The following is a 56,832-nucleotide window of genomic DNA, read 5'->3' on the forward strand; positions in this document are numbered from 1 at the left end:
CATCCCGATCGACGTGGTCGCGGAGGCGGTGTCGTGGGTGAAGCAGCGGCACCTGGTGCACGACACACCGATCACGCTGGGGCCGACGGAGACGGTGTCGCTGGCGCTGGACCTGCTGCCGAAGCGGGCGCACGGCGCGGTGATCGTCGTGCAGGACGGCCGGCCGGTGGGCGTGGTGACCGAGAGCGACTGCCACGACGTCGACCGGTTCAGCCAGCTGCAGAGCGTGATGTCGCGCAACCTGCAGACGCTGCCGGAGGACATCAGCCCTGAGGACGCGTTCGTGCAGCTGACCGCCGGGCATCACAAGCTCGCCCCGGTCATCAACGCCGAAGGCCGGCTTGTCGGGATTCTGACGCGGAACGCCGCGCTGCGCGCCACGCTGTACCAGCCGGCGGTGGACAAGCACCAGCAGCTGCGCATCGGCGCCGCGATCGGCATCACGGGCGACGCGGCGGGACGGGCCGACAAGCTGCTCGCCGCCGGCGTGGACGTGCTCGTCGTCGACACCGCGCACGGGCACCAGGAGCGGATGATCTCCACGCTGCGGGCCGTCAGGGCGCTGGACCCGGGCGTGCCGGTGGTCGCCGGCAACGTCGTGACCAGGGACGGTGTCGCGGACCTCATCGAGGCGGGCGCCGACATCGTCAAGGTCGGCGTCGGGCCGGGCGCGATGTGCACCACGCGGATGATGACCGGGGTGGGCCGGCCGCAGTTCTCCGCGGTGCTCGAGTGCGCGGCGGAGGCGAGGCGGCGCGACAGGCACGTGTGGGCCGACGGTGGCGTGCGTCACCCGCGCGACGTGGCGCTGGCGCTCGCCGCGGGGGCGTCCAATGTGATGATCGGCTCGTGGCTGGCCGGCACCCACGAGTCGCCGGGCGACCCGCGGCGCGACCAGAGCGGCCGGCTCTACAAGGAGAACTTCGGGATGGCGTCGGCGCGCGCGGTGAGCCGCCGGACCGCCGACGACAGCGTGTACGAGCGCGCCCGCAAGGCCCTGTTCGAAGAGGGCATCTCATCGTCGCGGATGTATCTGGACCCGCGCCGCCCGGGCGTGGAGGACATCCTCGACGCGATCGTCGCCGGGGTCCGCAGCGCCTGCACGTACGCCGGGGCGAGCAACCTGGAGGAGTTCGCGGAGCGTTCCACAGTGGGCGTGCAGAGCGCCGCCGGGTACGCGGAGGGAAAACCGCTGGATGTCAGTTGGTGAAGGGGCCGACGGGATAGTCTCGTCACCCGCAGGTCACGTATGGTGCGTGTCGTGAAGCTCGTTCGCGACCATGGCCGTCGAGGGTGACCGACCAGCAGCCGCCAGAGGTTACCGGCCAGCAGCCGCCAGAGGTTACCGGCCAGCAGGCCTCCCGCAGCCGCCGTATGCAGGCGATACGCGTCGCGTCCCGTTTCGTCGGTGCCGGCCTGCTCGACCAGGTCGTCATCGCGACCGCGAACGCGGCGAACACTCTGCTCGGCGGCATCCTGCTGCCCAAGGACCAGTTCGGCGCGCTGGCGCTCGCGCTGAGCGTCGGCTACTTCTCGATGTACCTCAACCGGGCGTTCGTCGGCGACGTGCTGCTCGCCCTCGCGTCGCGGTTCGAGGGTGAGCACCGGGGCCGGCTCATCCGCAACGGGCTGACGACCGCGCTCTGCTCCGGCGTGACCACGATGATCGTCTTCATCGTGCTGTGGCTCGTCTGGCCGCACGACGGCAACATCGATCTCGACGAGCTCATCTGGCTGGTGCCGTTCATGGTGCCGCTGATGCTGCACGACACGGCCCGCTGCGACTACCTCGCCGACCGCCGGCCCGACAAGGCGCTCGGCATCGACCTCGTGTGGGCCGGCACCCAGGGCGTCGTGATCATCCTGATGATCCTGACGGGCAACGAGAGCCCGGGCGGGTTCCTCGCCGCCTGGGGGATCGGCGCGACCGCCGGCGCCACCGTCTACCTGCTGCGCGAGCGGCGCTTGCCGTGGCGCGGCAACCCGAAGGCGTGGCTCGCCGAGACCCGGCACCTGTCCGGCTGGTTCACCGCCACCGCGATCGTCGCCCAGGTGCAGGTCCTCGCGATCAGTTTCCTCGTCGCCGGCAAGCTGTCGAAGATCGAGCTCGGCAACCTGCGCTTCGTGCAGACCGTGCAGCTGCAGCCGGTACAGAACCTGGTGGCGGCGATCCAGGGGCTGCTGGTGCCGCGGGCGTCCCGGGCCGCCGCCGACGCCGCGAAGCCCGGCGCCGAGGGAGCCGACGCCGCCGCGACCCTGCGCCGCCAGACCAGGCAGCTCGCGCTCGCCTTCGCGGTGCTCGGCACGCTGATGGTCGTCGTCGTGTGGCCGTTGGTGTCGTGGGTACTGACGACGACGGACAAGTTCGCCGAGGCCGCGCCGCTCGCCCTGCCGATCGCGCTGCAGGGCGCCGTGTACCTGCTCCAGGTGCCGTTCACCGCCGCGATGCGCGGCATGCACCGCGCCAGGATGCTGTTCGTGCAGTACGTCGTGTTCGCGACCGTGTCGCTGACCGGCCTGTCCGTCGGCGCCAGCCAGGGCCTGCAGGGCGCCGCGTGGGGCCTGCTCACCGGCTCCACCACCGGACTCGTCTGCATGGTCGTCCTGTACGGGTACGCGCTGAAGTCCGTCGGCCCGCAGGCACCCACGCCGGCGCCGCGACTGGACGCGACCCAGAAGGCCTGAACGCGGAAAGCCTGAGACGCAGGAAGCCTGAGACGCAGAAAAAGCCGAGCAACCTTTCGGGCCCCCCGGACGTGCAAGGGCCGTGGAAGACACCGACGCCACCTACGTGGCCTTCGTGGAGGCCGCCTGGCAGCGGCACCTGCGGCTGGCCATCCTGCTGACCGGCGACCGGCACCGCGGCGAGGACCTGCTCCAGGACTGCCTGGTCAGGATCTATGAACGGTGGCGGCGGCTGGCCCGCGCCGACGACCCGCACGCCTACCTGCGGCGCATGCTCGTCAACAACAACGTGTCGCTGTGGCGGCGGCTGCGCCGCGAGCGGCTCGTCGCCGACCCGCCCGACGCCGCCGACCGCTCCGCCGACCGGCACCCCGACACCGAGCTGCTCCGCGAGGCCCTGCGGGCGCTGGCGCCCCGGCAGCGCGCGGTCGTCGTCCTGCGCCATTACGAGGACCTGCCCGAGACGGAGATCGCGGCCATCCTCGGCTGCTCCGTCGGCACGGTCAAGAGCCAGAACGCGCGGGCGCTCGCCAAGCTGCGCGCCGCCCTGCGCACACCGATCTTCGAACGGAACAGGTGACGCTCATGCTCATCGACCAGCACCTTTCGGACCAGTTGCACGACCTGGTGGACCGGGAGCCCGGCTCGCCCGCGCCGACCCGGCTGCTGCTGGAGCGCGGCCGCCGCCGCGCCCGCCGGCGTCGCACCGCGGCCCTGGCCGGGGTCACCGCCGCCGCCGTCCTCGGGGTCACCGCCGCCGCCGTCGCGCTCCAGCAGTCGCCGGCGAACGGCCCGGCGGCGACCGCGCAGAAGAGCGCGCAGGAGAGCACGCGGCAGGGGACGCCGCAGATCAGGCTGGCCGCCGCGGTCGCCGCCAGCGGGTCGACCAGCTACGCGTTCACGATCACGATGGTGGCGGGCCCCGAGACCCGCACCGCCAGGGGCGAGTTCGACCCGGCCGCCACCACCGGCGTGCTGCACTACGGCGACGGCAGCGAGCAGCGCCTCGTCGACGGGCAACGGTTCATCGGCGACGGCAAGGGCCACTGGAAGTTCCAGAACGACGGGCGGCACGACTCGCTCACGTTCAGCGGGCTCGGCGACGACCCGTTCCCGGTGTCGGGGGACCCCGCTCAGCTGCTGCAGAACCTCGCGAAGGTCGGCACGGTCACCGAGGCGTCCCCCGGCGTCTACCGGTTCACGATTCCGGCCGGCCCGACCGAGGGCGAGGCGACCGTCGCGGACGGCAAGGTCAAGAAGGTCACCTACAACACGCCGTTCTACGGGCTGGTGGACCAGAAGCTGGTCGCCACGGTCACCGTCGAGTTCGCCGGCTACGGCAAGACCGTCACGGTCCAGAAGCCGGATCGCTGGGTGGACTGACCGGGCCGAGCAGCAGGGCGGCCTCGCCGGCGAGCAGTAGCAGCCACAGCGTGCCGCCCGTGCCGCCGATCAGCCACTCGTTCGTGATCATCGTGAACAGCGCGCCCGGGAGCAGCACCACCAGCCAGGGGTCGGCGTCCCGGCGGCGCCGCCACACGTTCCACAGCAGCAGGCCGAGACCGGCGAGGAAGGCGGCGACGCCGGCCACGCCGGCCTTGCGCAGCGCTGCGATCGGCGCGTTGTCGACGGTCAGCTTGATGTCGGCGCCGCTGCTCGCCCGGTACACGGTGGCCCGGGCGTCGCGGGTGTTGCCGAGCAGCTGCTCGGTGCGGCTGTCGTGCCGCCAGTCGGTTCCGACCTGCCGCCACGTCTCGACCCGGCCGCTGCTGACCCCGGCGTCGTCGCCGTACCGCTCCTTGACCAGGAACGACGGGCCGTTGACGAGCAGCACGAGCCCGAGCGCGGCGGCGGGGACGAGGGTGAGGCGGCGGCCGTACCAGATGAACACCAGCGTCGCGATCGCCATGAGCAGGAAGCCGGTGCGGGAGTCGCTGGCGCACAGGACCAGGGCGGCGGTCGCGACCGATCCGATGCGCTGCCAGGCGGCGACGCCGGTGTCGGTGCCGATGCGGATCGCGGCGAGCACGGCGATGCACGCCATCGCGTTGGGGTGGTCCAGCAGCCAGGACGCGCCCCAGAACCGGTACTCGAAGCCGCGCCCCCACGGCGTGTCCGGCACGACGTGCGGCGACGTGAACAGGTTGCCCGACCCGGCCGCCAGCAGCACCGCGACCGTGCCGAGGAACGCGACCGCGATCCCGAGCGTGAGCCGCGCGAACGATCCCCGGAACGCGAACACCGCCAGCACGACAAGTCCGAAATATCCGGCGTACAGCGTGCGCTGCACCGCGATCTCCGGCTTGAGCGCCAGCGCCGCACCGAGCGCGCCGATGATCAGGTACGACACGCCGAGCCACGCCGCGCCGGACCGCACGGCAAGGAACGAGACCGGCCGGAACCAGAACAGCAGCAGCAGGCCCGACAGCAGCAGCAGGCCCCACACGACGGCGCCGGTGTTGGTGTAGGTCCAGCTCAGCACCCCCTGCACGGCGAACACCGCACCGAGGACCAGCCCGCGCAGGTCCGAGCCCGGCACCAGCGACACGGTGAGCGCCCCGACCGCCCCCGCGATCAGGCCGGCGACCAGCGCGAGCGCGGCGTCACGGTAGCTGTCGTCGACGACCAGCTCGACCGCGCCGGCGATGAGGCCGACGGCCACGATCCCGGCGACGGTCCAACCGGCCCGCCGGGGGGTCACCGCACGACGCTGCGGTAGATGTCGATCAGCCGCTGGGTGAGCACATCAGGGGAGAAGTGCTCCTCGAACCGCGCCCGTGCCACCGGCGCCAGGGCCGCGGCGCCCGCGTGCGCCACGATCAGCCCGCCGGCGAGCGCGGCGGGATCGGGCTCGACGACCCACCCGGCGTCGCCGGCGAGGAACGGCAGCCCGCCCCGGTCCGTGACCAGCACCGGCCGCCCCGCGCACAGCGCCTCCAGCACGATCGTGGGCAGCACGTCGTGCCACGTGGACGCCGCGATCACGCACGACGCGGCGCCGATCTGCGCCCGCACCTCGGCGTTCGGCAGCACCCCCAGATACGTGATGTCCGAGCGTTCCGCGGCGGCCGCCTCGGCCAGCGGGCGCAGGGGGCCGTCGCCGATGATCCGCAGCGGCCCCAGCGCCCCGTCAGGGTGCCGCCGCCACGCGTCCAGCACCAGCGACAGGCCCTTCTCGGGGGTCAGCCGCGCCGCGTACAGGAACCCCTCGCCGCGACCGGGTGCCGCTCCCGTGTCCGGGATGCCGTTCGGCTTGACCGTGATCCGCTCGTCCGGGATGCCGAAGTCGCGCAGGTGCTCCGCGATCCGATCGGTGAGCGCGACGAACCGGTCCACCCCGCGCCAGGTGCCGCGGTGCACGGCGAGCGTCGTCGCCATCACCGCCGACTGGGCCTTCGAGTCCCGGTAGCACGAGTGCCGGATCGCCGGCAGCGCGAACGCCTTGCCCCGGCACTCGGTGCAGATGTGCCCGTCGCGGAAATAGAGTCCCGGCGCGCAGACCTGACGGTAGTTGTGGACGGTGTGCACCACCGGTACACCTGCCGAATGCGCCGTCCGGACCACCCAGGGCGACAGGAGCGGATAGGCGTTGTGCAAATGCAACACGTCCGGCTTTTCCGCTTTTATCAGTTTTTCCAGGGCGCGCTGCGAGTCGCCGTTGCGGATCGGTGACAGCGGCAGCAGCACCTTACGCGCCGTGGAGAACGTGCCGATCTCGTCGGAACTGCGCAGAAACGGCAGCACCGACACCCCGGCCTTGGACAGTTGCGCGATCTCGGCATCGACGATGACGTTCTCACCGGACGGTGCGCCGGACGCGTAGCGATTGTGCGCGACAACGACCTTCATGACGGGAAAAGACTAACTGAGGCAGACTGTACGAGTGCCCGAGCTTCCCGAGGTCGAAGCGCTCGCCGCGTTCCTCCGCGAGCGCGCCGTCGGCCACACCATCGACCGCATCGAAGTCCCGTCGCTGAGCGCGTTGAAGACCTTCGACCCGCCGGTGACCGCCGCCGCTGGCCAGGCCCTGACCGGCGCGTCCCGGCACGGCAAGTTCCTCGACATCCACGTCGGCGACGACCTGCACCTCGTCACCCACCTGGCCCGCGCCGGCTGGCTGCACTACCGCGAGACGTTCAACGCCAAGACCCCGCTCAAACCGGGCTCCGGCCCGATCGCCGTCCGGGTCCGACTCGACGACGACTCCGGCTTCGACCTCACCGAGGCCGGCACGAAGAAGAGCCTCGCCGCCTACTTCGTCACCGACCCCCGGCTGGTGCCCGGCATCGCCCGGCTCGGCCCCGACGTCCTCGCAGTCACCACCGACGAGTTCGCGACCGCGATCCGCAGCCGCAAAGGCCAGATCAAGGGCGTCCTCACCGACCAGACCGTGATCGCCGGCGTCGGCAACGCCTACTCGGACGAGATCCTGCACGCCGCCAAGATGTCGCCGTTCGCGCTGACCAACCGCATCACCGACGACACGATGGCCACCCTGCACACCGCCACCCGCGCCGTGCTGACCGACGCCGTCACCCGCTCGGTCGGGCAGAAGGCGGCGACCCTGAAGTCGGAGAAACGCTCCGGCCTCGCCGTGCACGCCCGCACCGGCCTGCCCTGCCCCGTCTGCGGCGACACCGTCCGCGAGGTCTCCTTCGCCGACACGTCACTGCAGTACTGCCCCACCTGCCAGACCAACGGCAAACCCTTGGCCGACCGTCGGCTGTCGAAGCTCGTACGCTGACCCGGTGCGCCGTGCCTTCCTGATCGCGTTCACCGGCTTCTTCCTCCTCGGCGCGGCATGGGCGCTCGCGCTGCCGTCCAACGGCACCTACGACGAGAAACAGCACCTCGTCAGGGCCTGGGCCGTGTGGACCGGCCAGTGGCTGCCGCACGACCGGACCGTGGACGCCAGCGGCATCGAGACCAACGCGTTCACCGGCCCCCGCAGCCTGCTGCCCTCCGACGCCGACTGCACGTGGATCGACAAGCCGTCCTACCGCCCGGCGTCCTGCCTCTCGTTCACCGACGACCGGTCGGTGGTGCTGCAGCCCAGCGCCGCCGCCCGGTACAGCCCGATCTACTACGCCCTGGTCGGCCTGCCGTTGCGGATCTCCCCGACGAACGCCGGCCTGATCTGGGCGCGGCTGCTGTCCGCCCTGCTGTCGGCCCTGCTGCTCGCCGTGGCGTTCGCCCTCGCCGGCACGGCGCTGCTCCGGGCCTCGGTCGTGCTCGCCGCGACCCCGATGCTGCTGAACCTCGCCGGCGCGCTCAACCCCAACGGCCTGGAGATCAGCGCCGCCGTCCTGCTCTATGTCGCCGCGCTGCGCAAACACTGGCCCGCGGCAGGGGTCGCCGCGGCGTTGCTGCTGACCACCAGAGACCTCGGTCCGTTCTTCGCGGCGTCGGTACTGGCGGTGTCGCTGTTCGTGACGAAGACCTGGGTCCGGTCGCGGGCATTCTGGCTGCCGGCCGCCGGCGGCCTCGCGTTCGCCGTCTTCTGGACACTGGTCGCGTCCCGAGGCGATGCCGTCGACCCCGGCCGGCCGATCGCGGCCACCACCAGCGGGGCGATCCTGCGCGACATCGCCGACAACCGCGCCGAGTTCTGGATCCGCCAGATCGTCGGCCAGTTCGGCTACGGCGAGACCACCGTCTCACTCGGCATGATCGGACTCTGGTACCTGCTGATCCTCGCCGTGGTCGTCCCCGCCCTCTGGTTCGGGCCCGGGCGGCTGCGCATCGGCATCGTCGCCGTGGCGCTGGCGTCCGCGGCTCTGCTCATCGCCCTGGAGCTCTACTTCGCCCCGAAGGTCGGCCACTTCGCCCACGGCCGCTACGTCATGCCGCTCGCAGTCGGCGCGGTCCTCCTCGCCGGGTCCACCGACCGTTACGCAACGTGGCCGGGCCCACGCTGGCTCGTGCTGGGAATCGTCGCCGTGACGATCCCGCTCCACCTGTACGCGCTGGCCCGCGTCATGACCCGCTTCCAGCACGGAATCAACGAACGGCTGAACCCGTTCGGTGGAACCTGGCAGCCGCCGCTCGGCAGTGTTGTGCCCCTTCTGGCGTGTTTGGTAGGTGGTGCGCTACTCGCGGTGATTGTCACGCGGAGTTCTGTCCGGCCCACGCCAGTGCACTCGACAGCCAACACGTTCAGCAACTAGTCTCGGCCGGTCGTCGTCAGTAGCCCGAACCAACATGGGACACTTCTCGCGTGCGATCGGGTGTTCTTGCGTCGGCGACCACATCCCACCCGGTCGAGCAGTTGAGCGCCCTGATCCCCGGATCGTGGTGCGAGAGGACACACTCAGGTGACCGCTAGTCTCCAACGTCCGGCCACCCCGCCGAGCCGGAGATCTATCTTGGGTGAGCTTGACAGCTTCGAGATCCTTCCCGAACACGCGCTCACTCCGCTCGGCCCCAACGGCGTGCCCCGCTCCGGCTGGCAGCGCGCCCGGCGGGTCTCCCGGTGGCACCGCCCCTACGCGGCGATCCTCCTGCTGCTCGACACCCTCGCCTGTGTCATGGCCAGCGTCACCGCGAGGACCTTCCTGGACACCAAGACCAACGAGATCTTCGAGCAGGCCCCCGGCCTGTGGACCTCGATCACGTTCGGGATCCTGCCCGCCGTCTGGCTGCTCGTCCTCTGGGGCCACGGCGCCTACGACCGCCGCTACCTCGGCACCGGCACCGACGAGTTCAAGCGCGTCGTGCGCGCCTCCTGGACCGTCGTCGCGATCGTCGCCTTCGCCGCGTTCGCGACCAAGACCGCGGTCTCCCGGACCTCGGTCGGCGCCGCGCTCGTCGGCGGCCTGCTCTACGTGCTCGTCCTGCGCTACTTCGCCAGACGCGCCCTGCAGTACGTGCGGACCAAGTTCAACCTCGCGACCCACCGGCTGCTGCTCATCGGCACGCTCCAGGAGGCGCTCGAGGTCCACCAGGCGATCGCCCGCGACCCCGCCGCCGGCCTCGTCCCCGTCGGCATCCACCTCACCGAGGGCTACGCGCCACGGCCGAGCACCGTCACCCCGGTGCCCGTGCACGCCGGCCGCGACATCCTCTCCCTGGTCCGCGAGCTCAACGCCGACACGATCGCCGTCTGCGGCTCCGCCAGCGCCGAGCCCGTCGAGCTGCGGCGCCTCGCCTGGCAGCTGGAAGGCACCGGCATCGACCTCGCCGTCGCCCCGCAGCTCACCGACATCGCCGGCCCGCGCGTCCACATCCGGCCGATCGAGGGCATCCCGCTGCTCTACGTCGAGGAGCCCAAGCTCTCCGGCATCGGCTGGCTCTTCAAGAACGTCATCGACCGGGTCCTGGCGCTCGTCGCCCTGCTCATCGTCCTGCCGTTCTTCCCGATCGTCGCCCTCGCCATCAAGCTCTCCGACCCGGGTCCGATCTTCTTCCGCCAGCCCCGCATCGGCCGCGAAGGCAAGATGTTCAAGGTCTGGAAGCTGCGGACCATGTACGTCGACGCCGAAGAACGCCAGGCCACCCTCGACGAGCACAACGAGAGCGACGGCCTGCTCTTCAAGATGAAGAACGACCCGCGGGTCTTCAAGGTCGGCAAGTGGCTGCGCGCCACCTCGATCGACGAACTCCCGCAGATCCTCAACGTCCTCGCCGGCGAGATGTCGCTGGTCGGCCCCCGCCCCCTCCCCGCCGACGACGGCGACTTCCTCGGCGACGTGCGCCGCCGCCTCCTCGTCCGCCCCGGCATCACGGGCCTGTGGCAGGTCAGCGGCCGCAGCGACCTCTCCTGGGACGACGCGGTCCGCCTCGACCTCTACTACGTCGACAACTGGTCCCTCGTCCTGGACCTGCACACCCTCTGGCGCACCATCGGCGTCGTCGTCTTCCGCAAGGGCGCCTACTGAGCTTCTGTCACATTGCGTAGCCGAGAAAATACCCACAAAACGGGCTGATTTTTTCGTGTGGTGTAACGTCGGAGGTAAATCGGCGCGGCCTCGACGGGCCTGACGGGTCCGGATTTCGCAGACCCGCGCGACCTGCCTTCGTGGACCGCTCTGACCTGTGTGTGCTGGCGTCGCAACTGTCGCGCGCGGGTGCGTGCTGGTCATGGTCCCCCTGCTGGTGTCTTGGTCCGCTGCTGGTCTTGGTCCCCGGATCGCTGGTCTGTCCTGGACTGCTCGGGTGGTCCAGGATGGGCGCGTGGGTGGGAACCTGGCCGCTGGGATCGCGGTCGTCGGGCTGGCGGTGGCGCTCGGCGTCGCGGTGTGGGCCGTGGTCCGGCTGCGGTCGCGGCGGGCGATCGCGACGGCGGCGCAGCGGGCGACGTACGACGTGCTGCACATCGCGGCGCTCGCGGCCGAGCCGTTGCGCAACGGGCTGACCGACGTCGCGGCGGGCAAGGCGGTCCGGCACCTGCGGACGCTCACCGGGGCCGCCGGGATCGCGGTCACCGACGCGGCGCGGGTGCTGGCGTTCGACGGGGCGGGGGAGCACCACCGGGAGCAGGTGGCGGCGGCCGGCGCGAAGGCGGTCACCGCCGGACGGTCCACCGTGCTCGGCAGCGACGAGCTGCCGTGCGACCTCGTCGACTGCCCGGTCCGCGGGGCCGTCGTCGTCCCCCTCGCGCAGCGGGAGGGGGCGCTCGTCGCGCTGTCGGACGGGCCGCCGGCGCCGGGGCTCGTGCAGGCCACGGCGGAGACCGCGCGCTGGGTGGGGACGCAGCTGGCGCTCGCCGAGCTCGACACGTCGCGGGCGCGGCTGGCCAGGGCGGAGGTCCGGGCGCTGCGGGCGCAGATCAGCCCGCACTTCATCTACAACGCGTTGACGGCAATTGCGAGTTTTGTCCGGACCGATCCCGAGCTGGCGCGGGAGTTGATCCTCGAGTTCGCGGAGTTCACGCGGTACTCGTTCCGGGCGCACGGGGAGTTCACCACGCTCGCCGAGGAGCTGCGGTCCATCGACCGGTACCTGACGATCGAGCGGGCGCGGTTCGGTGAGCGGCTGCAGGTGCGGCTCCAGATCGCGCCGGAGGTCCTGCCCGTGACGCTGCCGTTCCTGTGCCTGCAGCCGCTGGTCGAGAACGCGGTGCGGCACGGGTTGTCGCGGAAGCCCGGGATGGGCACGATCAGCATCGTGGCGCGGGACGCGGGCGCGGAATGTCACATCACCGTCGAGGACGACGGGGTGGGGATGGAGCCTGCCGCGCTGCTCAGCGCCGACGACACCACCGACGCCGGGCAGCACGTCGGGTTGCGCAACGTCGATGAGCGGCTACGGTCGGTCTTTGGCGACGGGTTCGGCGTCGTGGTCGAGACGGCCCCCGACGCGGGCACGAAGGTCAGCATGCGGGTCCCGAAGTTCCACCCCGGAGTGCGGAGCAGCCAATGAACCGGAGTGCGAAGCAGCCAATGAACCGGAGTGCGGAGCAGCAGCCAACGAGCCGGAACGCGGAGCGCCGATGAACCGGAACACGGAGCAGCCGATGAGCCCGAGCGCCACACCGTCAGCGGGCAGGAGCTTCACCGGCCAGGTCGTGCACGAGCACCAGCAGCAGCCCGGCTTCCTGCGGGTCCTCGCCGTCGACGACGAGGTGCCCGCGCTCGACGAGCTCGCGTACCTGCTGCGCGCCGACCCCCGCGTCGGCCGGCTCCACACGGCCGGCGACGCGACCGAGGCGCTGCGGGTCCTGCGGGACATCGACGTCGACGCCGTCTTCCTCGACATCCGCATGCCCGGGCTCGACGGCATGGAGCTCGCCCGGGTCCTCGGCCGGTTCGCCAAGCCGCCCGCCGTGGTGTTCGTGACGGCGTACGACGACCGCGCCGCCGAGGCGTTCGACCTGGGCGTCGCCGACTACGTGCGCAAACCGGTCCGCGCCGACCGGATCGCGGAGTCGCTGCGCCGCGTGCTGGCCGCCAGGCTCGTGCCCACGCACCCGTCCGTGGCCGGCCGCCGCGACCGCCAGGACGACCCGACGATCCCCGTCGAGCTCGCCGGCACGACGAGGATGCTGCCCCGCTCGTCGGTCCGCTGGGTCGAGGCCCAGGGCGACTACGCCAGGCTCCACACCGCAGACGCGTCCCACCTGGTCAGAGTGTCTCTGGCGACCCTAGCGGAGCGTTGGGCGGATGCGGGTTTCGTACGGGTGCACCGTTCCTTCCTGGTGCAGCTGAAGCTCATCACCGAGCTGCGGATGACCAACACCGGCTACGTCGTGGTCATCGACGACCACGAGCTGCCGGTGAGCCGCCGGCACACCAGAGAGCTGAAGGACAGACTGGTCCGCGCCGCGAAGTCGTGGTCATAACCAAAGACAGGTCTTCACGACTTCCACACATCACGCACCGTTGCCCCTCGCATCTACCCAATACGCTGCTGGCATGACCGCAGGTGGGGCCGGGGAACGGCGCAGGGTGCTCGTCGTCGACGACGAGCGGATGATCGCGGAGTCGATCGCCGTCCGGCTCCGCGCCGAAGGGTTCGCCGTCGACCAGGCGCACGACGGGCCGTCCGCGGTCGCCGCGGCCCGCCTGCTGCGCCCCGACCTGGTCGTGCTCGACGTGATGCTGCCCGGGTTCGACGGCCTCGAGGTGTGCCGGCGCATCCAGGCGGAGCGGCCCGTCGCCGTGCTCATGCTCACCGCCCGTGACGACGAGACGGACCTGCTCGTCGGGCTCGCGGTCGGCGCCGACGACTACCTCACCAAACCGTTCTCGATGCGGGAGCTCGCCGCCCGCGTCCACGTGCTGCTGCGGCGCCTGGAGCGGCTGGCGCAGTCCCAGCCGGACCCGGACGCCACCCCGATCGTCCTCGGCGACCTGGAGATCAACCGGGCGCAGCGGCGGGTCAGCCGCGGCGGCGTCGAGGCGCACCTGACGCCGACCGAGTTCGACCTGCTGGTGAACCTCGCGACCCGCCCCCGCACGGTCCTGCCCCGGGAGCGGCTGCTCGCGGAGGTGTGGGGCTGGGCGGACGCGTCGGGCACCCGGACCGTCGACAGCCACATCAAGGCGCTGCGCCGCAAGCTCGGGTCCGACCTGATCCGGACCGTCCACGGAGTCGGGTACGCGCTGGAGACCACATGAAGCACTTCCTGGACCTGCTGCCTCGGCCGCTCGACCCGCTGCGCTCGATCAAGCTGAAGCTCGCGGTGCTGCTCGTCGCGTCCGCCGGCGCGGGCCTCGGCGTGTTCTGGATCGGCATCGGCTGGATCCCGCCGACGACGACGGAGATCGCGCTGACGGTCGGGCTGCTCACCTCGCAGGTCCTGGCCCGCGGGGTGACGTCGCCGCTGCGCGACATGACCGCCGCGGCGCAGGCGATGGCCCGCGGCGACTACTCCGCCCGGGTCAGGGCGACGTCGAAGGACGAGGTCGGCCAGCTCGCCGTCGCGTTCAACCAGATGGCCGCCGAGCTCGCCGCCGCCGACCAGCAGCGCCGCGAGCTGATCGCCAACGTCTCGCACGAGCTGCGGACTCCGATCTCGGCGGTTCAGGCTGTACTGGAGAACGTCGTCGACGGTGTCGTCCAGCCCGATCAGGCGACGCTGCGCACCGCGCTCGCCCAGACCGAACGCCTCGGGCGGCTCGTCACCGAGCTGCTCGACCTGTCGCGCCTCGACGCCGGCGTGATCCCGCTGGACCGGGAGGACTTCCGGCTCGAGGACCTGCTCATCGAGGTGGTGGCCGAGGCCGAGGTGAAGGCCACCGCCGCCGGCTACAAGGTCGAGTACCTGTCCTGCGCCTTCCCGGAGAACGCCCTGGTCAGTGCCGACCGGGCGCGGCTGCACCACGTCCTGACCAACCTGGTCGACAACGCGACCCGGCACAGCCCCGACGGCGGGACCGTCACGATCATCGGCCGCCGCGACGGCGACCGGGTGATGATCGAGGTCGCCGACGAAGGGCCCGGCATCCCGTACGCGGAGCGGGAGCGGGTCTTCGAACGCTTCACCCGCGGCGCCCGCGCCTCCGGTGGCGGCACGGGTCTGGGGCTGGCGATCGCCCAGTGGCTCATCGAGCTGCACAACGGCACGATCGCGGTCATCGAGCAACCGGATGGCATGGCGGGTTGCCGCATCCGGGTCACCCTGCCCGTCTGATCCAAGCGTCTTCAGTACGTGTCCGGCGACAGCCGGACGCGCGGATCCTCATACCCTCCGGAGTCCGACATGTCGTCCCCGACGGAACCATCCGACGGTCCGCACCGCCCCACCGTCCCCGCCCAGCCGACGCCACCCGCGCCGCCGGCGACGGACAAGCAGCCCGCGACGGACGAGCAGCCGGCACCCGTCGAGCCGACCCCGGCGGAGAAGCCGCGGCCTCCGGTGCCGCGCCCGCTGGAACGGCAGGACCCCGCTCCGCAACAGCCGAGGCCGCCGTCGCCGCCTGGAGGGGTGCGAAAAGCCCCGCCGCAACCACCACGCCCCGGGCCGCACTCCGTACACCAGGAGCAGCGGCAACAGGGGCACGGCGGGCCGCACGGAGCGGTCGCCACGCTCGCGCCGCCGACCCATCCGCAACACCCGGCACCGAACCCGCCGCCGAACCCACCGAACCCGGCGTTGATCAGCCCGGTCCGGCTCGGCCCGCCGCACCCGACCCTGTTCCAGCGGCACTGGCCGGTCCGCAGCGTCGCCGCGGGGCCCACCGTGCTCATCGGCGGCCTGGTCACCGCGGTCGTCGCGGCCGCCGCCCTGCCGCTGGACCGGCCCGGCATCGGCTGGCCCGTCGCCGGCCTCGCGCTCGTCGTCGCCCTGCTGGTCGTGCTGCTGCGGATGGATCCGAAGCAGCGGGGCACCAGCGCGGTCGAGGCCACGTGCTGGAGCGCCGCCGCCGTCGCGCTGCTGTCCGTCGGGGTGTTCCGGGCCGCGGGCTGGCTGTTCTTCCTGTGTGTCCTGGCCGCGTTCGGCAGCGTCGCGCTCGCCGTCGGCGCCGGCCGGAGGGTCCCGGCGGTCTTCGCGGCGCTGGTCAACCTGCCGATGGCCGGGTTCCGGTCGCTGCCGTGGGTCCGGTACGGCATGAGCCGGGCCCGGGCGAAGGAAGGCGCGTCCGGCGCGACGCGGCTGCTCGGCTCGATCGGGCTCGGCGTGCTGCTGCTCGTCGTCTTCGGGGCGCTGTTCGCCAGCGCCGACGCCGCGTTCGACCAGATCGTGCAGACGATCCTGCCCGACCTGTCGCTCAGCACGCCGTTCCGGTGGCTGTTCGTCGGCGCCGTCGCCGCCTGGCTCACGTTCGGCGGGGCGTTCCTGCTGCACAACCCGTCGACGCTCGGCGACGGCAGGCCACGACGGGGGCGGGTGGTCCGCTGGTATGAGTGGGTCGTCCCCGTCGGCGCCGTCCTCGCCGTCTTCGGGATCTTCGTCGGCGTCCAGGTCGCGGTCCTGTTCGGCGACCGCGACTACGTGATGCGCACCGCCGGCCTCACGTTCGCCGACTACGCCCGGAAGGGCTTCTGGCAGCTGCTCGTCGTCACGCTGCTCACGCTCGTCGTGATCGCGGTGACGGTCCGCAAGGCGTCCCGGGAGACGGCCCGCGAGCGGGCGCTGCTGCGGGTGGTCCTGGGGCTGCTGTCCCTGGGCGCGCTCGTCGTCGTGGTGTCCGCGCTGTGGCGGATGGACGTCTACGAGCAGGCGTACGGCTTCAGCCGCCTCCGCGTCCTGGTCAGCGCGTTCGAGCTCTGGCTCGGCGGCCTCCTCGTCCTGATCATGGTGGCGGGGGTCGTGCCGGCGACGCGCTGGCTGCCGCGGGCCGCGGTCGCCCTGTGGGTCGTCACGCTGCTGGGGCTCGCGGTGCTGAACCCGGACCGGTTCATCGCCGAGCAGAACGTCGCCCGGTACGCCTACAAGAACGCCGACCTCTGGTACCTGTCGACGCTGTCCGCCGACGCCGCGCCGGCGCTGGACAAGCTGCCGCCCGGCGCCCGCGAGTGCACGCTCAGCGGCATCTCCGCCGACGTGCACGACGGCGACGACTGGCGCGGCTGGAACCTGGGCCGCGCCGAGGCCCGCCGGATCGTCCCCGAAGTGGTGTCCGCCGACGACTATCCCTGCTCCCGGCGGTACTAGCGAAGTGCGGGGGGCCGACGCTCAAACGGGGGGTGTCGGCCCCCTTGCACTTGATTCACGCTCGTTGCGAGACTGCGGGACATGGAGCCACCCACCCCGCGGGTCCGCGTGGTGCTCGGTGACGTCGCCCGCGCCCCCATCGACCCCGCCCGCACCCGCGCGGAGCTGGAGGAGCAGAGCCCGGTCGGGGCCGCCCTCGCCCGCGGGCTCGTGCGCGCCCAGCTGGCCGTCGCGGTGCGGCTCGCGGCGGTCGTCGCGGTCGGGCTCGGCGGGCTGCCGCTGCTGTTCGCGGCCGCGCCCGCGCTCGGCAGGGCGCACCTGTTCGGCATCTCGGTGCCGTGGCTGCTGCTCGGGGTCGCCGCCTACCCGTTCCTGTTCGCCGTCGGGTACGCCTACGTCCGCCTCGCCGAACGCAACGAGGCCGAGTTCGTCGCGCTGGTCGAGGACAGGTCCCACCAGCAGCCATGAGCGGGCAGCGGAGCGGCTCGGCCCGCTCATCATGGGGTCAGGTTGGCTCAGGCCGACGCTGGAGCGCAGCGGAGGCGGCGGCATGAGTGCATTTGGGCTGCCTTCGGTCATCGCGGTCATCGCGGTCACCCTCGTCACCGTCGCCATCGGTCTCTACGGGCTGCGGTTCGCCCGCACGACCTCCGACTTCCTCGTGGCGTCCCGCATGGTCAGCCCGACCTGGAACGCGGCCGCGATCAGCGGCGAATACCTGTCGGCCGCCAGCTTCCTCGGCGTCGCCGGCCTCATCCTCAAACACGGCGTCGACGTCCTCTGGTACCCGGTCGGGTTCGCCGCCGGCTACCTGGCGCTGCTGCTCTTCGTCGCCGCCCCGCTGCGCCGCTCGGGCGCGTTCACCCTCCCCGACTTCTGCGAGGTCAGGCTCCGCTCGAAGCGGCTGCGCAAGCTCGCGACCGCGTTCGTCATGTTCATCGGCTGGCTCTACCTCGTGCCGCAGCTGCAGGGTGCCGGCCTGACCCTGCAGACGGTGACCGGCGCCCCGTACGCGCTGGGGGCGCTGCTCGTCGGCGTCGTCGTCACCCTGAACGTCGCGCTCGGCGGGATGCGGTCCATCACGTTCGTGCAGGCGTTCCAGTACTGGCTGAAGCTCACCGCCCTCGCCGTGCCGTTCGTGTTCCTGCTCATGCAGTGGCAGTCCGACGGCCGGCCCGCCCTCACCGCGCCGGACGGCCCGACGTTCCCGGCCGTGACGACCGTCACCGTCGACCACCCGACCCGGTTGATCGTCACCGTCCAGACGCCGGTCACCGCGCACGGCCGGATCGACGGGGCCACCGTCGACGGCGCCGTGCTGCTGACGGTCGGCGAGCACGACGCGGACCCGGACACCGCCATCGAGTTCCCGGCGGCCGCGTCGGTACCGAAGGTCGCCGCCGTCTCCGCCGAGTCGCCGACGGACTGGCTGCTGCCCGGCGACCACTCGCAGGGGCTGTTCGCGACGTACTCGCTGATCCTCGCCACGTTCCTGGGCACGATGGGCCTGCCGCACGTGCTGGTCCGCTTCTACACCAACGCCGACGGCGCCGCCGCCCGCCGCACCACGCTCGTCGTCCTCGGGCTCGTCGGCGTCTTCTACCTGACCCCGACCCTGTACGGGGTGCTCGGCCGCGTGTACACACCGCAGCTGCTGATGACCGGCAACACCGACGCGGTCGTGCTGCTCCTGCCGTCGGCGGCGCTCGGCGGCGGCCTCACCGGCCAGCTGCTCAGCGCGCTCGTCGCCGCGGGCGCGTTCGCGGCGTTCCTGTCGGCGTCGTCGGGGCTGCTCACGAGTGTCGCCGGGGTCCTGTCCACCGACGTGCTCGGCCACGGCTCGGTCCGCGACTTCCGCCGCTCCGCGCTCGTCGCCGGGGTCGTGCCGCTGCTGCTCGCCCTGTTCGTCGCGAGCCTCGACGTGTCGCAGGTCGTCGGCCTCGCGTTCGCCGTCGCCGCGTCGAGCTTCTGCCCGCTGCTCGTCCTCGGCATCTGGTGGCGCGGCCTGACCGGGATCGGCGCGGCCGCCGGGATCGTCGCCGGTGGGGGCGCCGCCGCCGGCGCGGTGCTGCTCACGGTGCTCGGCGGGCCGCTGCCGGGCTGGGCGGGCGTGCTGACCACCCAGCCGGCCGCGTGGAGCGTGCCGCTCGCCTTCCTGGTCATGATCACCGTCTCGCTGCTCACCCGGCAGCGCCTGCCCAAGGACCTCGGCGCGATCATGCTCCGCCTGCACGCGCCGGACGCGCTGCGGATGTGACCACCCTGGCGGGCGGTGCTGGCGTGACATACGGTCATGTTGTGACAGATCGCGAGCCTGCCTCGGCTCTCGCGCTGCGGGGGCTGTCCAAACGATTCGACCAGAAGGTTGCGGTCGCCGGCGTCGACCTCGACGTGCCGACCGGGTCGTTCTTCGGCCTGCTGGGGCCCAACGGCGCCGGCAAGACGACGTCGCTGTCGATGGCGGTCGGGCTGCTGCGCCCCGACGCCGGCCACGCGTATGTCCTCGGCCACGACGTCTGGTCCGACCCCGTCGAGGCGAAACGCCGCCTCGGCGCGCTGACCGACTCGGCCCGCATGTTCGACCGGCTCACCGGCAGCGAGCTGCTCGCCTACACGGGCCTGCTGCGCGGCCTGCCGCAGGACGTCATCGACGGCCGCGCCGCCGAGCTGCTCGACGTCCTCGGCCTCGCCGACGCCGGCCGCACCCTCGTCGTCGACTACTCCGCCGGCATGAAGAAGAAGATCGGCCTGGCCTGCGCGCTGCTGCACGCGCCCCGGCTGCTGGTCCTCGACGAGCCCTTCGAAGCCGTCGACCCGGTCTCCGCCGCCCTCATCCGCGACATCCTCATCCGGTACGTGCGAAACGGCGGCACCGTGATCTTCTCCAGCCACGTGATGGAGGTCGTGGAGCGGCTCTGCACCCACATCGCCATCCTCGCCGACGGCCAGATCAAGGTCGTCGGCACCACCGAGCAGGTGAAGGGCGGCCGGGAGCTCGAGGACGTGTTCGTCGACGTCGTCGGTGGCCGGGTCGCGACGGGCGCGGAGCTGTCGTGGCTGTGACCCCCGAGCCGCACGTCCCCCAGCCACGTGCGGCACCTGACGACGGGGTGCTCGCGACGCGGCCCGAGCCGATCCGCGGCGGCGCCCCGAAGGTCACCGACTTCGTCCGGCTGAAGCTGCGCATCCTGCGCAACACGATGCGGGGCAAGAAGTCCCGCGTCTGGCTGTTCGTCCTCGGCATCATCTTCGGGCTGTGGGCCGCGTTCATCGGGGTGAGCGTGTTCGCCGCCAGCAGCTCCACCGGCGACAACCTGCGCCCGACCCTCGCCGCGTTCGCCGGCACCGGACTCGTCCTCGCCTGGATCCTGGTGCCGCTGCTGTTCTTCGGCGTCGACGAGACCCTCGACCCGGCCAGGTTCGCGCTGCTGCCCGTGCCCCGCCGCACCCTCGCGCTCGGCATGCTCGGCGCCGCGTTCGTCGGCATCCCACCCGTCGTCACCCTGCTCGCCGCGCTCGGCTCCACCGTCGGCGCGGTCGGCGACGGCGGCGTCGCCGCGGGTGCCGTCGCCGTCCTCGGCGCCACCGTCGGCCTCGCCGTGTGCGTCGCCGCGAGCCGCGCCGTCACCAGCGCGTTCGCGGGCATGCTCCGCTCGCGGAAGGTCCGGGACCTGGCGGCGCTGCTGATCGCCCTCGCCGGCATCTCCTGCAACCCGGTCTTCCAGCTGATCTTCGCCCTGGTCGAGAACGGCGAGTCCAAGCAGGCCACCACGATCGGCGGCGTCCTGTCGTGGACGCCCCTCGCGGCGCCGTTCGTCGCCTACGTCGACGCGATCGAGGGCGACTGGGCGCTTGTCGCGGCCCGCCTCGCCATCGGGGTCGCCGGGGTCGCCGCGCTGCTGTGGTGGTGGCTGCAGACGATCGAGTCCGCGATGCTCGGCACCGCCTCGACCGGCGCGGCGAAGAAGGTCAAGGCCATCGACAAGCTGCCCGTCCGGGCGTTCCTGCCGGGCGTCCTGCGGTCCTGGCCCGCCGGCCGGTTCACCGGCCTCGTCGCCCGGGAGATCCGCTACTGGTTCCGCGACCCGCGCCGCCGCGCCAGCCTGATCTCGCTGCTCGCCGCGTCCATCGTCGTGCCGTTCGCGTTCACGTTCGGCTTCGGCGGCGGCTCCGACGAGCAGGAGGCGGCCCGGCAGAGCGCCGGCATGAGCGGCGGCGCTCTCGTGTTCTCCCTGCTGTTCGCCGGCGCGTTCGTCGGTCTGGTACTGGTGAACCAGTTCGGCAACGACGGCACCGCCTACGCGCTGCACATGCTCACGAACGTCCCCGGCCAGGTCGAGCTCGCGGCCCGCGCCGCCGGCGTCGGCATCCTCGCGTTCCCGCTGCTGGCCGCCGGCACCGTCGTCGTGTCGGTGATCGCCGGCCACACCGACCAGCTGCCCGCGGCGCTCGGCGTCGGCCTGTGCGCGTTCGGCATCTCCGTCGGCGCCGCCGGCATCACGTCGGTGCTCGCGCCCTACCCGATGCCCGACACCACCAACCCGTTCGCGATGAACACCGGCCAGGGCAGCGCGAAGAGCATGCTGTCCTTCGTCTGCATGCTCGCCACCTGGGCGCTGACGGCGCCGCTGATCGTCGCGTTCTTCCTGCTCCCCGACGCGTTCGCGTGGGTGCTGCTGCCGGTCGGGCTGCTGTGGGGGTCCGGGCTCGCCTGGACCGGCACCCGCCTCGCCGGGAGCCTGCTGGAGCGGCGCGCCCCGGAGGTCCTCGTCGCCGTCACCCCGAAGCGGGCGTAGCCCCCACGTGAGGCCCGTCGCCGGTCACCCCTGAGCGGGCGCCTGCGGGGCCGGTCACGCCGCAGCGGGTCCGGCCAGGCCGGGGCGGGTGCCGGTCGCACGGAGGGTTCCGCCGGGTCCGCGTCCGGGGGCAGCGGACAATGAACCGGTGAGCATCCACGCCTCGGATCCGTTCGCCACACCGGACGACCAGCGCTCGCCGCTGCGGCGGCTCCGCGGGCGCCTCCCGGCCCCGGTGACGCTGTGGACCTCGGCCGGCGCCGGCGCGCCCGCCGGGCTGACCGTGTCGTCGATGCTGGTCTCCGACGGCGACCCGGGCCGGGTCGCCGGGCTGGTCGACGACGAGAGCGACCTGTGGACGGCGATCGAGGCGTCCGGCCGGTTCGCGGTCGTGCCGCTCGCCGAGGGCGACAACCAGCTCGCCGAGCGGTTCGCGGGGCTCATGCCCGCGCCCGGCGGGCTCTTCTCGACCGGCGACTGGGAGTCCACGGAGTTCGGGCCGGTCCCGCGCGGCTACCCGTGGGCCGGCTGCGGGCTCGACGGTGCCCGGGCGTTCGGCTGGTCGCTGCTCGTCGAGGCCACCATCCGCCACGTCGACCTGAGCGGCACCGCGGCGAAGCCCCTGCTCCACCACCGGGGTCGGTACACCTCGATATAGACGCTCCTGCCAACCGCCGCACCCCACCGACCCCATGCGCCGCCGCGCGACGCATTCACGCCGTTAAACGGTGTGACCGCTGTCACTCGGCGCACCGAACCCGCCGTTGGGCGCAGCGGGCCGCCGGGCCCGCCCAGGGATCTTCACCGCCGCGCGGCGGGTTCCTACCGTGCGCGTACCCACACCCCAACGGCAGGTGGTGATCCCCCCATGAGCACCGAAACGCCGGTGCCGGCCGGCACGGACGACAACCGGTACGTCGCCGTCGCCAACACCCCGGAGTTCGACGCGTTGCGCCGCGCCCTGCGTCGCTTCGTCTTCCCCGTCTCCGCCGCGTTCCTCGTCTGGTACGCGCTCTACGTGCTGCTCTCCGCGTACGCCCGCGACTTCATGAGCACGAAGGTCGTCGGGCACATCAATATCGCGTTGATCTTCGGGCTGCTGCAGTTCGTGTCGACGTTCCTCATCGCCTGGCTGTACACCCGCTACGCCGACCGTCGCGTCGACCCCCTCGCCGACGAGCTGCGCGCCAAGATCGAAGGGAGCCCCGAATGAACGACGTCACCCTCGCGGTAGGGGCGACCACCACCCGGACGCTGACGCTCACGCTGTTCGTCGTCCTGGTCGCGGCCACCCTCGCGATCACCATCTGGGCCAGCCGGCAGACGAAGAGCGCCGCCGACTTCTACGCCGGCGGCCGGTCCTTCACCGGCTTCCAGAACGGCATGGCGATCGGCGGCGACTACATGTCGGCGGCGAGCTTCCTCGGCATCGCCGGCATCATCGCCCTCAACGGCTACGACGGCTTCCTGTACTCGATCGGCTTCCTCGTCGCCTGGCTCGTCGCGCTGCTGCTGGTCGCCGAGCTCATGCGCAACTCGGGCCGCTACACGATGGCCGACGTCCTCGCGTTCCGGATGCGGCAGGCACCCGTCCGCACCGCCGGCTCGATCTCCACGATCATCGTGTCGATCTTCTACCTGCTGGCGCAGATGGTCGGCGCCGGCGCCCTCGTCGCCCTCCTGCTCGGCATCAAGGCCGGCGACACGTTCATGGGCATGACCGCGGAGACCGCGAAGATCGTCACCATCGCGCTCATCGGCGTGCTGATGATCGTCTACGTGACGGTCGGCGGCATGAAGGGCACCACCTACGTCCAGATCGTCAAGGCGTTCATGCTCATGCTCGGCGCCCTGCTGCTGACGCTGATGGTGTTCGCCGCGTTCAAGTTCAACCTGTCGTCGCTGCTCGGCGAGGCCGCCGCCAAGTCCGGCCGCACCCCGCCGGAGTCGTTCCTGCAGCCCGGCCTGCGCTACGGCCGCGACATCGCCGGCAACGCCGCCGCGACCCTCGCCAGCAAGCTCGACCTGATCTCGCTGGGTCTCGCGCTCGTGCTCGGCACCGCCGGCCTGCCGCACATCCTGATCCGCTTCTACACCGTGCCCAACGCGAAGGCCGCCCGGAAGAGCGTCGTCTGGGCCATCGGCATCATCGGCGTCTTCTACCTGATGACGCTCGCCCTCGGCTTCGGCGCCGCCGCGCTCGTCGGCCGCCAGGCGATCCTCGCCCAGGACCCCGGCGGCAACACCGCCGCGCCGCAGCTCGCCGAGGCCCTCGGCAAGCGGTACCTCGGCGGCGACTTCGGCGGCTCGCTGCTGCTCGCCATCATCGCCGCGGTCGCCTTCGCCACCATCCTCGCCGTCGTCGCCGGGCTCACCCTCGCGTCGTCGTCGTCGCTGGCGCACGACCTGTACGCCAACGTGATCAAGCGCGGGCAGACCACCGAACGGCAGGAGGTCGTCGTCGCCCGGTACTCCGCGTTCGTCATCGGCGCCGTCGCGATCGTCCTCGGCATCTTCGCCCGCAACCTCAACGTCGCGTTCCTCGTGGCGCTCGCGTTCGCGATCGCGGCGTCGGCGAACCTGCCGGCGATCCTCTTCTCCCTCTTCTGGAAGAAGTTCAACACCCGCGGCGCGACCTGGGGCATCTACGCCGGCCTCATCTCCTCCGTCGGCATCGTGCTCATGAGCCCCATCGCGTGGGGCGGCGTCAGCGACGCCCGCACCCCGGCCACCCTCACCGCCGCGCAGGCCAAGACCTGCGGCGTCGACGCGAAGTCGAAAGAGGTCTCCAACGCGACGGCCCTGTTCAGCTGCACCACCCCGGCGCCCATCCCGCTGGAGAACCCGGGCCTGATCTCGATCCCGATCGGGTTCATCTTCGCCGCGATCGGCGCCCTCACCAGCAAGGAACGCGACGCGGACAAGTTCGCCGAGCTGGAGGCCCGCTCCCTCACCGGAGCCGGCGCCCACTAGTCGCAGGCGCCGGCTCTCCCGGGAGCCGGCGCCCACCGGATGTAGTGCGCCGGGGCCGGGGTACCGCCGATTCCCTGACCCCGGCGCACTGCCGCTAGGCTGGTCTCATGGTCGTTGTTGCGCAGCGTTACGGCGAGGGACACCGCATCCTCCTCACCGGTGGTGCCGGGTTCGTCGGCTCGCACCTCGCTGACGCCTTGATCGCCCGCGGGGCGCACGTCGTCGTGCTCGACAACTTCGTCACGGGCAGTAAGGACAACGTCGCCCACCTGGTCGACCACCCTCGATTCACGCTCGTCGAGGCCGATGTCAGCGAGCCGCTGCCGGCCGTCGACGCCCTCAGCGCCAGGTTCGACGCGATCATGCACTTCGCGTCCCCGGCCAGCCCCACCGACTTCCAGCTGCTGCCCGTCGAGATCCTCCGGGTCGGCTCGATCGCCACCCTCCAGCTGCTCGAGCGCGCCGTCGCCGACGGTGCCCGCTTCGTGATGGCGTCCACGTCCGAGGCGTATGGCGACCCGCTCGTCCACCCGCAGCCGGAGACCTACTGGGGCAACGTCAACCCGATCGGCATCCGCAGCGTGTACGACGAGGCCAAGCGCTTCTCCGAGGCCGCGACCATGGGCTACCAGCGCGGCCGGGGCGCCGACGTCGGCATCGTGCGGATCTTCAATACGTACGGGGAACGCATGCGCCCCGACGACGGCCGCGCCATCCCCACGTTCATCTCTCAGGCGCTGCGCGGCGAGCCGATCACCGTCCACGGCTCCGGCACCCAGACCCGGTCCATCTGCCACGTGTCGGACCTCGTCCGCGGCATCCTCCTCCTGCTCGACTCCGGCGAGACCGGCCCCGTCAACTGCGGCACCGAGCACGAGATGACCATGCTGGAGCTCGCCGACACGATCGTGCGGCTATCCGACAGCACGTCGACCGTGTCCCTGCTGCCCCGCACCGCCGACGACCCCGAGCGCCGCCGCCCCGATCTCACCAAGGCGCGTGAGCTGCTCGGATATGAGCCGTCCGTCGGACCCGAGGAGGGCCTGCGGCGCACCGTGGAGTACTTCCGCAGCCGCTGACTCTCCCCGCTTCGTGCCGCGCCCGCCCGAGTTGCGTGGCGGAGCGGCCGGAGGTTCGTATCGTGGTTTTCATGTCCACCACGCCTGCCTCGAACGGCTCGTCGGGTCGCGCCTCAGTGCCCAACTCGCTCCCGCCCAGCGCGGGAGCGCGTGCGCGCGTCTCCGGCGCCTCCACACCGACCAGCCCGGCGTCGTCGTCAGGCGTGTATGGCCGGCCCGCCTCAGGGTCCACCTCCCGCTCCGGCGGCGGTGGCGGTGGCGGTGGCGGCGGGGTCGTCCCGCCGCGGCGGCCCGGCGGCAACGAATACCCCGGCCGCAAGAAGATCCGTCCCCGCTGGGGGCGCATCGCGCTCGTCTCCGGCGCCGCGATCATGGTCCTGGCGCTGCTCGCCGGCGTCGGCGCCTACGCCTACTACCGCTACGTCGACGCGGGCCTGCAGCGCGACGACCCGTTCTCGGAGATCACCAACGGGCGGCCCGCCAAGGTCGCCGACGGCGCGCTCAACATCCTGCTGCTCGGCAGCGACTCCCGCGACCCCGACAACAAGGGCAAGGCCGGCGAGTGGCGGACCGACACCATGATCGTGATGCACATCCCGGCGAGCCACGACAAGGCGTACCTGGTCTCCATGCCCCGCGACCTGTACGTGTACATCCCCAAGAGCAAGTCGACGCCGTACGGCGACACCAACGCCAAGCTCAACGCGTCGTTCTCCTGGGGTGGCACGCCGCTGACCGTCGAGACGATCGAGAAGTACACCAACGTCCGCCTGGACCACGTGCTGCTCATCGACTTCGGCGGCTTCAAGCAGGTCATCGACGCCCTCGGCGGCATCGACATGAACATCGAGTCCGACATCACCTCCGTCCACCCGCCGAAGCGCAAGTTCAAGAAGGGCATGAACCACCTCAACGGCGACGAGGCCCTCGACTACGCCCGGCAGCGCTACCAGTTCCCCGACGGCGACTTCGCCCGCATGCGCCACCAGCAGCAGATGATGAAGGCGATCCTCGACAAGGCGGTCAGCTCAGGCACCGTCAGCAACCCGTCGAAGCTCAACTCCTTCCTCAAGGCGATCACCAAGGCGATGACCGTCGACAAGGACTTCTCGCTCGCCGACATGGCCCTGCAGTTCCGCAACCTGCGCAGCGACGACCTGACGTTCCTGGTCAGCCCGCACGACGGCAGCAAGAAGATCAACGGTGAGGACGTGGTCGTGCCCAACAAGGCGAAGGCCGAGGCGCTCTACACCGCGATCCGCACCGACAAGATGGCGGACTGGGCCGCCACCAACGCCCCGAAGCCCGCCGCGAGCGGCTCGGCGCCCCCGTCGACGAAGGCGACCACCAAGAAGTGATTATTCCGGCATCCCGGGCATGTCTCCCCACCTGTGGGGTTGCATGCCCGGGCTGTCGTAAAGATCTCATTGCAGGAGTCACCCTTGACCGAGTAGAAAACGCCTGATTGGTGGCATCTCTTCGGATCTTGTGCAGTGACGCTGGTCGGCACGATCCCCGCCGCGAACGTAGACTCGGATAAATCCCCGCCGCCGTGCGGGCACGCAGTCGGGGGCGACATGCAGCAGGACCAGGATCCGCCGGTGAAGCCTGAGGAAGGGCCGGCGGCGTCGGGTGACGCGACTTCGAGTGACACGTCCTCGCGCGCGGCCGACGAAGTTCCCCCCGCCGTCACCTCACCGGGTCCGGATATGTCGGATTCTTCCGGCGAACCGGCCTCCGCCTCCGGCGATTCGGACGAGACCGCCGCCTCCGCATCGGCCTCCGGGAAAGCCGCCGCGTCCGGTGACGCCGAGGAAGGCGCCGCTGAGGAGACCGCCGCCTCCGGCGCTTCCGAGACCACCACCTCCGGCTCCCCCCAGGAGACCACCTCCGGCCCCTCCCAAGAGACCATCTCCGGCTCCCCCGAGGAGACCGCCTCCGGTGAAGCGGACGGTGACGCCGGCGATGCCGGTACACCTGCCGAAAACGCCGACAGTGCGGCACCGGACGTCGCCGCCGCCGCGAAGCCCCTCACCCGCAGACAGAAGCGCAAAGCCCGCAAGGCCGCCCTGCCAGGACGCGACCCCATCTGGGCGAAGCTCCTCGTCGTCGTCGGCGCGATCCTCGTCCTCGTCTCCGCCACCGCCGTCACCGGCTCGCAGGTCCTCGCCAACCGGTACAGCAACAGCGTCCACCAGGAGAAGCTCCTCGGCGCCAACTCCCGCGCCGGCAACGACGACAAGAAGGAAGAGCGCCGCAGCGCCATCACCGGCCCGCTCAACTTCCTGCTCCTCGGCTCCGACCTGCGAGCCAAGGACCCCGAGGACGGGCAGCGCTCCGACTCGATCATCATCGTGCACATCCCCGTCAGCCTCGACCGGGCATACCTACTGTCGATCCCCCGCGACCTGCGCGTGAAGATCCCCGCGTTCGAGCCCACCGGGTTCCGCGGCGCCAGCCACGAGAAGATCAACGGCGCGTTCCAGTACGGCGGCGGCGGCACGGGCGGCGTCCAGCTCCTCGCCGAAACCCTCACCGAACTGCTCGGCATCCACTTCGACGGCGCCGCCATCGTCAACTTCGACGGCTTCAAGGCCGCCGTCGACATCCTCGGCGGCGTCGACATGTGCATCGACCAGAAGGTCACCTCGATCCACCTCGGCTACGACGACAAGGGCAACTACCTGTCACCCGAGCACGGCGGACGCCCGGCGGTGTACAACGTCGGCTGCCACCACCTCGAGTCATGGCAGGCCCTCGACCTGGTCCGGCAGCGCAAGAGCCTCGCCAACGGCGACTACGACCGGCAGAAGAACCAGCAGAAGTTCATCCGCGCCATCCTCACCAAGGCACAGCAGCAGAACCTGACCACCAACCCGATCGCCCTCGACAAGTTCATCCGGGCCATCGGCAGCGCCCTCACCGTCGACACCAACGGCGTCGCCCTCGAGGAGCTCATGTTCGGGCTCCGCAACGTCCGCCCCAGCAGCCTGGTCGGCCTCACCGTGCCGTCCGAGCCGCAGGACATCGGCGGCATCTCCTACGTCGTCGCACTCGAAGAGGCGCAGACGCTGTACAGCGCGATGACGAACGACTCGCTCGACTCGTGGGCGGTGGAGAACCCCACCTGGGTCAACCCGATCTGAGCCTCTTATAGGCTGGGACCGTGTTCAGGGGATCCGCTGTGCCGACCATCACGGTCGACGAAGTCGCTGCCGACGCCTACCTCCTCGACGTCCGCGAGGACGACGAGTGGACCGCCGGCCACGCACCCGACGCCCACCACCTGCCGATGATGCAGATCCCGGCGCGGATCGAGGAGATCCCCGCCGACCGCGACGTCATCGTCGTCTGCCGCGTCGGCGGCCGCTCCGCGCAGGTCGTCGCCTACCTGCAGCAGCAAGGGCTCACCCGCGCCACCAACCTCGACGGCGGCATGTCCGACTGGGCGGCCGCCGGCCGGCCCATGGTGAGCGAGGACGGCGGTGCTCCCCGGGTCGCCTGAGCGGCCGTGGGTGTTCGCGCACCGGGGCTCGTCATACCGGCACGCCGAACACACCCTCGATGCCTACCTCCTCGCCATCGAGGAAGGCGCCGACGGCCTCGAATGCGACGTCCGGCTGACCCGCGACGGCCACCTCGTCTGCCTCCACGACTCCCGCATCGACCGCACCAGCGACGGCCGCGGACGCGTCAGCGTGCAGACCCTCGCCGACCTCGACCGCTTCGACTTCGGCTCGTGGCGCACCGACCTGCCCGAGTCACCCGACGAGCTCATCACCGAGCGCAAACTCGCCGACGACCAGTGGCGCGGCCGGGTCCTCACCCTCGACCGGCTCCTCAGCCTCGCCGTCGACGCCGGCCGGCCCATGCGACTGCTCATCGAGACGAAACACCCCACCCGCTACGGCGCCGCCGTCGAAACCGCGCTGCTGAAGCTCCTCCGCCGGTACGGACTGGACCGCCCCAGCGAGGAACAGCCCGTCCACGTCACGATGATGTCGTTCTCCGCCAACGCCGTGCGCCGGGTCCGGCAGCTCGCACCCGCACTACCCACCGTCATGCTCATCGACGTCTGGTCCGTGCCGAGCCGCATCGGCTGGCTCCCGCCCGGCAGCAGCATCGGCGGCCCCGGAGTCTCACTCCTGCGCGCCTCCCCCGAGCTCGTCGAACGCCTCCACCGGCGGGGGTTCCCCGTGTACGTGTGGACCGTCAACGAACCCGACGACGTCGACCTGGTGGTAAAACTCAAGGTCAACGGCATCATCTCCGACCGGCCCGCATTCGTGATCGAACGGCTCAAGGAAATGGGCCTGCGCGACTGACCACTGCGGAATCCGTCGTCATGACCATCGAGGTCACCGGAATCGCACGTCGAGAAGTTTGGGCGTTGGGCTTTCAAAGCGAAGCGTGGGGAGGCAGACTCGCATCATGGTCGATGCTCGCGGTCCGGTCGACGCCACCGCCGTGTTCGGCGGCCTGGCCGAGATCGCCGAGCAGCTCTCGACCGGTGACGGCGGGCTCCCCGCACTCCAGCGCACCGTCGACGTCACCGTCGACGCGACCGGCGCGGCAGGAGCGGCCTTCGTCGAATACGGCCACGACAGCGGCCGCGTCGTCGCCGCCGCGGGAGCGCTCGACTGGTCCCTCGGCCGGCCCGTCGACCTCATCCACCCGACGCTGCGCGGCCTGCTGCAGTACGGGTCCAGGGTCCGCGAGTTCCCCGTCGACCTGCTCGGCACCGTCGGCGGCGAACACCTCCGCGGGCGCGGCCTGCACCGCTTCGTCGCCGCCGAGGTCACCGCCGGGAAAACCGCCGTCGGGGTGCTCGTCGGCGGCTACCGCGACACCGAAGGCACCGCCGGCGCCGGCGAGCGCGCCGCTCTCGCCTTCCTCGCGGGGCTCGTCGGCCTCCAGTACTCCCTGGGGCGGGGCCTGCCGATCCACGAGGGCGGGCCGGTGCTCGACCCTGTGGGGGAGCCGTTCGCCCTGCTCGACGCCGACCATCTCGTGCGCACCTGGAACCCCGCCGCCGCCCTGCTCACCGCGCGCTCACCCGAGGCCGTGATCGGCGAGCCGTGGCCCTTCCCGTTGCCGTCGACTTTTACTTCGCCTTCGCCTTCGCCTTCGCCTTCGACTTCGACTTCGCCTTCGACTTTGCCTTCGCTTTCGACGGGCGGCGGTTCGGTCGCTGGCGGCGAGATCGTCGAGCATCAGATGGCCTGCGGCACCTGGATTCAGATCCGCGCCGCCACCGTGCCCGGCTCCACCGACATCGCGGTGTCGTTCCGCGCCCGGGCCGACCAGCCCTCCGACGGCAGGGACCTGTTCATCGCCCTCACCGGGCACGAGCTGCGGACCCCGATCACCGTCATCCGCGGGTACGCCGACACGCTCGTCGAGCACTGGGAGTCCCTCGACGAAGGCTCCCGCCGCGAGGCGGTGTACGTCGTCGGCCAGCGCGCCCGCGAGCTCAGCAGGCTCGTCGACCGCCTCCTGAACGCCGTCGGCGACGAGGCCACCCCGGGCGACGCCTCGGCGTTGCTGCCGTTCGACCTGATCGACACCCTCACCACCGCGGTCGAGGATCTGAGCCCGGAGCAGCGCCGCACGCTGACCGTTTCACTGCCGCAGTCCTTGCCGAAGGCCCTGGGTGAGCGCGCCACCCTCGCTACGATCCTTGCGGAATTCGTCACGAATGCGGGTAAATACTCACTGAATTGGGTAGAAGCGGACCTGACCGCGGGTGCAGACGAGCAGTCAGTCTGGTTCAGGGTCGCCGACCGAGGCATCGGCATTCGCCCGGAGCACGTCGAGCGGGCGTTCGAGCGTTTCTGGCAACTGGAGACCGGCGACCAACGCACCCGCGGTGGCGTCGGACTGGGGCTGTATCTGGTGCGCAGGATCGTTGAGCGTCAACATGGATGGGTATCATTGCGTCCACGCCAAGGCGGTGGGACCGTCGCCGAGGTGCGACTGCCCCGCGCCGACGCAGATGCCCTCGGGGAGGCTTGAGAGCGTGTCCACAACCATCGCGGAGCGCGCCTGGTGCGTCGTGGTGCCCCACCACGCCCGGGGCGCCCACCTTGCCCGCCACCGCCTGGCCCACGAGCTCGACACCCTCGTCACCGCGGACCGCCTCGACGACGCCGTCGCCATCGCCGCCGAACTCGTCGGCAACGCCGTCCGCCACGCCGCCCCCCTCCCCGGCGACGTCATCCGCGTAGCGTGGCGCCTACTCCCCGACGACACGCTGGAGATCCGCGTGACCGACGGCGGCTCCCCCGCAGGCCCCGAACTCCGCGTAGCCGCCCCCGACGCCGTCGACGGCCGCGGCCTGACCATCGTCGCCGCACTGGCCACCCACTGGGGCGTCGAACGCGACGGCCTAGGCCAATGCGTCTGGGCCACGCTGTAATCCTGTAATTCCCCCCACCGCTCCGCGGCGGGGCCCGGCGGGGGTTCCCACCCGCACCCCCATGCTCGCTGCGCTCGCACTGCCAGCGCTGTCGCGCGGCAGCCTCACGCGCGTGCGCGCGGCATGTCGTCGTCGGCCTGACCCCGGTCCCCGGACTGGGCGACTCCATGGGCCCGAAACCCGCGATGCCTCCCGGGCTGGTCGACTCCTAGGGTTGCGACGCCCGCGATGCCTCCCGGACTGGTCGACTCCTAGGGTTGCGACGCCCGCGAGGTTTCCCGGGCTGGCCGGCCCCTTGGCCCCGACGTTCGCGATCCGGCCGCGACCGTCCAGCCGCCGGACCGCCAGCGCGGGCACGTCTGGACGATCACCCGCTGCACGTGCCCCGCCCGGCCGACCAGCGGGTTGTTGGCGCTGGGTCGAGATTCCCGCACGCGTCGCGTTCCCATCTTCGCGCGTTAACCGCCACGGGCAAAGACCCGCCACCTGGGCGCGTCACTCACCCACCAGCGCCACCACCTGACCGACAAGTCGGACCGTGCAAGCGCGGAGGGCGTCGTGCGGGCGGAAGGTCGTCGAAGTTCGCGCGGGCGCGAGAGTTCGTCGAACTGGGCGCCGCTGGCAGGGGGTGGTGGCCGATAGCGCCCGAGTGAAGCGGATGCGGGCCGGTTGGTCGCTGCCTGGCCGATCTACAGCAACCTTACACCCGCCGAACTAATTGACCTTTCGCATGTGACCGTCTGCGACTGGACGGTTCGCCTGTGTGCGGGGTGTGGCGCTGCCCAGAGTCCAACTGAGATTACCGTCGTCGAGCGGCGGCGGCGAGTCGGGCGACATTTCCGACTTGTCGGTCAAGTGGTGGCGCTGGTGGGTGAGTGACGCGCCCGGGGTGGTGGGTCTTTGCCCGTGGGGGTTTCGGACCGCCTAGGCTGGGTCGCCGTGAGCAAGCGAGCGAAAACCCCCCGTGGCCGGTCCGCCGACGGTGAGAAGCGCCAGAAGATCCGTGACGTGTACGTCGGACGGCCGTTCGAGGGGCTGGCCGACGAGCCGGAGTGGATCGCGCTGCGTGAGCTGGTGCCGGCCGCCTCGGCGCCGCTGAAGCTGGCGCCTGAGCTGGCCGAGAAGTACGGCGACCGGCCCGTCATTCTCGCCACCGTACTGCCGATGGCGTGGCCGGCGATGACGAAGCCCGACGGGCGGGTGTTCATCGGGCTGCAGCGGCACGTGCAGTCGGGGGACGTTTCCCGCGACCTGGCCGTGGCGCTGCAGTGCGCGCTGGACACGCCGACCGGGCAGACGGTCAACATCCCGGCGCTGCCGGGAGTCGGGCCGCGGCTGCAGGACGTGATCGTCAACGCGCCGCTGGACATCACCGTGCACACGGGCTTCGAGTTCTGGCTCGAGGACAACGCCACCGACGACCCGAACGTGCGGGCGTCGCTGGAGCGGGCCAACGCGAGCATCTTCCCGACGGTGCGCCTGTCGGCGGCGCCGGCGACGTACTGGTGCCGCGTCACCGACCGGTCCCACGTCCGGCTCGTCCTCGGCGACGACGAGGACCGGGCGCTCGACGCGCTGTCGCGGCTGTCGGCGGGTGGCGGGCTGCTGCTGGGCGACAACACCAAGTTCGCCGGCATGTTCCGCGCGCACGGGCTCCTCGCGCCCGTGTGGGACCTGCCGCTCGAGGTGGACGCCGAGGAGTGGGAGGCGCCGGTCGCCGAGTTCACGAAGCGGTACGCCGAAGCCCTCGCCGTCAGCGAGCCGCTGACCGCCGCCGAGCGCCGTAGCAAGCAGGGGCTGCTCGGCCGCCTCCAGCCGCTGCGCTGATCAAGCGTCAAGCGGACGAAGCGGACGACGCCCGCACGCGGACGACGCCCGCACCACCGGCGTTGATCAAGCGTCAAGCGTCGAGCATCAAGCGGACGAAGCCCGCACGATCGGTGCGGACATGCAACGCGGACCTCCCCGGCCCGAGCCCAACTCGGAGCCGGGGATCCGGATCACCTCGATCCCGTGCCGCTCCAGCTGGGCGTTCGTCTCGGTGTTTCGCTCGTACGCCACGCAGAGCCGCGGACCGATGGCCAAGGTGTTGTTGCCGTCGTCCCACTGCTCACGCTCTGCGGTGACCGGGTCGAGGCCGGTGTCGATGATCCGCAGGGTGTCGATCCGCATGGCCTTCGCGGCGGCGACGATGAACGGCTCCGGCCCGCTGACGACGAGCTCGTCGAGCTGCAGGTCGGTGCTGGTGACGGTCCACGCCCGCAGGGTGCTGGCGACGTTCGGGTACATCACGACCGCGTCGACGTCGACCATGGTGCACACCGTGTCGAGGTGCATGGTGGCCCGTTCCTGCGCGATCGGCACGACCAGGACCGTGTGGGCGAGGCCGCGCTCGAAGCAGCGCCTGGCGAGCCGCTCCGCACCGGCCGGCCGGGTGCGCTCGCCGACGCCGACCGCGAGCACACCCGGCGCCAGCAGCAGCACGTCGCCGCCCTCCAGGTGCTCCAGCCCAGGCTCGTACACCAGCGGCGTCCCGGAGAAGCGAGGATGGTGCCGATAGATCGCGTGGGTGAGGGTGGTCTCCCGGCGGCGGGCGTGCATGGCCAGGCTCGTCACCGCGACCTGACCCCCGATCCAGACCGATGAATCGCGCGTGAACAGCAGATTCGGCAGCGGGTCGATGACGAAATCGGTCCGGTCCATCAGCGCGTGTACGAGACCACCGCCCGCCCGCAGCTCCGCCCGCGACAGCCCGGCGATGAGCGTGGTCGCGAGGCCGGCCGGGTCGAGCACGGCCAGGTGCGCGGCGACGTGGCCGCGCAGGGTGTCGCCGAGCCGGACGTCGTCGAGGACGGCCCGCGTGACCTCCTGGCGGGCGGCCGGCAGGGTGAGGGTCTCGGCGAGCAGCTCCGAGACGTACAGCACCTCGACGCCATGAGTGCGCAGCGCTTGCGCGAACGTGTCATGCTCTTCCTGGGCCCTTCCGACCCATGGGATTCCGTCGAAGAGCAGCGAGTCGTTGTTTCGCGGGGTCAGCCGGGCGAGCTCGGCGCCCGGGCGGTGCAGCAGCACCGTGCCGAGCCGGCCGACCTCGCTGTCGACGTGATGAAGGCTCACCGATTCAGACTAACGGCTGACCCGATATCCGCCGGTTGGGCGCTATCTGCAAATTCATGAGACGTCGTGAATGTGGCATTCATCCCAGTCATTCCGAGTCTTTCACCCATCCAAGTATGCTGGTTCGGCCCACAAACACGTACGGTGTTTGAACACACACGCAACCGAGCGGCGACTTGGAGGTGTGCGAGATGACCGAGCTGCTGCACCGTAGCGGCCAGGATTCGCAGCCCGAAGGGTTTGACGATCGCATCATTGTTGATGCCGGCCGGACTTCCCCCATCGACTGGATGCGCGAGCGACGCGCCGAGCGCGGCGCCCGCCGGGAAGAGGCAGGGCACAACCGTCTGTACCGCAGAATGGGCAGCCTCATCGGCCGCCTCGGCGAGGACTGGCACGTCCTGGACCTGCGTGAGCTGACCGGCGCCGAGCGGCGCTCGTTCCTCGCCATGGGACCCGGCGGCGTGTTCGCGGTGACGGTCAAGGACCACGGCCGCAGCCGCGTCTCGTTCGCGGGTGACATCGTGCAGATCGACGGCAAGCGCCCCAAGTACGTCGAGGAGACCCGTGCGGAGGCCAAGGCCGCCGCGGAGGCGCTCTCCCGCAGCGCCGGGGTGTCGATCCCGGTCATGCCGATCCTGGCGTTCGCCGGCACCGGCAAGATCAGCTTCTACGGGGTGCCGAAGGGTTGTCTCGTCACCGCGTACCACGAGCTGCCGCGCGTCCTGAACGCCCGGGGAATGCGGCTCGCCGGCGACACCGTCGACAAGGTGTTCTCGCTCGCGCTGCACCCGGCGACGTGGTCCTCGCAGTCCTACGCCGCCTTCGCCGACAGTTACCGCTGGTACAAGGACGGTGAACGCGTGGGCACTGACAAGCGGAGTGACGCGGAGTAGCCTCTGCGGCGTGGAGCCGCTCGACATGAAGCGCCGGATTGAGCAATCGCTGGGGACCGATCAGCCGCTGAATGATGCGATGATGTCTTCGCTGCGCGGACGCGTCCGCCGCACCGGTGCCTGAGGAGGCGCTGTGGCGCATGTCGAGCTGTCCATCTCCGACCCACACCTGACCCGCTCGCCCGACGGGCGCGTGTCCGACTTCGGTGAGGTCGAGTCCGACGCTGTCGATGCGGGCATGGCCGAGCCGCCCATCGAGTCGTCCCTCGACCGCTGGGCGGCGACCGTCGCCGAAGCGGCCGAGCCGAGCCTCGTGATCGACGACAAGGCGGTCATCGTCGCCGTGTCCGCGTCGTTCGAGGACCTGCTGGGGCTCACCCAGTCCGCCATCGACCGCCCGCTGGTCGACGGCGTCCTGCAGCTGCTCGACTTCGGCGACGGCGGCGCGCTCGACGCATCCGAGATCAACAAGACGCCGCCGCTGCTCGCCCTGTCCTCCGGCCGGCTCGCCCGCGGACTGCTCAGGGTGCGCTGCGCGACCGGGCCGCGCACGTTCGACGCGATCGCGACCCCGCTGCTGCAGGACGGCCAGGTCGTCGGCTCGCTGACGTTCTTCAGCGCCGTCTAGAGCGCCGTCTAGAGCGCCGTCCAGAGCGCCGTCCAGGCGGCTCCGGTCGAGCGTCGTTCACGAATACGACCTCGTCCGGGGGGAAGCACGTGGCCTGGCTCACGGCTACCGCCACGCAACGCGTTCGCACCGTACGCTCCTTGTCATGTTGGACCTCGAGGTGCTGCCAGGTGACTACGCGATCGCGCGGTTGCCGGCCGGGTCGCCCCTGCCGGCTGGCTTCACCGAGGCCGCCGCGGCGGGCCAGGACGTCATCTCCGTGACATGGACACCCGACGAGGTCTCCATCCTGTGCCCCGCCGACCAGGTCCCCGAGGGCGCCTCGGTGGAGACGCCGTGGCGCTGCCTGCGGGTCGCCGGGCCGGTCCAGCTCGCCCTCACGGGCATCCTCGCCTCGATCGTCACGCCGCTCGCCGACGCCCGGGTCAACATCTTCGCGTTCTCCACCTTCGACACCGACTACGTGCTGGTGCCGTCGGTCCGGCTCGGTGAGGCACTCGCCGCCCTCGATGCCGCCGGCCACCGGGTGTCCACCGCCGGCACCGTCTGACGCGCTTCGCGGGAAGGGTGCGCGGGCCGGCCGTTCGACGGCTCCGGCGCCGCATGAACGGCGGGAGACCGGCACCCTACGATGTCCTGCATGCGCACTGCGGCCGCTGTGCTTACGATCGTCAGCCTTGGATGCCTGCTGTCCGGCTGCACGCGGTCGGACGATGCCGCCGGGCCGCTGCTGCCACCCGTGTCGCACCAGCCGGCACGCACCGCCAGCCCCACGCCGGTCAGCACACCCAACGTGCCGCCCGCGCGCACCGCCACCGCCGGCAGTCCGTCCGCCCGGCCCAGCTCGAGCGTGACGCCGTTCTCCGAGGCGTACGTGTCGCAGTGCAACGGCCGTCCGAGCGGTGAGCAGGTCATCGCGGCGGTCCGCCGGGCGCGGCCCGGGCTCCCCGCCGGGAGCGGGCTGACCGTGAAGAGCGGGCCACTGTGTGCGGGGGTCTGGCAGTACACCATCCTCACCGTCGCAAACGCCGAGCCGCTGCAGATCATGTCCAAGGGCGCACCGGCCGCGCTCACCATCGTCACCGCCGGCACCGACCCGTGCAGCGTCGAGGTGAAAGCGACCGCGCCACCGGCGCTGCTGAGCGCCGCGAGTTGCTGAGCGACTAGGCTTGACACATGCCTGGTGTGCCGCCGACGCGGTTCGTGTACCTGGGGCCGGAAGGCACGTTCTCGGAGCAGGCGCTCAAGACCGTCCCGGCCGCCGACCGCGGGGTGCTCACCCCGGCCCGCAGCGTCCCGGAAGCCCTCGACGCGCTGCGCGCCGGTGAGGCCGACGCCGCGCTCGTCCCGCTGGAGAACTCGATCGGCGGCCAGGTCGGCGTCACGCTCGACGAGCTGGCCAACGGCGAGCCGCTGATCATCACGCGCGAGGTCGTGCTTCCGGTGCAGTTCGTCCTCGCCGCCGCTGAGGACCGGCCGCTGGACACCGTCCGGTCGGTCGCGGCCCACCCGCAGGCGAGCGCCCAGTGCCGCAAGTGGCTGCGCGACCACGTCCCGCAGGCGGCGGTCGTCGATGTACTGTCCAACGCCACCGCCGCGATCGGCGCCGGCAGCGGCGAGTTCGACGCCGCGATCTGCGCCGCCATCGGCGCGAGCCGGTACAAGCTGCACGTCCTGGCGAAGGACATCGCCGACAACGCCGGCGCGATGACCCGCTTCGCGCTCGTGTCGCGACCCGGTCCGCCGCCCCCGCCGACCGGCGACGACCTGACGACGCTCGCCGTCTACATCGCCCACGACCGGGTCGGCGCGCTGCTCGCCGTGCTGACCGAGCTGTCGGTCCGCGGGATCAACATGACCAGGATCGAGTCACGCCCGACGGGCGAGCGCCTCGGCCGCTACGTGTTCTTCCTGGACTGCGGCGGCCACGTCGCCGAGGCCCCGATGGGCGAGGCATTACAGGGGCTGCGCCGCGTCTGCGCCGACGTGCGGTTCCTCGGCTCGTACCCGCGAGCCTCCAACGGCGACCCGCCACCCCGCCGCGCCCCAGGCCTGTCCGGCGACGACTTCACCGCCGCCGCCCGCTGGCTCTCCGAGATCCGCAACGGCGCCTGACCCACCGCCGCACTGACTGTGGCCGTCGCGATCGCGGAGGGTGACAACGGGGGGTTCGGTTTTTTTGATGGGTGTACGGTTTGAAAGCGGTCACCGTTCACCGGGGTGCGTCCGCCGTAGCAGCCGCTCGCCCCACCACGACCCGTCGTTCGGCCCAGCCGTGATCGCAGTCCGCCCACGTCCCGCCCGCGCGACGTAACAGCGCGCTGGTTAGGGCCGCGAGGTCGAGGCGCTCGTCGCGCCCGCCCGCCCGGCAGCGGGTCCGGTCGGGCAGCGCGTTCGGCTGCCAGCAACAGGACTGGCCGGCAATCCGGGCCCAACGGCGGATCAGGCTGGCAGCGGGCGGGGCTGGCGGCGTGGTCGTGCGCCGGCGGAGGACGCCGGAGGGGTGGGCAGAAGCGGGGTCGAAGGATGGGCGGGGTGGCCCATCCTTCGACCGTGGCTGGTCGGGCTGGTTGGCGGTCAGCCGCCGAGGCTGCCGAGGAGGCCGCCGCTGCTGGCCTGCTGGGCGGACGGCTTGCCCTCGCTGGGCTGGACGATGACGAAGCCCTGGCCCTGGAGCATCAGCTGGAAGAGCTCACCCGAGCCGCCGCGCAGCATCGACTTGAGGCTCTGGTTCTTCTGGATGCTGGTCTGCAGGCTGCTCGACCAGCCGACAACCGCGTCGGTGTCGACCAGGACGGGGGCCTGCGGGCTCACCGGGATGATGATCGGGGCGCCCTGGGTGAGGATCGCGAGCCTGCCCTGGCCGGTGAAGACGCTGTTGAAGAGGCCGCCGCCGAACATGCCGGCGCCCTTCACCATCTGGATGTCGTACCGCAACGAGGGGTCGAAGCAGAGGACGTTCTTGCCGTTGATGGACAACGCGTCGTTGGGCTCGATGTCGAGGATGTGGCAGTCGGAGGCGGCGTCGGCGAACCACACCTCGCCCTGTCCACGCACGGCCATGAGGGACAGGCCCTCACCGGTGACCGCGCGCTTGAGGAAGTTTCCGACGCCCTGGCTTTTCACCTCGAACTGGAGGTTGCCGCGGAAGGCGACCATGGCACCCTGACGGGCCAGGACCTCGCCGTTCACGGCGTACTTGACGCACTTGGAGTGCTGCAGGCTCATGCCTGCCTGGGTTGGGGGCTGGGCCATGTTCTCGGCCTTGAAGATGTCACCGCGCACGCTGCGCAGCGTAACCGGTCCCCCAAGGGCTCGCGGGGCTGCCGTTACAAAAGCGCGACCCAACTGCACTCAGCTGCCGAGCAGGTTGCCCAGGACTCCGCTCTGCCCCTGTTGTCCCTGGCCACCGGCCAGGCCCTGGGGCGGCTCCTCCGACGGCTGGACGACGACGAAGCCCTGGCCGGCGAAGCTCATCGTGAAAGCCTCACCGGTGCTGCGGCCCAGCAGCGTGCCGATGCCGAGCTGGTCGGCGCGGTGGTAGCCGGTCTGCAGGCCCGCGGACCAGCAGATCGCGGCCTGCGGGTCGACGTACGTGGGCGCGTCGACGGTCAGCACCACCGGGGTGCCCTTCGTCGTGATCGCGAGCCGGCCCTGACCGGTGAACACGCAGTTGAACAGGCCCGCCGACGACAGCATGCCGACTCCTTGGACCATTCTCACGTCGTACTGCAGCGACGAATCGAACGCGAGGACGTTGGCGCCGTTGATGGAGATGGCGTCGCCCTGCTCCAGATCGATGAGGTGGACGTCGGCGGAGCGGTCGGCGAAGAACACGTCGCCGCGGCCGGTGACCTTCATGAGCGGGACGCCCTCGCCGGTCAGCTTCGACTTCAGCCACTTGCCGACCCCGCCGGAGCCGAGCGCCTGGAACGTCACCTGGCCCTGGTAGGCGATCATCGTGCCGGTCCGGGCCATGATCTCGCCGTTGAGCTCGGCCTTGAGCATCTTGGAGTTCTGCAGCCGGAGGCCGGGCTGCTGCGACTCCTTCTCCAGGTTCTCCGTGGCGAACAGCGCACTACGCATCAGGAAACCCCCTAGCCCCAGCCGAGCGCGTGGAGGCGCCGGTCGTCGATGCCGAAGTGGTGGGCGATCTCGTGGACCACGGTGATCGCGACCTCGTCGACGACGTCGTCCTCATCGTCACAGATGGCGAGGATCGGGTTGCGGTAAATGGAGATCCGGTCGGGCAGCACGCCGGAGTAGTCCCAGCCGCGCTCCGTCAGCGAGAACCCCTCGTACAGGCCGAGCAGGTCCGGCTCGCCGGGCGGCGGGTCGTCGACGACCAGGATCACAACGTTGTCCATGAGGTCGAGCAGCTCCTCGGGGACCTCGTCCAGGGCCTCGCCCACGAGCTCCTCGAACCGCTCCTTGCTCATCGTCACCGGCATGCAAAGAGGGTCCCCCACGACAGGGGACCCTCTCAAGACGGATCAGACGAGCTTCGCGTCCAGCGTGATCTCGACGGCGGCGAGCGCCTTGGAGATCGGGCAGCCGGCCTTGGCGTCGGCGGCCTGCTTCTCGAACTCGCCGGCGTCGATGCCGGGAACGTCACCCCGGGTGGTCAGGTCGATCCGGGTGATGGCGAAGCCGCCCTCGACCGGGCCGAACTGCACCGCCGCGGACGTCTCCACGGAGGTGGGCGTGAAGCCGGCCTTGGCCAGGCCGTTGGACAGCGCCATCGAGTAGCAGGCGGCGTGCGCGGCCGCGATCAGCTCCTCCGGGTTGGTGCCCTGGCCGCTCTCGAAGCGCGACGGGAAGGAGTAGGAACCCTGGAAGGTGCCCGAGCCGGTCGAGACGGTGCCGGCGCCGGACTTGAGGTCGCCCTCCCAGCGGGCGGATGAAGTGCGAGTAGGCATGAACCAGACGCTAGCCCATTCCGTGTGTTCCTTGGGACGAGCTCGGCAGTCTTGGGAGGGATCAAGTTGATGCAGCGCAAACTGGTGCAGATCGGCGGCCTGCTGGCCGTGGTCGGCCTGCTCACCGGCATTGCCTCGATCTTCGTGCCGTGGGTGCAGCAGCTGGTGGTGACGGGGTCCGGGCGCCGGGCCCAGCAACGTCTCGACAGCCTCACCGTGCTCAACATCCGCATGGGGCTCTGGTACGTGATTCTGCTGCTCACCCTGATCGCGGTACTCGGGGCGGCGGTCCTCGGCGCGAACCAGGGCCGCAAGTTCGCCGGGCTCGCCGGGCCGATCCTGTCGCTGGTGACCGCATCGGTCGTAGTGAGCCTCATCACCACGTTCGACGGTCAGCTCGCCGGTCCGGGCCGGATCGCGGATGTGGGCACGTCAGCGGGCAGCTGGCTGGCGCTCGCCGCGATGCCGCTGCTCGGGTTCGCCTGCGGGCTGATCGCGATCGGCCGCGCGCGCCGGCATGTTTCCGCACCGGCGGGTGTTGCCGGTGAGCATGACTGATCTCAATGTGGGGGTCCTCGGCACCGGCATGGTCGGCGACGCGATCGCGACCAGGCTCGTCGAGGTGGGGTATGACGTCGTCATGGGTTCCCGCGAGGCCACCAACCCGAAGGCCGTCGCCTGGGCCGAGCGGACCGGCGGCCGGGCCGGCACGTTCGCCGACGCGGCCGCGCACGGCCCGCTGATCTTCAACGCCACCCCGGGCAACCTGTCGCTCGACGTGCTGCGCGCCGCCGGCGACCTGACCGGCAAGGTCCTCGCCGACATCTCCAACGACCTCACCGCCGCGGCGGTCAAGCCCGTCGCCGCCGGCCTGCAGGAGGCGTTCCCCGAGCTGAAGGTCGTCAAGACGCTCAACACCGTCAACGCCGACATCATGGTGCGCCCCGACCTGCTGTCCGAGCCGCACAACATCTTCGTCGCCGGCGACGACGCCGGAGCGAAGACCCTGGTCAAGGAGGTGCTGGCGAAGTTCGGCTGGCCCGAGGGCGACGTGCTGGACCTCGGCGGGATCGACAAGGCGTTCGCGATGGAGCAGTACCTGCCGATGTGGCTGGCCGTCTGGGGCGTCAAGCAGGATCTTCGGTTCAACCTGAGGTTCGTTTCCTGAGCTACCCTGCGCGGTATGTCTGAGCCGGCTGCTGTGGATTCCGTCGACGATCGCGGGCGCGACGGTGGCGAGCGTGGCCCCGGCCCGGTCGGCATGGCCCTGCTCGTCTCGGGGTTCGTGCTGGCCGCGGCCGCCCAGTACCTGCCGTGGGCGTCGGTCGACCTGCGGTCGGCGGCCGGCGGGGAGGACGAGGTCTCCGGGCCCGTGCCGGCCAGCATCGAGCTCGACCTGGCCAGCTTCAACAACGGCCACGTCATCGCCTACCTCGTCACCGTCGCGCTCGCCCTCGTCGGCGTCGGCGTGCTGGCGGCGACCCGCGGCCCGGTCCGCCGGGCCGCGGCGGCCGCCGCGCTGGGCCTGCTCGCCGGCAACGCGCTCGTGCTCGTCGGGCTCAAGAAGGCCGTCGAGCACGTCGGGGGCAGCGCGCTGGTGTCGTACCGGCTGCCGGAGGAGACCATCCACATCGGCGCCGGGTATCCGCTGGCGATCGCCGCGACCGCCCTGCTGGCCGCGGGGGTGCTGACCGCCGCCCGGATGCTGCCGGACATCGGCCGCCGGCGCCCCGTGGACGAGCCGCACGACGGCGCCGAGCCCCTCGAGCTGACCGTCACCCCGCTGCAGTGATGTCCTCATCAGGACGTCGTACGTTCGGTTGAGATTTACTCGCATGGTGTGACCTTGGCTGACTGCGGAGGTACGGTTGCTGCCCCGCTGACGCGGAAGGAGCACCGAATGCGCAGTTTGCCCAAGCTCATCGCGACCGACCTCGACGGCACGCTCGTGCGGAGTGACGACACGGTGAGCGACTACACCCGGGACGTCCTGGAGCGGGTCAAGGCCGCCGGTATCCACATCGTGGGCGCCACCGGCCGCGGCCCCCGCCTGACCCAGCTCGTCCGGTCCGACATCCCGTCCGCCGACTTCCTCGTCATGGGTGGCGGCAGCCGGGTCCTCGACATCCGCGATCCCGCCCACCCGGTCGTCCTGCGCGACGAGCGGCTCCAGGGCGACGCTCTCGCCGAGGTCCTCACCCTGCTCGAGCAGGAGCTCGGCGCCCTGTCCGTGCTCATCGAGGCCGGCGACCACCACGAGGCGCCGCTGTGGGGCGACACCGACCCGCACTGGCGCTACCCCGACGTCGTCGAGGCGCGGGTCCGCGCGGAGTGCCTCACCGGCCCCGTCCTCAAGGGCTTCGCCCGGCACCCCACCTGCGACGTCGACGAGGTGCTCGCCGTCGCGGAGCGCGTCGTCCCGGCGAGCACGGCCACGATCACCCAGGCCGGCCTCGGGTACATCGAGATCTGCCCGCCCGGCGTCGACAAGGCCACCGGCCTGCAGTTCGTCGCCACCGCCCTCGGCATCGACCCGGGCGACATCCTCGTCTTCGGCGACATGCCCAATGACGTGCCCATGTTCCGCTGGGCCGGCTTCGGCCGCGTCGCCGTCGCCAACGCCCACCCGGCCCTGAAGGCTCTCGCCGACGAGACGACGCTCACCAACGACGAGGACGGGGTCGCGACCTACCTCGAAGCTATGTTGAAGCTGTGACGCAGACCCCGCGACTGGTGGCCACCGATCTCGACGGCACCCTCGTCGGCCGGGACCGCACGGTCAGCCCCCGCACCGTCGAGGTGCTCCACCGCCTCGACGCCGCGGGGATCGTGATCGTGCTGGTCACCGGCCGTCCGATCCGGTGGCTGCATCCGGTGTACGACCAGCTGACCGTCCGGCCGATCGCCATCTGCGCCAACGGGGCGGCGACCTACGACCCCCGCACCGACAGCATCGTGCACAGCACCCCGATCGAGCCGGCCACCCTCGCCGAGATCTGCTCCCGCCTGCGCGCCACCGTGCCCGGCGTCGTCTTCGCCGTCGAGCGCGACGGCGGCCGCGAGATGCGCCACGAGGAGGCGTTCCCGGTCGGCCCGTGGGAGGTCAACCACGAGTCGGTGGGCCCCGTCACGCACGAGGAGCTCCTGGCCCGCCCCGCCGCGAAGCTTCTGGTCCGCGCCGGTGTCCAGCAGCCCGACGAGTTCACCGCCCTGGTCGGCGCGTGCCTCGACGGCCTGGGCGAGGCCACGAACTCCTCCTCCAGCGGCATGGTCGAGGTCTCCGCCGTCGGCGTCACGAAGGCGACGGCGCTCGCCCGGGTCGCCCGCGAGCACGCCGTGCCGTCCGCCGAGGTGGTCGCCTTCGGTGACATGCCCAACGACCTGGCCATGCTCGCCTGGGCCGGCCGGGGCGTCGCCATGGCCAACGGCCACCCCGCCGTCCTGGCCGCCGCCCACGACGTCACCACCGCGACCAACGAGGACGACGGCGTCGCCGTCTACCTGGAGTCCCTCTACCGCTACTGACGCATGATCGACAGGGCCGCGAGGGCTCCTGCCGATCATGCGTTCCGGAGGTCTTAACGGAGGGTGTTACAGGTACTGACCGGTGCCGGAGGGCATCGGCTGGCCCGGCGGGGTCTGCGCGCCGCCCGGGCCGCCGGTGAGGGCGGGCCGGCCGCGCATCTGCTCGAGCTGGACCCGGGCCGCCATCTGCTGGGCGACCAGCGCCGCCTGGATGCCGTGGAACAAGCCCTCCAGCCAGCCGACCAGCTGCGCTTGGGCGATGCGCAGCTCGGCCTCGCTCGGCGTGGAGTCGTCGTCGAACGGCAGGGACAGCCGCTCCAGCTCGTCGCGCAGCTCGGGGGCGAGACCGTCCTCCAGCTCGGTGATCGACCGGCGGTGGATCTCCTTGAGCCGGCTGCGTCCCGCCTCGTCGAGTGGGGCGGCACGGACCTCCTCGAGCAGCTGCTTGATCATGCTGCCGATGCGCATGACCTTGGCCGGCTGCTCGATGAGCTTGCTCGGGTCCTCCGCACCTTCCTCGTCGCTGGACATGGTGCCGAGCGGACGTCCGTCGGGCCCGACCACCAGCACGGTGCGCGACTCGTCCTGCGCCTCATCTGCCATGGTTCCTAGTCTTGCCTACCCGCCGCTCGGGCTACCACAAAGGGGCCCTGTTGCCACGCTTCGTGACGCGTTAATGTCGCCCCGTGACGAGTGACCCCCGCGAGGTGCTCAGCCGGCCCGCCCGACCCGCGGACTTCACGCTGCGATACGGAGAGCACCCCGACCAGCTGGCCGACGTCCGGCTCCCGGCCGTGGCCGGCGCGCCGCTGGTGCTCTTCATCCACGGCGGGTTCTGGCGCAGCGAGTGGGACCGCGCGCACGCCGGGCCGCTCGCCGCGGACCTCGCCGATCGGGGCTACGCCGTCGCGACGGTCGAGTTCCGCCGCACGGGACAGCCCGGCGGCGGCTGGCCCGGCACGTTCTCCGACGTGGCGTCCGCCGCGGTCGCCGTGCCCGACCTGCTCGGCAAGGAGATCGCGCACCGCGGCCTGCGGCCCGTCGCGGTCGACCGGCCGATCCTCGCCGGGCACTCCGCAGGCGGGCACCTCGCCCTCTGGTACGCCACGGTCGCCCCCGACGCCGTCGGCGGGGTCGTCGCGCTCGCACCCGTGGCCGACCTGGCCCGCGCGCACGAGCTCGACCTGGACGGCGGTGCGGTGGCGGCGCTGCTGGGCGGGGCGCCCGACCGGGCCCCGGAGGCGTACACGGCGGCCGACCCGATGCGCAACCTTCCGTCGAAGGTCCGGACGGTGGTCGTGCACGGCAGCGACGACACGATCGTGCCGGTGGAGCTGTCCAGGGACTACTGCCGCGCCGCCCGCCGGGCCGGCGACGACACCACGCTGGTCGAGCTGGCAGGTGTGGAACACTTCGCTGTGATCGATCCGCTGTCGGCCGCCTGGCCCGCCGTCCTCGCCGCGTTCGGGACGGTAACCCGAGGTGAGGCCGACCTCGCCGATTGACTGTCCGGCGCGATGGCGGTAGAACGCAGCGTGGGTGTCGAGGTCTTCTCGCCGCCGCAGGGTGCTGGGGAGGAAAAGTACGTGTCCCACCTGAACCGCCGCCAGGCGCTCCGACTCTTTGCGGCCGCGGGCGTGGCAGGAGCGGCCGCACCGTTACTCTCCGCATGCAGTGACAACTCCAGCAGCACGTCCAACACCGCGCCGCCGCCCGGCCCCCCGGTCAAGCTCGGCATGATCGTGCCGCTGACGGGGTCGCGCAAGGACCTCGGCAACGAGATGGACAACGGCTTCCAGCTGTACCTCAAGCTGCACGACAACAAGCTCGGCAACCGCGAGGTCCAGCTGCTCAAGGTCGACGAGGGCGAGACGCCCGACATCGGCAAGGCCGCCGCCGAGAAGCTGACCAAGGAGGACCGCGTCCTCGCGCTGACCGGCGTCGCGTCCGCCGCGACGATGATGGCGATCCGGGACACCGTCGAGGCCGCCGCCGTGCCGCTCGTCGGGTCCAACGCGTCGCCGACCGCGCTGCAGGGCGCCAACTACATCTGGCGCACCTCGTTCGTCGCCAACGAGCCCGGCCAGGCCCTCGGCAAGTGGGCCGCCGACAACGCGGGCGGCCCGCTCGCGATCGTCGCCTCCGACTATCCCGGCGACGACGACGAGGTCGCCGGGTTCCGCGACGCCTTCGTGTCGGCCAACGGCACCATCGCCGGCAACGCGATCAAGTGGACGCCGTTCCAGCAGAAGGACTTCAGCCAGGTCTTCCAGCAGGTCAAGAATTCCGGCGCGGCGTCGATGTTCGCCTTCTACGCGGGCGCCTCCGCGATCGACTTCGTCAAGCAGTTCAAGGCCGCGAAGTTCCCCGGCAGCTTCAAGCTGATCGCGCCCGGCAGCCTCACCGAAGGCTATGTCCTCAAGCAGCAGGGCGCCGACGCGAAGGACATCTACACCGCGATGAACTACTCGCCCGACCTGGACAACGCGGCCAACCGCCGGTTCATCGCCGACTACCAGAAGGCCTACGGCACGATCCCGTCGACCTACGCGATGGCCTCCTACGACGCCGCCGCCGTGCTCGACAAGGCGATCGGCGACGCGAGCCGGTCGCTGGACTCGTTCTCCCTCAACGCCGCGATCGGCAAGCTCGGGCAGATCGACAGCCCACGGGGCGGCTGGCAGTTCAGCCAGAACCGGACGCCGCTGCAGCGCTGGTACCTGCGACAGGTCCGCATGGACGGTGCGCTGCTGTCCAACGTGCTCACGGCCGAGCTGACCACGCTGGGCTAGCGCCCGGACCAGCTCAGACCAGTGCTGAGCCGGCGCCGCCCGGCTCGGCCGCCGCCGTGGCCGGGCCGGGGTCGACAAGGACCGCCGGCCTGGCGGAGGATGTGGTTCCGCTCCTCGACGTCGGCAGGCGATGTGACCAACCCCGAACCGGCCGCTGCGACACCCTCCGCAGCCCCTTCGACCGATGCTGCGCACGCCGGGGAAGGTCCAGCGCCGGACGCCCCCGTGACGGCCGGTCCGGCGACCGTCATCCCGGCCCAGCCCGGGCCTCCGCCGGCCGAGTCGCTGCCGTCCGCCGCTCCGGTCGCGGCGGCAGCTGGTGTACCGGTGGCCGCGCCGCCTCCCGCACCGCCCGCGACCTGGCCCGGCGCCGCTCAGCCGGCGCAGCAACCGGGGCCGCCGTCCGGTGTGCCGCAGCAGTACGCGCCACCCCAGCAGTTCGCGCCGGTCCAGCAGTTCGCGCCGCCTCAGCAGTACACGCCGCCGCAGCAGCCGTACGGGCCTCCGCAGCAGTACGGGCCACCACCGCAGCCATACGCGCCGCCGCAGCAGTTCGCGCCGCCCGGTCAGTACGGACCGCCGCCCGGATTCCCGCAGGTCGGAGCACCGGGTCAGCCGGCACAGTTCGTACATCAGCCGCTGACGCAGACACATCCCGCTCCCGGCTACGGCTGGCCGCCGCCGCACCTGCCGCCGCCACCACGCCGGAGCCTGCTCTGGCCCGTCCTCACCACCCTGCTGGTGGTGAGCATGGTCCTCGCCCTCGGCGGAGCGGCCGCCGCCGCGTTGGCGCTGCGCGGCGGTGGCGGCGGCGAGACCGACCTGGTCTCCTCCACCTGGGTCGACATGCGGTCCGGGGTCGGCGGCAAGGCGATCGAGGAGCTGCTCGGCCGGCACACCGAGGCGGTCAAGAAGAAGGATCTCAACGCCTGGATGGCGGACGTCGACCAGAGCGACGCGGCGTTCGTGAAGCGGCAGAAGCAGCTGTTCGACAACCTGGCCAAGATGCCGTTCGCCGACATCAGCTTCGACCGCACCCGGCTGCCCGCGCGGCAGCTGGCGAAGTTCCTGCCGACGCAGCTGTTCGACCGGTACCACGCCGCCGTCCACGTCGAGGCCGTCACCATCCGGCACCGGGTCGAGGGCGTGGACAGCAAGACCGTCGCCACACCGTGGATGCCGGTCGTGGCCTGGACCAACGGCAAGTGGCTCATCGTCGGCGACGCCGCCGGCAAGGACATGCCGCTCGGCGCCAACGGCCAGCCGTGGGACTCGACCGGGCCGGTCGCCGTGCTGCGCAACGACCGCATCATCGCCGTGGTCTCCGCCGACGACGCCCAGCGCGGCCGCAACCTGCTTCAGATGGCCGAGACCAGCCTCAAGGAGGTCATCGAGGTCCGCCCGTCCGGCTGGGACGGCAAGGTCCTGTTCACCGCCGTGCAGGACAAGCGGATCTTCGACACGTACTTCGCCGAGTCGCAGGAGCGGGTCGCGCAGGTGGCGGCGATCGCCGTGCCGTTCTACAACCAGGTCGGCGACTGGGCGGGCTCGCCGGCGTACAGCTCCACCCGGGTCGTGTTCAACCCGACGCAGCTGACCGCCCAGACCGAGGAGCTCGCGCACGACCTCACGCACGAGTTCGCGCACGCCGCCATGGGGCCCGTGACGACCGCGCGGACGCCGCGGTGGGTGGTGGAGGGGTTCGCGGAGTACGTCGCCTACAAGAAGGACAAGGTGCCCGCGGCGGGCATCAGGCAGGCGCTCGGCAACCTCGTCATCTCGACCCTGCCGACCGACGACCAGTTCTACGCCGAGCCGCGCAACTACATCGCCAGCTGGCTCGCGAACCGCATGATCGCGGAGAAGTACGGCCAGGCGAAGCTGATCGCGTTCTACGAGGCGTTCCAGAACGTCTCGGAGGTCGAGTCGGCGGCCCGCGAGGTCCTGGGCGTCGGCGTCAGCACGCTCGAGCAGCAGTGGCGGGACTACGTAGCACAACAGCGCGGCTGAGAGGCCTTCCTCCCTGCCGCGCTGCCGTGTTCACGTCGTGATGCGGTCCGGTCAGACCGTGGCGGGCGGGAGACCGCCGTCGCCGTCGACGACCTGCTCCGGCGTGCCGTCCTCGTCGATGTCGCTCATCGTGATGTCGACCTTGCCGTCGCCGTTGGTGTCGAACTGGAACACGTCGGCCTTGCCGTCCCCGTCCGTGTCGATGGCCCAGAGGTCGGGCTTGCCGTCGTTGTTCGTGTCGCCGACGAGGAGCTCGATGCGCTGGTCGCCGCGCGTTTCGACGGTCTCGTTCTCGCTCATGCTGGGTCCTCTCACGTCAATCGAGGGGGTGTAGGGCTCGACGCCCCTTGGTTCGCTAGGCCGATGGTTCCTTTATGCCCGCGGCGACCAGAGCTTTAATCACCAGCGCCGACTCGTCGAAGCCCACCAGCAGGATCGCGGTCGCCTCGAAACTCTTGATCTGCCCCGCGATCGGCGCGAACAGCTTCGTCGCGTCGGCCTTCGGGTCGTAGTTGTCCTTCGCCTCGTACTTGAGGATCAGCATGTTGTTGGCCTTGATGCCGGCGGCCGTCAGGTCGTTGCGGACGCCTTCGGCGAGCCCGCTGCCGTACGTGTCGTCACGCGCGACGATCGCGACCTTGGTGTGCCCGTCCCGCATGATGATGTTGGCGATCGCCTTGGCCTGCAGCATGTCGGGCGGCGACGTGCGGAAGAACAGGCCCTTGTCGTCGAACTTCGTCAGCTCGTCCGACGTCGCCGACGGCGAGATCATCACCTTGCCGGCCTGCACGACCCGCGGGATGACGGCCTTGCTCACTCCCGACGCGCCCGCGCCGATGATCACGTGGACGCCGCTGTTGATGAACTTCTCGACCGCCGTCTTGGCGACGTCCGGGTTGGTGCCGTCGTCGCCCTCCTCGACCACGACGGGCTGGCCGAGCACGCCACCGGCCTCGTTGATCTCCTTGATCGCCAGCTTGGCCGCGGCGAACATCGGCGGCCCCTGGAACGCCAGCGCGCCGGTCTTCGGCAGCAGCAGGCCGAACTTCAGCGCCGGGCCTTTCCCGCCGCCCTTGTTGCCACCGCTCGCGGGCGGCGGCGCCGTCTTGTTCTCGTTCTTCTCGTCACCGGCGCCGACGAATTCGGTCTTCGCCTCGTCGATGGTGTTGTTACGGCCGAAGTTCAGCACGCCATACATTGCCGACGACGGCTCGCCCGCGTCGGTGAAACCACTGCGGCGCAGCGAGATTCCGCGGTACTTGAAATCCTTGCCGGACCTGGCGGCCGTCAGGCACGCGGCGACCGTGTCGCACACGTTGTCGCCGGTCGTGACCCCGATCAGCTGCTTGGCGATCGACGACGACTCGACCGACTTGCCGGCCTCCGCGGCCAGCGCCGCCACCACGACGGCGTCATAAGCCTCGCCCGCATAGTTGAAGTCGGCGAGACTGGAGTCAATGGATTTCACCCGCCGTTTGAAGTCCTCGCTCAGCGGGGTCAGCGGGGTCGTGCCCTTCATCCCGGCGAGCACCGCCGGCGAATCCTTCAGCGCCTCGCCGAATGAGTTCGCCATGTTGCCGTCGGATCCGTAGAAGCGGATATCGCTTTTCGGCTGGGCATCGCCGTCACTCTGCGCTGTGGAACCGCAGCCGGACGCGGTGAGCAACAGACCAATCGCGGTGATTGCTCCCACGATGGCTTTGGCCGACCGTGCGCGCATGAGTGTTTCTCCTCCCCAAAGGTGCCGTGCGCACCTTAGCGCGGTCTGGCCGAGGACTTAAGTGGGGAGGTGCCGGCCGGCCGCGTACCACCCGGTAACCTCTAGCGGCATGGAGGACACTGGCGTCACCCAGAGTGATGCGCTGACCGACGGCATGTCCATGCGGGGCACCCTCGCCGAGCGGATGGGCATCGCCCTGCTGGAGGCCACCCCGGAGCGGGTCGTCGCCACCATGCCCGTCGCCGGCAACACGCAGCCTTACGGTCTGTTGCACGGCGGCGCCTCGGTGGTCCTCGCCGAGACGCTCGGCTCGATCGGCGCCGCCCTGCACGCGGCCCGCCTCTTCAACGGCATCGCCGTCGGCATCGACGTCAACGCCACCCACCACAAGGCCGCCCGCGACGGCATCGTCACCGGCGTCGCGACCCCCCTCCGCCTCGGCGGGATGATCGCCTCCTACGAGATCGCCATCACCGACGAAAAAGGCGACCGCGTCTGCACCGCCCGGCTGACCTGCGCACTCCGCCGGTCATAGTCCGCCGTTCGGCGCCCGCGGCTTGACTGAGCCGCATACGGTGTCGGCGTGGATGAGGCCGGAGACGAGACCTACCAGGACGCTGCCATGGTCCTGGAGTCCGCCTTGGCGGGCGATGGCGCAGGTGTGGTCCACACCTTCGACACGGTCGTCGACCGGCGCGGGATGAGCGCCGCGTACGACGTCGCATGGCGCCTCGCCGGCGAGATGGTCGGCGAGAACTTCGCCCGCGGCCCCTGGCGCCTGGAGTTCCCCGACATCGACGACGCCAACTACGACAAGCGCTGGGTCGCCCGCTTCGTCAGCGCCTACGTCAACGAGGACATCCCCAGCGGCACCGCCCTCTTCACCGTCGCCCTGGTCGACGGCAAGCTCCCCGACTGCCTCATGACCCTCGCCGGCTCCGCCGTCGCTACCCTCCGCCGCCGCGGCGCCGCGTAGGGCAATTTCGCACTTGCATATTTGCAGTGGATGCATGATAGTTGTGCGTACGTCGTTACCGAGCGTCGCAGCGCCCGAACCCCTGACTGTGCGTCGACTGAGGGGTCCGCGCGGTCGGGTGAACGGGCGGGCGCTCGCCTAGCCAACTGGCCTTGGCGACCCCGGGCGCCCGCCCCCTTTTCTCGATTCCTCTCGAGGGGGCCGCGCCCATGCCACACGACTCCGTCCCACCCCCAGACACCACCCGTCTCGGGACCTCCAACGTCCCCGCAACCGCCCCGCATGCCGATGCCGGCCGTCTCGGGACCCTGCGCCTTCCCGCAGACGCCGTCCGTCTTGGAACTTCTGGCGCGCCCACCGAGGCCGACCGTCCAGAGAATTCCGGCCATCCAGCCCACACCTCAGTTCCTGCCCAAATCTCCGTTCCTGCCCACACCTCCGAACGGACCGCTCTCGGCTGCGTCGCTCCACACTCAGCTCTCGACACGCGCCTGGGCGTGGGCCTTCCCCTGGGCACGGAGCCACCTCCCGCCTACGGCCACCCCGCCGAGCCCCGCCCGGAAGCCCAGCCAACGTCTCGGCCCGGATCACGACCGCGGGCCGAGCTCGGCGTGCCGCTGCTCGCCCTCGCCTCCGGCAGCGACCTGGCCAACGCCGAACGGCTGCTTCTCCTTCACATGCCCCGCGAGGTGACCCGAGCCTTCTGCCTCGCCTGCCGCGCCTCCTGGCCGTGCCAAGAGGTGCGGTACGCCAGAGCCCTCACCGCCGGCCAAGCGGTCTGGGGAGACCTCCTCACATGACCACCCCTGACCGCGCCGCTTCTGACCGCGCCGCCGCCCGTCGCGCCGGCCTTCGACGCGTGCACCCTGACTGCATCACCCCTGACCGAAACACTCCTGACCGTGTCGCGCATGACCGTGTCGCGCATGACCGTGTCGCGCATGATCGCGTCGCATCCGGCAGCGCGCCGGGCGATCGGACCACGCTTGATCACGCTGGACCTGATCGCACGAGCATCGCCGCCGGACCCGACCGTGGCGGTGCTGAAGGCATGGGCACGGTGCACTACTCCCAGGCCGCCGCCGACCGGATCACCAACGCGAACCGCGCCATCGCCGTGCACGTCGAGTCAGCCACCAGCACCCGGTGTGGCACCTGCGACCAGCCGATGCCGTGCGCCCGCCGTCTCGCTGCCGAAGGCACGCTCCGCGCCTACCGCCGCCTGCCTCAGCGCCTCCCGGGTGTCACCCTCCGCTCCGCCGGTGCCATGCCCGGCCCCCAGCCCGCACCGCCGCCCGGCTCGGGGCCGTTGCTCAGGCCTGAATTGCCGCCCGGCTCGGGGGCGTCGCACCGCCCGGGATCGCCGCACCGCCCGCCGGCCGGTGCGGACCCCGGTCGCCGGCCGCTCGACGAGGCGTTCGGCTGGCTCACCACGCGAGGGCGCGGAACACAGACCAGAGCGCCACTCAGCCGGCCACACTCGCCCGCCGGTCCGCCTGCCGCGCCCGCCAGTCCCCCTCGCCCGGTCAGCCCGCCTGCTGCGCCGGCCAGCCCGCCTCCTGTGCCTCCCGCGACGGCGGAGCCGCTGAGGCAGGCGCAGGAGGCGTGGGACCCTCCGTTGCTGGATCTTTCGTGGACGGCGGGGGAGCAGGTCGCGTCGCACCGAGCATCTGCAGCCGCTGCCGGATCGCGCCATCGGTCCGTCCCAGCTCAACGGTCAGGGTCTTGATGCTGGCGCCCTCGTGGAACCGTCGCACCAGCAGGTCGAGATCCGCCGGCTCCCACGGCTGACCGGACTTCGGCGCCGCGGGCCGGAGATCCAGCGGCCCCGGATTCTGCGGCAGCAGCCACCCGTCCTCGGGCGGAGGCCCCGGCGGCGAGCCACCGCCCCGGAACCCGGCGAGCGCCGACGCCAGCAACTGCCCGACGTCGCTCGCGTCACGGGCCGGCAGCTCGCCGACCAGCTCCGTCACCACATAGCCGGAGTCCCACCCCACCAGCCGCAGCCCGACGAAGCCAGAACCGTCGTCGAACGCCGTCACGTCATAGCTGCGATGGTCGATCATCAACCGGCGCCGGACGTCGGTGCCGCGGGTCGGAAGGCCGTCGAAGTCCCAGTCGAAGTGCGTCATGCCCGCACGCTACGACCAGGGTCCGACACTTTCAGGGCGTCGTAGCCGAGCCGTCACGACCAGTGACGTCAGCAAGCATCGCTTATGAGGCCAGCGACAGCGCGTCGAGTTCGAAGACGAAGGGCCGGGTCGTGGCGAGCCTCTCACCAGGCCCGGCGACCTGGTCCTCGACGTAGTGTGAGCCGTCGAGGCGGTTGAGACGCAGCACCACCGACTCGGGTGGCTCCTGCTCGACGAGCAGATACCAAGCGATCCCTGCGGCCGCATACAGGTGCATCTTCATGACTCGGTCCGCCGCCGCGTCGCCTGACGAGACGATCTCGCCGATGAGCGGCACGCGTCCGGCGTCGATGACGACGAAATCACTGTCGAGGTCGACCACGGCGAGGTCGGGGACCACGAGGCGATCGGTGTGCAGCCTGACGTTCACTGCTTCGTACACGGCCAGACCTGCGGTCGACGCGGCGGGATCGAGCGCGTTCGCCAGGCGGCGAGAGAGTCGCTGGTGGCGTGAGTTGGGAGCCGGGCCCACGAGCAAGCTCCCATCGATGAGCTCGATCCGATCCGGAGTCTCGCCCAACGCAAGGTAGTCGTCCTCGTTCCAGGGGCCGGCATGTCCGCTCGTTGCCACGCTCATGCTCCCGGACCACCTCCTGGAGTTCCCGTCCAGCGACGGGGGATGACGTGCAGTCTTGCATGCAGCGGGCGGTGCCGCGGGCTAGGGAAACACCATGTGGCCGAATGGCCACATGAGCAACCGGGCCGTCTCGGCGAATCCGAGAGAAATACAAAGACCCCGACCTGCGTTTCCGCTGGTCGGGGTCTTGAAAGCCCGGCGAAGAGCTTTGTGGGCAGGGGCGGGGTCGAACCGCCGACCTTCCGCTTTTCAGGTGTCGGCGGCTCTGCGTGGAAGACTCGAACGCCGAGCCAACGCGTGTCGCGCCATCTCCAGCAACCCGGACATGTTCGCCGCCGTTGCTACACGCGTTGCTATGCGACTCTGCGATCAGGCAATGGCGGTGATGTCTCCGTCGTCGAAGTAGATGGCCTGGTGAAGGCGACCACCCAGAGCAACGGCGTAGCGGGCGAGAACCTCTTGACCCGAGACCTTGCCTTGCTCAATCTGGGAGACTCGGCCTTTGGTGACTCCCATGCGGTCGGCGACCTGCTGCTGAGTAAGGCCACGACCGCGGCGCGCTTCGGCGAGGCGGTGGCCGGTTACCTCGGCCAGCAACTCCTGCTTTCCGGCCGCGACAGCTTCCTCGCCGCCCGCCTGATCCACGAGTTCGCCTCGGATGTCGCTCCAGCGCACGTAGCTGCTCATCGCTGGCCCCCCTCTTCCTGTGCCCGTTCTTTCAAGTAGACCTCGTAACGCTGCTCCGCAAGCGGTATCGCCTCTCGATACCAGACTTCCCATTGCCCTGCCTTGTCGCCGGCGACGAGCAGGATGCTGGATCGCCAAGGATCGAAGACGAAGAGGATCCGCATGGTGCCCGGTCGTAGCTCTTTGAGGTTCGCCAGCGAAGAGTGAGTGATGGTGTCGACGAGAGGCCGACCGAGGCCCGGTCCGCTTTCGCCGAGTGCGTCGATCGCCTGGACAACCCGCGCTTTGGCTGCCGGTTCCAGAGAGAAGATCCAGGTGCGGACCTCGTTGACGACGTAGATACCCCACTCCGGTGTGGCCACGGAGGCAGTATAGCGAAAACTATACCGACCAGCGTCCCGGCGACCGTGGTGGTTGCCACCTCAGCTGCTTGAATCGTCAGGCGGGGGGAGATGGGCAACCAGCAAGGCGGCCGCCTGCTCGGGGCTTGTCGTCTCCCCGAGCAGCACGGCATAGCCCGACGCATAGACCTGATAGGTCTCGAGTCCACAGACGAGGAACGGCAATTGGTCGCTGTCCGGACTCCAAGGGGGGCCGTCGGAGAGGAACTTCAGCGTGCCATGTGTCGGAAACGGGTAGAGCGCACGCAGCCGCGGCTGGGCAGATGCCGCCCGAATGATCAACTCATCGCCTTGCCTGGTGCCTGGCGTCCGTTCGAGCAGATACCGCCACGCGGTCTCGATGTCAGGCGCCTCAGTCGCCAGCCGATCCTGCTGCGTGTGGACGTCGGCTGCAAGCGCCTGT

At 71.0% G+C, this 56,832-nt stretch carries 57 protein-coding genes and 1 tRNA gene (2 of these 58 running past the window's edge); 42 read left to right on the top strand and 16 right to left on the bottom strand.

The features are described 5' to 3' along the window. The 4 genes from AB0I21_RS05285 to AB0I21_RS05300 all read left to right on the top strand — a co-directional run. On the top strand, nt 1-1,210 hold the 3' portion of the coding sequence (locus AB0I21_RS05285; protein WP_360559183.1) for a GuaB1 family IMP dehydrogenase-related protein. 227 nt of this gene lie to the left of the window's left edge; the window shows 1,210 of its 1,437 coding nt (coding positions 228-1,437); the start codon falls outside the window, past its left edge; the stop codon is at nt 1,208-1,210. Nucleotides 1,211-1,374: 164 nt separating this feature from the next. Continuing rightward, the gene (locus AB0I21_RS05290; protein ID WP_360559184.1) at nt 1,375-2,685 is read left to right on the top strand and encodes a hypothetical protein; all 1,311 of its coding nucleotides are present in this window, start codon (nt 1,375-1,377) and stop codon (nt 2,683-2,685) included. An 82-nt stretch (nt 2,686-2,767) separates the two neighbouring features. Further along, the gene (locus AB0I21_RS05295; RefSeq protein ID WP_360559185.1) at nt 2,768-3,265 is read left to right on the top strand and encodes a SigE family RNA polymerase sigma factor; all 498 of its coding nucleotides are present in this window, start codon (nt 2,768-2,770) and stop codon (nt 3,263-3,265) included. Between the two features lie 5 nt (nt 3,266-3,270). Then, nucleotides 3,271-4,068: a hypothetical protein gene (locus tag AB0I21_RS05300; protein ID WP_360559186.1), complete on the top strand. Its 798-nt coding sequence runs from the start codon at nt 3,271-3,273 to the stop codon at nt 4,066-4,068. On the opposite strand, the gene AB0I21_RS05305 is transcribed toward AB0I21_RS05300, so the two are convergent. Next, entirely contained in the window at nt 4,034-5,386 is a 1,353-nt protein-coding gene (locus AB0I21_RS05305; RefSeq protein WP_360559187.1) for a hypothetical protein, read from the bottom strand. The genes AB0I21_RS05300 and AB0I21_RS05305 overlap by 35 nt on opposite strands. Further along, nucleotides 5,383-6,534, bottom strand: coding sequence for a glycosyltransferase family 4 protein (locus tag AB0I21_RS05310; RefSeq protein ID WP_360559188.1), 1,152 nt, complete (start codon nt 6,532-6,534; stop codon nt 5,383-5,385). The genes AB0I21_RS05305 and AB0I21_RS05310 overlap by 4 nt, the downstream gene beginning before the upstream one ends. A gap of 34 nt (nt 6,535-6,568) precedes the next feature. On the opposite strand from AB0I21_RS05310, the gene AB0I21_RS05315 reads away from it, so the two are divergent. The 23 genes from AB0I21_RS05315 (at nt 6,569) to AB0I21_RS05425 (ending at nt 33,816) form a co-directional block, all read left to right on the top strand. Then, nucleotides 6,569-7,429: a DNA-formamidopyrimidine glycosylase family protein gene (locus AB0I21_RS05315; protein WP_354890108.1), complete on the top strand. Its 861-nt coding sequence runs from the start codon at nt 6,569-6,571 to the stop codon at nt 7,427-7,429. Nucleotides 7,430-7,433: 4 nt separating this feature from the next. Continuing rightward, complete coding sequence (locus tag AB0I21_RS05320) at nt 7,434-8,852, top strand: DUF2142 domain-containing protein (protein ID WP_360559189.1); 1,419 nt, start codon at nt 7,434-7,436, stop codon at nt 8,850-8,852. A gap of 198 nt (nt 8,853-9,050) precedes the next feature. Continuing rightward, nucleotides 9,051-10,562: a sugar transferase gene (locus tag AB0I21_RS05325; RefSeq protein ID WP_360559190.1), complete on the top strand. Its 1,512-nt coding sequence runs from the start codon at nt 9,051-9,053 to the stop codon at nt 10,560-10,562. Between the two features lie 295 nt (nt 10,563-10,857). After that, nucleotides 10,858-12,045 carry a histidine kinase gene (locus tag AB0I21_RS05330; protein ID WP_344500884.1) on the top strand — a complete coding sequence of 396 codons (1,188 nt, stop codon included), beginning with the start codon at nt 10,858-10,860 and terminating at the stop codon, nt 12,043-12,045. A 70-nt stretch (nt 12,046-12,115) separates the two neighbouring features. Next, nucleotides 12,116-12,964: a LytTR family DNA-binding domain-containing protein gene (locus AB0I21_RS05335; RefSeq protein ID WP_360559191.1), complete on the top strand. Its 849-nt coding sequence runs from the start codon at nt 12,116-12,118 to the stop codon at nt 12,962-12,964. 73 nt (nt 12,965-13,037) lie between these two features. Continuing rightward, nucleotides 13,038-13,742 carry a response regulator transcription factor gene (locus AB0I21_RS05340; protein WP_344500888.1) on the top strand — a complete coding sequence of 235 codons (705 nt, stop codon included), beginning with the start codon at nt 13,038-13,040 and terminating at the stop codon, nt 13,740-13,742. Further along, on the top strand, nt 13,739-14,758 hold the full coding sequence (locus tag AB0I21_RS05345) for an ATP-binding protein (protein ID WP_360559192.1): 1,020 nt from the start codon (nt 13,739-13,741) through the stop codon (nt 14,756-14,758). Before AB0I21_RS05340 ends, AB0I21_RS05345 begins: the two co-directional genes overlap by 4 nt. A 462-nt stretch (nt 14,759-15,220) precedes the next feature. Continuing rightward, nucleotides 15,221-16,723, top strand: coding sequence for a DUF4173 domain-containing protein (locus AB0I21_RS05350; protein WP_360559193.1), 1,503 nt, complete (start codon nt 15,221-15,223; stop codon nt 16,721-16,723). An 81-nt stretch (nt 16,724-16,804) separates the two neighbouring features. Continuing rightward, on the top strand, nt 16,805-17,191 hold the full coding sequence (locus AB0I21_RS05355) for a hypothetical protein (RefSeq protein WP_360559194.1): 387 nt from the start codon (nt 16,805-16,807) through the stop codon (nt 17,189-17,191). 82 nt (nt 17,192-17,273) lie between these two features. Further along, nucleotides 17,274-18,980, top strand: a complete 1,707-nt coding sequence (locus AB0I21_RS05360; protein ID WP_360559195.1) for a cation acetate symporter — start codon at nt 17,274-17,276, stop codon at nt 18,978-18,980. Nucleotides 18,981-19,021: 41 nt separating this feature from the next. Continuing rightward, nucleotides 19,022-19,786 (top strand): ABC transporter ATP-binding protein, encoded by a 765-nt coding sequence (locus AB0I21_RS05365; RefSeq protein WP_360559196.1) that lies wholly within the window; start codon nt 19,022-19,024, stop codon nt 19,784-19,786. Further along, nucleotides 19,777-21,519, top strand: a complete 1,743-nt coding sequence (locus tag AB0I21_RS05370) for an ABC transporter permease (protein WP_360559197.1) — start codon at nt 19,777-19,779, stop codon at nt 21,517-21,519. Before AB0I21_RS05365 ends, AB0I21_RS05370 begins: the two co-directional genes overlap by 10 nt. A 148-nt stretch (nt 21,520-21,667) precedes the next feature. After that, complete coding sequence (locus tag AB0I21_RS05375; RefSeq protein ID WP_360559198.1) at nt 21,668-22,177, top strand: flavin reductase family protein; 510 nt, start codon at nt 21,668-21,670, stop codon at nt 22,175-22,177. A gap of 210 nt (nt 22,178-22,387) precedes the next feature. Beyond that, nucleotides 22,388-22,732, top strand: a complete 345-nt coding sequence (locus tag AB0I21_RS05380) for a DUF485 domain-containing protein (RefSeq protein WP_344500904.1) — start codon at nt 22,388-22,390, stop codon at nt 22,730-22,732. After that, the gene (locus tag AB0I21_RS05385) at nt 22,729-24,492 is read left to right on the top strand and encodes a cation acetate symporter (protein ID WP_360559199.1); all 1,764 of its coding nucleotides are present in this window, start codon (nt 22,729-22,731) and stop codon (nt 24,490-24,492) included. Before AB0I21_RS05380 ends, AB0I21_RS05385 begins: the two co-directional genes overlap by 4 nt. Nucleotides 24,493-24,599: 107 nt before the next feature. Further along, nucleotides 24,600-25,571, top strand: a complete 972-nt coding sequence (locus AB0I21_RS05390; RefSeq protein ID WP_360559200.1) for a UDP-glucuronic acid decarboxylase family protein — start codon at nt 24,600-24,602, stop codon at nt 25,569-25,571. Nucleotides 25,572-25,642: 71 nt separating this feature from the next. Next, on the top strand, nt 25,643-26,929 hold the full coding sequence (locus tag AB0I21_RS05395; protein WP_360559201.1) for an LCP family protein: 1,287 nt from the start codon (nt 25,643-25,645) through the stop codon (nt 26,927-26,929). Nucleotides 26,930-27,280: 351 nt separating this feature from the next. Continuing rightward, complete coding sequence (locus AB0I21_RS05400; RefSeq protein ID WP_360559202.1) at nt 27,281-28,717, top strand: LCP family protein; 1,437 nt, start codon at nt 27,281-27,283, stop codon at nt 28,715-28,717. Between the two features lie 38 nt (nt 28,718-28,755). Then, nucleotides 28,756-29,076 carry a rhodanese-like domain-containing protein gene (locus AB0I21_RS05405; protein ID WP_360559203.1) on the top strand — a complete coding sequence of 107 codons (321 nt, stop codon included), beginning with the start codon at nt 28,756-28,758 and terminating at the stop codon, nt 29,074-29,076. 10 nt (nt 29,077-29,086) lie between these two features. After that, on the top strand, nt 29,087-29,896 hold the full coding sequence (locus tag AB0I21_RS05410) for a glycerophosphodiester phosphodiesterase family protein (protein WP_360559204.1): 810 nt from the start codon (nt 29,087-29,089) through the stop codon (nt 29,894-29,896). Nucleotides 29,897-30,002: 106 nt separating this feature from the next. Then, entirely contained in the window at nt 30,003-31,586 is a 1,584-nt protein-coding gene (locus AB0I21_RS05415; RefSeq protein ID WP_360559205.1) for a PAS domain-containing sensor histidine kinase, read from the top strand. After that, entirely contained in the window at nt 31,567-31,989 is a 423-nt protein-coding gene (locus AB0I21_RS05420) for an ATP-binding protein (RefSeq protein WP_360559206.1), read from the top strand. The genes AB0I21_RS05415 and AB0I21_RS05420 overlap by 20 nt, the downstream gene beginning before the upstream one ends. Before the next feature lie 939 nt (nt 31,990-32,928). Next, entirely contained in the window at nt 32,929-33,816 is an 888-nt protein-coding gene (locus tag AB0I21_RS05425) for a DUF5926 family protein (protein WP_360559207.1), read from the top strand. Between the two features lie 87 nt (nt 33,817-33,903). Here AB0I21_RS05425 and AB0I21_RS05430 read toward each other — a convergent pair whose 3' ends face one another. Further along, nucleotides 33,904-35,106, bottom strand: coding sequence for an arginine deiminase (locus AB0I21_RS05430; RefSeq protein ID WP_360559208.1), 1,203 nt, complete (start codon nt 35,104-35,106; stop codon nt 33,904-33,906). Between the two features lie 290 nt (nt 35,107-35,396). Here AB0I21_RS05430 and AB0I21_RS05435 point away from each other — a divergent pair, with 290 nt between their 5' ends. The 5 genes from AB0I21_RS05435 (at nt 35,397) to pheA (ending at nt 38,745) form a co-directional block, all read left to right on the top strand. Continuing rightward, entirely contained in the window at nt 35,397-36,002 is a 606-nt protein-coding gene (locus tag AB0I21_RS05435; RefSeq protein WP_360559209.1) for a hypothetical protein, read from the top strand. Nucleotides 36,003-36,135: 133 nt separating this feature from the next. Next, nucleotides 36,136-36,630: a hypothetical protein gene (locus AB0I21_RS05440; protein WP_360559210.1), complete on the top strand. Its 495-nt coding sequence runs from the start codon at nt 36,136-36,138 to the stop codon at nt 36,628-36,630. A 145-nt stretch (nt 36,631-36,775) separates the two neighbouring features. Next, nucleotides 36,776-37,180 (top strand): ACT domain-containing protein, encoded by a 405-nt coding sequence (locus AB0I21_RS05445; protein ID WP_344500930.1) that lies wholly within the window; start codon nt 36,776-36,778, stop codon nt 37,178-37,180. 90 nt (nt 37,181-37,270) lie between these two features. After that, a complete protein-coding gene (locus AB0I21_RS05450) occupies nt 37,271-37,789 on the top strand; it encodes a hypothetical protein (protein WP_360559211.1) in 519 nt (172 codons plus the stop codon). 17 nt (nt 37,790-37,806) lie between these two features. Beyond that, nucleotides 37,807-38,745, top strand: a complete 939-nt coding sequence (gene pheA / locus AB0I21_RS05455; RefSeq protein WP_360559212.1) for a prephenate dehydratase — start codon at nt 37,807-37,809, stop codon at nt 38,743-38,745. A gap of 462 nt (nt 38,746-39,207) precedes the next feature. On the opposite strand, the gene AB0I21_RS05460 is transcribed toward pheA, so the two are convergent. The 4 genes from AB0I21_RS05460 to AB0I21_RS05475 all read right to left on the bottom strand — a co-directional run bounded on the left by AB0I21_RS05460 (nt 39,208) and on the right by AB0I21_RS05475 (nt 41,549). Further along, a complete protein-coding gene (locus tag AB0I21_RS05460) occupies nt 39,208-39,915 on the bottom strand; it encodes an AIM24 family protein (RefSeq protein WP_344500936.1) in 708 nt (235 codons plus the stop codon). 69 nt (nt 39,916-39,984) lie between these two features. Next, complete coding sequence (locus tag AB0I21_RS05465; RefSeq protein WP_360559213.1) at nt 39,985-40,716, bottom strand: AIM24 family protein; 732 nt, start codon at nt 40,714-40,716, stop codon at nt 39,985-39,987. Nucleotides 40,717-40,727: 11 nt separating this feature from the next. Further along, on the bottom strand, nt 40,728-41,075 hold the full coding sequence (locus tag AB0I21_RS05470; RefSeq protein ID WP_360559283.1) for a metallopeptidase family protein: 348 nt from the start codon (nt 41,073-41,075) through the stop codon (nt 40,728-40,730). A gap of 48 nt (nt 41,076-41,123) precedes the next feature. Then, complete coding sequence (locus tag AB0I21_RS05475; RefSeq protein ID WP_360559214.1) at nt 41,124-41,549, bottom strand: OsmC family protein; 426 nt, start codon at nt 41,547-41,549, stop codon at nt 41,124-41,126. Nucleotides 41,550-41,618: 69 nt separating this feature from the next. Between AB0I21_RS05475 and AB0I21_RS05480 the strand changes: the two genes are divergently transcribed. The 5 genes from AB0I21_RS05480 to AB0I21_RS05500 all read left to right on the top strand — a co-directional run bounded on the left by AB0I21_RS05480 (nt 41,619) and on the right by AB0I21_RS05500 (nt 45,074). After that, nucleotides 41,619-42,107 carry a hypothetical protein gene (locus AB0I21_RS05480; RefSeq protein ID WP_360559215.1) on the top strand — a complete coding sequence of 163 codons (489 nt, stop codon included), beginning with the start codon at nt 41,619-41,621 and terminating at the stop codon, nt 42,105-42,107. Then, the gene (locus AB0I21_RS05485; protein WP_360559284.1) at nt 42,100-42,717 is read left to right on the top strand and encodes an NAD(P)-binding domain-containing protein; all 618 of its coding nucleotides are present in this window, start codon (nt 42,100-42,102) and stop codon (nt 42,715-42,717) included. The genes AB0I21_RS05480 and AB0I21_RS05485 overlap by 8 nt, the downstream gene beginning before the upstream one ends. A 15-nt stretch (nt 42,718-42,732) precedes the next feature. Then, nucleotides 42,733-43,341 carry a hypothetical protein gene (locus AB0I21_RS05490; RefSeq protein ID WP_360559216.1) on the top strand — a complete coding sequence of 203 codons (609 nt, stop codon included), beginning with the start codon at nt 42,733-42,735 and terminating at the stop codon, nt 43,339-43,341. 108 nt (nt 43,342-43,449) lie between these two features. Then, nucleotides 43,450-44,265 carry an HAD hydrolase family protein gene (locus AB0I21_RS05495; protein ID WP_360559217.1) on the top strand — a complete coding sequence of 272 codons (816 nt, stop codon included), beginning with the start codon at nt 43,450-43,452 and terminating at the stop codon, nt 44,263-44,265. Further along, nucleotides 44,262-45,074 carry an HAD family hydrolase gene (locus AB0I21_RS05500; RefSeq protein WP_360559218.1) on the top strand — a complete coding sequence of 271 codons (813 nt, stop codon included), beginning with the start codon at nt 44,262-44,264 and terminating at the stop codon, nt 45,072-45,074. Before AB0I21_RS05495 ends, AB0I21_RS05500 begins: the two co-directional genes overlap by 4 nt. A gap of 66 nt (nt 45,075-45,140) precedes the next feature. Here the strand turns inward: AB0I21_RS05500 and AB0I21_RS05505 are convergent, their stop codons facing one another. Next, nucleotides 45,141-45,677, bottom strand: coding sequence for a bacterial proteasome activator family protein (locus AB0I21_RS05505; RefSeq protein ID WP_360559219.1), 537 nt, complete (start codon nt 45,675-45,677; stop codon nt 45,141-45,143). Nucleotides 45,678-45,760: 83 nt separating this feature from the next. Between AB0I21_RS05505 and AB0I21_RS05510 the strand changes: the two genes are divergently transcribed. The 3 genes from AB0I21_RS05510 to AB0I21_RS05520 all read left to right on the top strand — a co-directional run bounded on the left by AB0I21_RS05510 (nt 45,761) and on the right by AB0I21_RS05520 (nt 49,876). Then, nucleotides 45,761-46,579, top strand: a complete 819-nt coding sequence (locus AB0I21_RS05510; protein ID WP_360559220.1) for an alpha/beta hydrolase — start codon at nt 45,761-45,763, stop codon at nt 46,577-46,579. A 12-nt stretch (nt 46,580-46,591) separates the two neighbouring features. Then, a complete protein-coding gene (locus AB0I21_RS05515; protein WP_360559221.1) occupies nt 46,592-47,866 on the top strand; it encodes an ABC transporter substrate-binding protein in 1,275 nt (424 codons plus the stop codon). 225 nt (nt 47,867-48,091) lie between these two features. After that, the gene (locus tag AB0I21_RS05520; protein ID WP_360559222.1) at nt 48,092-49,876 is read left to right on the top strand and encodes a hypothetical protein; all 1,785 of its coding nucleotides are present in this window, start codon (nt 48,092-48,094) and stop codon (nt 49,874-49,876) included. A gap of 51 nt (nt 49,877-49,927) precedes the next feature. On the opposite strand, the gene AB0I21_RS05525 is transcribed toward AB0I21_RS05520, so the two are convergent. Both AB0I21_RS05525 and AB0I21_RS05530 read right to left on the bottom strand, forming a co-directional pair. Continuing rightward, complete coding sequence (locus tag AB0I21_RS05525; protein ID WP_344500958.1) at nt 49,928-50,176, bottom strand: hypothetical protein; 249 nt, start codon at nt 50,174-50,176, stop codon at nt 49,928-49,930. A 55-nt stretch (nt 50,177-50,231) separates the two neighbouring features. Next, complete coding sequence (locus AB0I21_RS05530; protein WP_360559223.1) at nt 50,232-51,596, bottom strand: ABC transporter substrate-binding protein; 1,365 nt, start codon at nt 51,594-51,596, stop codon at nt 50,232-50,234. A 109-nt stretch (nt 51,597-51,705) separates the two neighbouring features. On the opposite strand from AB0I21_RS05530, the gene AB0I21_RS05535 reads away from it, so the two are divergent. After that, nucleotides 51,706-52,131: a hotdog fold thioesterase gene (locus AB0I21_RS05535; RefSeq protein WP_360559224.1), complete on the top strand. Its 426-nt coding sequence runs from the start codon at nt 51,706-51,708 to the stop codon at nt 52,129-52,131. Nucleotides 52,132-52,179: 48 nt separating this feature from the next. Then, entirely contained in the window at nt 52,180-52,572 is a 393-nt protein-coding gene (locus AB0I21_RS05540; RefSeq protein WP_344500964.1) for a hypothetical protein, read from the top strand. Nucleotides 52,573-54,098: 1,526 nt separating this feature from the next. On the opposite strand, the gene AB0I21_RS05545 is transcribed toward AB0I21_RS05540, so the two are convergent. From AB0I21_RS05545 to AB0I21_RS05570, 6 genes are all read right to left on the bottom strand, one after another. Continuing rightward, nucleotides 54,099-54,704, bottom strand: coding sequence for a hypothetical protein (locus AB0I21_RS05545; RefSeq protein ID WP_360559225.1), 606 nt, complete (start codon nt 54,702-54,704; stop codon nt 54,099-54,101). 82 nt (nt 54,705-54,786) lie between these two features. After that, nucleotides 54,787-55,341, bottom strand: a complete 555-nt coding sequence (locus AB0I21_RS05550) for a Uma2 family endonuclease (RefSeq protein WP_360559226.1) — start codon at nt 55,339-55,341, stop codon at nt 54,787-54,789. Between the two features lie 211 nt (nt 55,342-55,552). After that, nucleotides 55,553-55,633 (bottom strand) — tRNA-Phe (locus AB0I21_RS05555). A gap of 77 nt (nt 55,634-55,710) precedes the next feature. Next, on the bottom strand, nt 55,711-56,028 hold the full coding sequence (locus tag AB0I21_RS05560) for a helix-turn-helix transcriptional regulator (protein ID WP_360559227.1): 318 nt from the start codon (nt 56,026-56,028) through the stop codon (nt 55,711-55,713). Continuing rightward, nucleotides 56,025-56,390, bottom strand: a complete 366-nt coding sequence (locus tag AB0I21_RS05565) for a type II toxin-antitoxin system RelE/ParE family toxin (RefSeq protein ID WP_360559228.1) — start codon at nt 56,388-56,390, stop codon at nt 56,025-56,027. The genes AB0I21_RS05560 and AB0I21_RS05565 overlap by 4 nt, the downstream gene beginning before the upstream one ends. Before the next feature lie 60 nt (nt 56,391-56,450). Then, nucleotides 56,451-56,832: the 3' portion of a DUF6193 family natural product biosynthesis protein gene (locus AB0I21_RS05570; protein WP_360559229.1), read on the bottom strand. It continues 68 nt past the right edge of the window; 382 of the gene's 450 nt are visible here — the last part of the coding sequence; its start codon lies off the right edge, out of view; its stop codon occupies nt 56,451-56,453.

It is taken from the genome of Dactylosporangium sp. NPDC050588 (assembly GCF_040654975.1).
GTDB classification, from domain to species: domain Bacteria; phylum Actinomycetota; class Actinomycetes; order Mycobacteriales; family Micromonosporaceae; genus Dactylosporangium; species Dactylosporangium maewongense.

Coding starts and splice junctions, on each gene's coding strand:
- AB0I21_RS05290 (WP_360559184.1), top strand. CDS start 1,375: ATGCAGGCGATACGCGTCGCGTCCCGTTTCGTCGGTGCCGGCCTGCTC.
- AB0I21_RS05300 (WP_360559186.1), top strand. CDS start 3,271: ATGCTCATCGACCAGCACCTTTCGGACCAGTTGCACGACCTGGTGGAC.
- AB0I21_RS05310 (WP_360559188.1), bottom strand. CDS start 6,534: ATGAAGGTCGTTGTCGCGCACAATCGCTACGCGTCCGGCGCACCGTCC.
- AB0I21_RS05335 (WP_360559191.1), top strand. CDS start 12,116: ATGAACCGGAACACGGAGCAGCCGATGAGCCCGAGCGCCACACCGTCA.
- AB0I21_RS05340 (WP_344500888.1), top strand. CDS start 13,038: ATGACCGCAGGTGGGGCCGGGGAACGGCGCAGGGTGCTCGTCGTCGAC.
- AB0I21_RS05345 (WP_360559192.1), top strand. CDS start 13,739: ATGAAGCACTTCCTGGACCTGCTGCCTCGGCCGCTCGACCCGCTGCGC.
- AB0I21_RS05355 (WP_360559194.1), top strand. CDS start 16,805: ATGGAGCCACCCACCCCGCGGGTCCGCGTGGTGCTCGGTGACGTCGCC.
- AB0I21_RS05360 (WP_360559195.1), top strand. CDS start 17,274: ATGAGTGCATTTGGGCTGCCTTCGGTCATCGCGGTCATCGCGGTCACC.
- AB0I21_RS05380 (WP_344500904.1), top strand. CDS start 22,388: ATGAGCACCGAAACGCCGGTGCCGGCCGGCACGGACGACAACCGGTAC.
- AB0I21_RS05385 (WP_360559199.1), top strand. CDS start 22,729: ATGAACGACGTCACCCTCGCGGTAGGGGCGACCACCACCCGGACGCTG.
- AB0I21_RS05390 (WP_360559200.1), top strand. CDS start 24,600: ATGGTCGTTGTTGCGCAGCGTTACGGCGAGGGACACCGCATCCTCCTC.
- AB0I21_RS05395 (WP_360559201.1), top strand. CDS start 25,643: ATGTCCACCACGCCTGCCTCGAACGGCTCGTCGGGTCGCGCCTCAGTG.
- AB0I21_RS05400 (WP_360559202.1), top strand. CDS start 27,281: ATGTCGGATTCTTCCGGCGAACCGGCCTCCGCCTCCGGCGATTCGGAC.
- AB0I21_RS05415 (WP_360559205.1), top strand. CDS start 30,003: ATGGTCGATGCTCGCGGTCCGGTCGACGCCACCGCCGTGTTCGGCGGC.
- AB0I21_RS05420 (WP_360559206.1), top strand. CDS start 31,567: ATGCCCTCGGGGAGGCTTGAGAGCGTGTCCACAACCATCGCGGAGCGC.
- AB0I21_RS05435 (WP_360559209.1), top strand. CDS start 35,397: ATGCGCGAGCGACGCGCCGAGCGCGGCGCCCGCCGGGAAGAGGCAGGG.
- AB0I21_RS05445 (WP_344500930.1), top strand. CDS start 36,776: ATGTTGGACCTCGAGGTGCTGCCAGGTGACTACGCGATCGCGCGGTTG.
- AB0I21_RS05450 (WP_360559211.1), top strand. CDS start 37,271: ATGCGCACTGCGGCCGCTGTGCTTACGATCGTCAGCCTTGGATGCCTG.
- pheA (WP_360559212.1), top strand. CDS start 37,807: ATGCCTGGTGTGCCGCCGACGCGGTTCGTGTACCTGGGGCCGGAAGGC.
- AB0I21_RS05465 (WP_360559213.1), bottom strand. CDS start 40,716: ATGCGTAGTGCGCTGTTCGCCACGGAGAACCTGGAGAAGGAGTCGCAG.
- AB0I21_RS05475 (WP_360559214.1), bottom strand. CDS start 41,549: ATGCCTACTCGCACTTCATCCGCCCGCTGGGAGGGCGACCTCAAGTCC.
- AB0I21_RS05480 (WP_360559215.1), top strand. CDS start 41,619: ATGCAGCGCAAACTGGTGCAGATCGGCGGCCTGCTGGCCGTGGTCGGC.
- AB0I21_RS05485 (WP_360559284.1), top strand. CDS start 42,100: ATGACTGATCTCAATGTGGGGGTCCTCGGCACCGGCATGGTCGGCGAC.
- AB0I21_RS05490 (WP_360559216.1), top strand. CDS start 42,733: ATGTCTGAGCCGGCTGCTGTGGATTCCGTCGACGATCGCGGGCGCGAC.
- AB0I21_RS05495 (WP_360559217.1), top strand. CDS start 43,450: ATGCGCAGTTTGCCCAAGCTCATCGCGACCGACCTCGACGGCACGCTC.
- AB0I21_RS05505 (WP_360559219.1), bottom strand. CDS start 45,677: ATGGCAGATGAGGCGCAGGACGAGTCGCGCACCGTGCTGGTGGTCGGG.
- AB0I21_RS05515 (WP_360559221.1), top strand. CDS start 46,592: ATGGCGGTAGAACGCAGCGTGGGTGTCGAGGTCTTCTCGCCGCCGCAG.
- AB0I21_RS05525 (WP_344500958.1), bottom strand. CDS start 50,176: ATGAGCGAGAACGAGACCGTCGAAACGCGCGGCGACCAGCGCATCGAG.
- AB0I21_RS05530 (WP_360559223.1), bottom strand. CDS start 51,596: ATGCGCGCACGGTCGGCCAAAGCCATCGTGGGAGCAATCACCGCGATT.
- AB0I21_RS05535 (WP_360559224.1), top strand. CDS start 51,706: ATGGAGGACACTGGCGTCACCCAGAGTGATGCGCTGACCGACGGCATG.
- AB0I21_RS05545 (WP_360559225.1), bottom strand. CDS start 54,704: ATGACGCACTTCGACTGGGACTTCGACGGCCTTCCGACCCGCGGCACC.
- AB0I21_RS05550 (WP_360559226.1), bottom strand. CDS start 55,341: ATGAGCGTGGCAACGAGCGGACATGCCGGCCCCTGGAACGAGGACGAC.
- AB0I21_RS05560 (WP_360559227.1), bottom strand. CDS start 56,028: ATGAGCAGCTACGTGCGCTGGAGCGACATCCGAGGCGAACTCGTGGAT.